The organism is Achromobacter sp. CSND-B12, assembly GCF_052906545.1.
On the sequence record NZ_JBREGJ010000001.1, the window covers coordinates 6,590,687 to 6,647,435 of the forward strand.

A 56,749-nucleotide genomic window follows, 5' to 3' on the forward strand; every position below is an offset into this window, starting at 1 on the left:
CCGTCTTGGGCTGGCGCAGCGCGGTGAAGGCGCTCAGGGCCGCGTCCAGGTCGCGCGGCGCGCCCGCCAGGCAACGCGCCAGGTGCCAGGCGTCCTCCAGCGCCTGGCAGGCGCCCTGGCCCGAGGTCGGCAGCGGCGCGTGCGCGGCGTCCCCCACCAGCAGCACATTGGCGCGGTGCCAGGCCGCCGGGGTATCCAGGTCGTGCACGGCGATCAGGCGCACCGCGTCGGCGGGCGTGGCCTGGATGAGACGCGCGATCGGGTCGGCCCAGCCGGCGAACCGGTCCGCGACCTCCGCGCGCGGGTCGGGTCCCTGGACCGCGGCGGCCAGCGGCCGGGCCTCGGCCCCCGCCCAATAGACCAGGTCGTGCCGCACCGCGACGCAGCCGAAACGCTCGCCGACGCCCCAATAGTCCTGGATGGCCATGTCCTCGGCCAGGCCGGGGCCGGAGGCGATGCCGATCCAGTTCACGAAGCCCTGGTAGACCGGCGTGTTGTCGCCGACGACGAACCGCCGCGCCACCGAATCCATGCGGCCGTCCGCGCCGACGAGCAGGTCCGCGCGCGCCACGGCGCCGTTCTCGAACCTGGCGGCGGCGCGGCCGTCGGCGTCGGGTTCGATCACCACGGCGCGATGGCCGTACTCGACCGGGATGCCGGCCCGCGCCGCGTGCGCCAGCAACACGGCCAGCAGGTCGCGGCGCAGGATCGTGTGGGTCGGATATCCCATCAATCGGTCGAGCGCGGAGATGTCGAGGCTGCCCAGGGCATGGCCCGCGTTGTCGTAGCGGCGCATCGCCCGCGGCCGCCCCCCCGCTGCCGCGACGTCCGGCAGCAGGCCGAGCGCGTCCAGCACGAAGGCGGCGTTGGGCCATAACGTCACGCCGGCGCCCATGGTGGCCGGCGCGGCCCCGCGTTCGTAGACCCGCGGCCGATGGCCGGTCCGATGCAATGCCAGCGCCACGCTCAGGCCGGCGATGCCGCCGCCCAGTATTCCGATATCCATGCTGATTCCTTCCATCAAACCCCGCGCCGGTCCCACGCCGGAACCGGGAACCGCATCGTAGACTCCACCGGATCCGATAACTAGTATGGAAAAATGGGTTTGTTTCATATCTGAACCGGGATAATCATGGGCCAAGCGCTGGATCTGAACAGCGTGCGCGTCTACGCCGCCGTCGTGGATGAACAGAGCTTCGCCGGCGCCGCGCGGCGCCTGGCGATGCCGTCGTCGAACGTCAGCCGCCATGTCGCCGGACTGGAACGGCGGCTGGGCGTGCGCTTGCTGGAGCGCAGCACCCGCCATTTGCGCATGACCGAGGCCGGCCAGTTGCTGTACCAGCGGGCCAAGCCGCTGCTGGACACGCTTGCCGCCACCGAAGAAGAACTGGGCGCGGTCCGGCGGGAGCTGCGCGGGCCGCTGACGCTGTGCATGCCAGGTGAAGCGCCGCGGCTGCTGGCGCCGATCCTGGCGGAATTCTGCGACCGCCATCCAGGCATCGAGCTGGCCTGCGACACCCGCCTCGACGGCATCGACGCGCTGCGCGAGGACGTCGATCTGTCGATCGTCTTCCACCGGGGCCGCCAGGACGACAGCAGCCTCATCACGCGCGAACTGGCCACGCTGCCCAGCATCGTGGTCGCCGCGCCGGCGCTGCTGGCGCGTGTCGGCGTGCCGCGCCAGGCGCGCCAGCTCAAGGCCCTGCCCTGCATCACCACCCTGAGCGCATTGAAGGGCATGCCCTGGCAATTCGAGGATGCCGCCGGCGAGATCGTCAAGGTGCCGGTGCGCAGCCGCTACCGCGTCAACAGCGGCGAACTGGCGCTGATGGGCGCGCGCCAGGGCATCGGTTTCGCGATCCTGGCGGCCTGCTCGTGCCAGGAGGACCTGGCCAGCGGGCGACTGCGCGAGGTGCCGCTGGACCTGCGCCCCGCGCCCCTGCAATTGCTGGGGGTCTACAGCCATCGGCATTCCGTCAGCGCGCGCGCCCGGGCATTGCTCGAACTGATCCAGGCGCGCCTGGCCGAAATGGGCCTGGGAACGCCGCCCGGAACCGCGTCGGAAGAAGCCGCATAAAACCTGACTACAAGCTGATTCCAAAACGCTAATAATTATTATTCAGATAGAATCCGCACTGTCCCCAACTTATCCCCTGGCAGTACCGAGATGCCCCTGCCTTTCTCCGCTGGCCCCGCCATCGTGCGCCGGCGTCTGGCGCTCGCCGGCCTTGTGGCCGTCGCCATGCTGGCCGCCTGGGCCGGGTGGGCCGTATGGCGCTACGTCCTGCCAGGCCCCGCCCCCGCCGCCATTCCCAGCTACGCCCAACAGCCGGTGGCGGTCAGCGTTGCCGCCGCGCGCAGCGGCCCCTTGCCGCGCGACCTGCATGCGCTGGGCACCATCACGCCGTTGGCCCGCGTGGTGCTGCGCAGCCAGGTCGATGGCCAGCTGCAACGCCTGCACTACACCGAGGGCCAGGCCGTGCGGCGCGGGCAATTGCTGGCCGAGATCGATCCACGCCCCTACCAGGCCGCGCTGGCGGCGGCCGAAGGCGAACTGGCGCGCGTCGAGGCGCTGCTCGGCAACGCCGAGATCGACCTGCGCCGCTACCGGCAACTGGCGCGCCAGGAAGCGGTGGCGGGCCAGCAGCTGGACACCGCCGAGGCCCAGGCGCGCAGCTACGCGGCCCAGCGCCAGCGGCTGGCGGCGGCCGTGGCCGACGCCCGGCGGCTGCTGGCGCTGACGCGCATCGTCGCGCCGCACGACGGCCGCATCGGCCTGCGCCGCGTGGACGCCGGCAATCACGTGCGCGCCGGCGACGCCGACGGCCTGACCACGCTGGTGCAGACGCGGCCGATCTCGGCGCTGTTCACGCTTGCCGAAACCCGCCTGGACCTGCTGCGCCAGGCGCAGGCCGGCGACGGCGCCCTGCAGGTGCAGGCCTGGGACGCCGACGAACGCCGCCTGCTCGCGCTCGGCACGCTGCAGGCGCTGGACAACCAGATCCACGCCGCCAGCGGCACGGTCAAGCTGCGCGCCCTGTTCGAGAATGCCGACGAGGCGCTGTTCCCGAACCAGTTCGTCAATATCCGCCTGGCGCTGGCGCGCCAGGAAGACGTGCTGTCGATCCCCACTGCGGCGGTGCAGTACGGCGCCGACGGCGCCTTCGTCTTCGTCATCGGCGACGACCAACGCGCCACTCGGCGCGAACTGACGCTGGGCCGCGCCAACGCCGGCCGCGTCGAAGTCCGCTCGGGCCTGGCCGTGGCCGAACGCGTGGTGGTCGAGGGCGTGGACCGACTGCACGACGGCCGCGACGTGCTGATCGTGGAAACCCAATGAGCCTGTCACGTCCCTTCATCCTGCGGCCGGTCGCCACCTCGTTCCTGATGCTGGCACTGCTGCTGTCGGGCATCCTTGCCTGGCGCATGCTGCCGGTGGCGGCGCTGCCGCAGGTCGACTACCCCATCATCCAGGTCACCACGCCCTATCCGGGCGCCAGCCCCGATGTCACCGCGCGCGCCGTGACCGCGCCGCTGGAGCGCCGCTTCGGCCAGATCCCGGGGCTCAAGCAGATGTCGTCCTCCAGCGGCAGCGGCATCTCGGTGATCACGCTGCAGTTCTCGCTCGACGTCTCGCTGGGGGTGGCCGAGCAGGAGGTGCAGGCCGCCATCAGCGCCAGCGGCTCGCTGCTGCCGTCCGACCTGCCGACGCCGCCGGTGTACCGCAAGGTCAACCCGGCCGACGTGCCGATCCTGACGCTGGCCGTCACCTCGGATTCGTTGCCGCTGCCGCAGGTCTACGACCTGGTCGACACCCGCATGACACAGCGCCTGGCGCAGTTGTCGGGCGTGGGCATGGTAAGCCTGGCCGGCGGCCAGCGCCCCGCGGTGCGGGTGCAGGCCAACCCCATGGCGCTGGCGGCGCGCGGACTGCAACTGTCCGACCTGCAGGAGGCCATCGCCAAGGCCAACTCCAACCAGCCCAAGGGCAGCTTCGACGGCCCGGTGCGCTCGGTCATCATGGACGCCAACGACCAGTTGCGGAGCGCGCAGGAATACCGCGACCTGATCGTGGCCTGGCGCAATGGCGCGCCGGTGCGGCTGGGCGAGGTCGCCACGGTGGAGGACGGCGCCGAGGACCGCTACCTGGCCGCCTGGGTCGACCGCCAGCCGGCGGTGCTGGTGAACATCCAGCGCCAGCCCGGCGCCAACGTCATCGCCGTGGCCGACCAGGTCAAGGCGCTGCTGCCGCAGCTGACCGCCAGCCTGCCGGCGGCGGTGCAGGTGCGCGTGCTGACCGACCGCACCGAAAGCATCCGCGCTTCGGTGCGCGGCGTGCAGTGGGAACTGGCCTTCGCGGTCGGGCTGGTTGTGCTGGTGACCTTCCTGTTCCTGCGCAACCTGCCGGCCACGCTGATTCCCAGCCTGGCTGTGCCGCTGTCCCTGATCGGCACCTTCGGCGTGATGCACCTGGCGGGCTTTTCGACCAACAACCTGACGCTGATGGCGCTGACCATCGGCGCCGGCTTCGTGGTCGACGACGCCATCGTCATGCTGGAGAACATCGCCCGCTACCGCGAACAGGGCCACAGCCCGATGGCGGCCGCGCTCAAGGGCGCCGGGCAGATCGGCTTCACCCTGGTGTCGCTGACGCTGTCGCTGATCGCCGTGCTGATCCCGCTGCTGTTCATGGAAGACGTGGTCGGCCGGCTGTTCCGCGAATTCGCCATCACGCTGGCGGTGGCCATCCTGATCTCGCTGGCGGTGTCGCTGACGCTCACCCCCATGATGTGCGCGCGCCTGCTGCCGCCGCACGCCGAGCGCCCGCCCGGCCTGCTCGACCGCCTGCAGGCGCGCTACGCCGGCTGGCTCGACATGACCCTGCGCCACCAGCGCCTGACACTGCTGGCGATGCTGGCCACCGTCGCGCTGACCGCGCTGCTGTACCTGGCGGTGCCCAAGGGCTTCTTCCCGGTGCAGGACGGCGGCGTGCTGCAGGGCGTGACCCAGTCGGCGCAGAGCACCTCGTTCGAGGCCATGTCGCAACGCCAGCAGGCGCTGGCGCAAAGCCTGCTGCAAGACCCCGACGTCGCCAGCCTGTCGTCCTTCATCGGCATCGACGGCATGAACGCCACGTTGAACACCGGCCGTCTGCTGGTCAACCTCAAGCCCTGGAGCGAGCGCGGCGCGCCGCTGGCCGACATCATGGCGCGGCTCGATGCCCGCGCCCGCCAGGTGCGGGGCATCTCGCTGTACCTGCAACCGGTGCAGGAATTGAACATCGAAGACCGCGTCAGCCGCGGCCAGTACCAGTTCACCCTGACCTCGCCCGACGCCGCCCTGCTGGCGCGCTGGAGCCGCGCGCTGGCCCAGCGCCTGGGCGCCGCGCCGCAGTTGGCCGATATTTCGTCGGACCTGCAGGGCGGCGGCCGCCAGGCCTACCTGGAGGTTTCCCGCGACGCCGCCGCGCGGCTCGGGCTGACCATGGACGACGTGGCGCAGGCGCTTTACAACGCCTTCGGCCAGCGCCAGGTGGCCACCCTGTTCACGCAATCGAACCAGTACCGCGTGGTGCTGGAAGTGGACCCGCGCCTGGCCGCCAGCCCCGAGGCGCTGGAGCGCATCCACCTGAAAACCGCGGACGGCCAGCCGATTCCGCTGGCGGCGCTGGCCACGGTCAGCGAACGCGCCGTGCCGCTGGCGGTCAACCATCTGTCGCAGTTCCCGGCCGTCAATTTCTCGTTCAACCTGCCGCCGGGCGGCTCGCTGGGCGCGGCCATCGCCGCCATCGAGGCGGCGCGCCAGGGCATCGCCATGCCCGCGAGCGTCGAACTGCGCCTGCAGGGCGCGGCGGCGGCCTTCGAGGCGTCGTTGTCCAATACCCTGTGGTTGATGCTGGCGGCGGTGGTCACCATGTACCTGGTGCTGGGCATGCTTTATGAAAGCGCGATCCATCCCGTCACCATCCTGTCGACCCTGCCGTCGGCCACGGTGGGCGCGCTGCTGGCGCTGCTGCTCACCGGCCGGCCGCTGGACCTGATCGCCGTGATCGGCATCATCCTGCTGATCGGACTGGTCAAGAAGAACGGCATCATGATGGTCGACTTCGCGCTGGAAGCCGAACGCAGCCGCGGCCTGGCCCCGCGCGAGGCGATCCGCGAAGCCGCGCTGCTGCGGCTGCGGCCGATCCTGATGACCACGCTGGCGGCGCTGTTCGGCGCCCTGCCGCTGATGCTGGCCACCGGCTCGGGCGCAGAACTGCGCCAGCCGCTGGGCTGGGTGATGGTGGGCGGCCTGCTGGTCAGCCAGGTGCTGACGCTGTTCACCACGCCCGCCGTCTACCTGTTCTTCCACCGGCTGGGCGCGGGCCGCCGCAAGGCCCTGCCCGCGCCCGCGGACCGGCCGGCGCCATGATCCGCGCGCTGCTGCACCGGCCCATCGCCTGCATCTTCCTGGCGCTGGCCCTGACGCTGCTGGGCGCGGTGGCCTGGCGCCTGCTGCCGGTTGCGCCCCTGCCGCAGGTGGACTTCCCCACCATCGAGGTGCGCGCCGAACTGCCCGGCGCCAGCCCCGAGAGCATGGCCAGCACGGTGGCCGCGCCGCTGGAGCGCGCGCTGGGCGGCATCGCCGGCGTCAGCGCCATGAGCTCGTCCAGCAACCAGGGCGCCACCCGCGTGCTGCTGCAGTTCGCGCTGGACCGAGACATCAACGCGGCCGCGCGCGACGTGCAGGCCGCCATCAACGCCGCCCGCGCCGAGCTGCCGTCCGGCATGCCCGGCAACCCCACCTACCGCAAGGTCAACCCGTCGCAGGCGCCCATCATGGCGCTGGCGCTCAGCTCGCCGACGCGGCCGGCCGGCCGGCTCTACGACCTGGGCGCCACGGTGCTGGCGCAGAAACTGTCGCAGATCGTCGGCGTCGGCGAAGTGACGCTGGGCGGCAGCTCGCTGCCGGCGGTGCGGGTGCAGGTCAACCCGAACGCGCTGGCGCACTATGGCGTGGCGCTGGACGACCTGCGCCAGTCCATCGCCGACGCCGCCCCCATGGGACCGCAGGGCCAGCTGGACTCGGCCGGCCAGCGCTGGGAGGTCGGCACGCCCGGCCAGCCGCGCACGGCCGACGACTACAACGGCCTGATCGTGCGCCACCAGGATGGCGCCACCATCCGGCTGGCGCAGATCGCGCGCGTCAGCGACTCGGTCGAGAACCGCTACAGCAGCGGCTTTCACAACGACGACCCGGCGGTGGTGCTGACCATCAGCCGCCAGCCGGGCGCCAACATCATCGAGACCATCGCCGCCATCAACCAGGCCCTGCCCGGCCTGCGCGCGCTGATGCCGGCCGACGTCGACCTGACCGTGGTGCTGGACCGCTCGCCCGGCATCCACGCCACGCTGCGCGAGGCCCACGTCACGCTGGGGCTGGCGGTCGGGCTGGTGATCCTGGTGGTGTGGCTGTTCCTGGGCAGCGCCCGCGCCGCGGCCATTCCCAGCGTGGCGATCCCCGTGTGCCTGATCGCCACCTTCGCCGTCATGTACCTGTGGGGCTTCTCGCTCAACAACCTGTCGCTGATGGCGCTGATCGTGGCCGCGGGCCTGGTGGTGGACGACGCCATCGTGGTGCTGGAGAACATCTCGCGCCACCTGGAACGCGGCCTGGGGCCGCGCCAGGCGGCCCTGCGCGGCGTGCGCGAGGTCGGCTTCACGCTGGTGGCGATGACGCTGGCGCTGTCGGTGGTGTTCGTGTCGATCCTGTTCATGGGCGGGCTGGTGGAACGGCTGTTCCGCGAGTTCTCGATCACGCTGGTGGCGGCCATCCTGATTTCGCTGGTGGTGTCGGTCGCCATCATTCCCAGCCTGTGCGCGCGCTGGCTGCGGCCGCCAGCCGAGGCGCAAACGCGGCCCTCGCGGCTGCGCGCCGTGTTCGCCCGCGTCCACCAATGGTATGGCGCGTCGCTGGCGCGGGTGCTGGGCCACGCGCGCCTGACCCTGCTGCTGCTGGCCGCCGTGGTGGCGCTGAACGCCTATCTGTATGCGCAAGCGCCCAAGGGGTTTCTGCCGCAGCAGGACACCGGCCAGCTGATGGGGTTCGTGCGCGGCGACGACGGCTTCTCGTTCCAGGTGATGCAGCCCAAGATCGACGTCTACCGCCAGCTGGTGCTCAAGCACCCCGCGGTGCAGGACGTGATCGGCTACAACGGCGGCAGCCTGGGCATCAGCAATTCGCTGTTCCTGATCCGCCTGAAACCCGCTTCCGAGCGGCGCGAATCCTCGGCCCAGGTGATCGACTGGCTGCGCGCCAACGCCCCGCCGGTGCCGGGCGGCATGTTCTTCCTGAACGTCGACCAGGACCTGCGCATGCCGGGCGGCTTCGGCAATTCCCGCGACCACGAGCTGGCCATCATGGCCAGCGACGTGCCGGCGCTGCGGCAATGGTCACGCAGGATCTCGCGCGCGATGCAGGACATTCCCGAGCTGCGCGACGTCGATGCGGTGGGCGATGCCGCCACCCAGCAGGTGGTCATCAACATCGACCGCGCCGCCGCCCGGCGCCTGGGCGTGGACATGCGCACCATCGCCAGCGTGCTCGGCAATTCCTTCAGCCAGCGCCAGGTGGCGACGCTGTACGACCCCATGAACCAGTACCGCGTGGTGCTGGAGCTGGACCCGCGCTACACCGAGGACCCCGAGGTGCTGGAACGGGTGCAGGTGGTGGCGGCCGACGGCAACCGCGTGCCGCTGTCGGCGTTCTCCACCTACGAGCACGGCCTGGTCAACGACCGCGTCTTCCACGACGGGCTGTTCGCCGCCGTCGGCGTCGGCTTCTCGCTGGCCGAGGGCGTCTCGCTGCAGCAGGGCCTGGCCGCCATCGACGCCGCCATGGCGCGGCTGATGGTGCCCGCCCACATCCAGACGCGGCTGGGCGGCGACGCCCGCAGCTTCCAGCAAAGCCTGCAGGACCAGCCCTGGCTGATCCTGGGCGTGCTGGTGGCGATCTACCTGGTGCTGGGCATCCTGTACGAAAGCCCGCTGCATCCGCTGACCATCCTGTCGACCCTGCCCTCGGCCGGCGTCGGCGCGCTGCTGGCGCTGCGGTTGGCCGATATCGAGTTCAGCCTGATCGCCCTGCTCGGCCTGTTCCTGCTGGTGGGGGTGGTGATGAAGAACGCCATCCTGATGATCGACTTCGCCCTCGGCCTGGAGCGGCGCGAGGGCCTGACGCCGGAACAGGCCATCCACCGCGCCGCCATGCTGCGCCTGCGGCCCATCGTCATGACCAACCTGGCCGGCCTGCTGGGCGCGCTGCCGCTGGTGCTGGGCATGGGCGAAGGCTCGGAACTGCGCCGGCCGCTGGGCGTGACCATCGTCGGCGGATTGATGATCAGCCAGTTCCTGACCCTATACACCACGCCGATCGTGTATCTGGCGCTGGAGCGGCTGCGACTGAAGGTGGCGGGCTGGCGGGCGCGGCGCGCCTGATCCCCGCCCGTCCGCGCCGCGCCCGACGCCTCAGCCCGCGCCCCGTTCCACTTCCGGGGCGCGTGGCGCCACGGTCAGGCGTTCGGCCAACAGCGCCAGAAAGGCCCGCGCCAGCGGCGGCAGATTGGCGCCGCGCAAGGTCACGACCTGGATGCTGCGCTGGCGCATTTCGGGATTGCTGAACGGCACCGCCACCAGGCCGGCGCTGGCGAGCAGGCCGATCACTGTCAGGTAGCCCGTCAACGCCACGATCTGGCTGCCCGGCAGCATCGGCAGGAAGGCCGCCGAATGGTTCGAGACGTAGGCAGGCTCGATATGCACGCCGGCATTGGCGCAGGCCGCGTCGAACAGGTCGCGCACCGTGGTGCCGGGGTCGCCCAGCGACAGCGGCACCTGCGCCAGGTCGCGCACGCCGACGCTGCGGCGCGCGGCCAGCGGATGGCGCCGGCACATGATGGCGTAGACCGGCGCGCGGCATTGCAATTCGGTCTTGAGGCGCTCGTCGGGCGCCACCGTGTAGCGCAGCGCCAGCTGCGACAACCCTTCCAGCACCAGCCGGTTGACCTCCTCCGGCCGCTCCACCAGCAGGTGGAAGCGCGCCTCGGGGCGGATACGCTTGAAGTCGGCCATGCACTGCGGCAGGAAGCGATGGGCAAAGCCTTCAGTGCAGGCCAGCCGGATGGTCACGTCGCCCAGCGCGCTGCGCTGGCGGATGCCGGTGGTGACGCGCTCGGCCTCCAGCGCGGCGGCGTTGGCGTATGCCGCCAGCTGGCGGCCGGCCTCGCTCAATGCCATGCCGCGCGCCTGGCGCTCGAACAGCGCAATGCCCAGCTCGTCCTCCAGCTTGGCGATCTGGCGGCTCACGGCAGAGGCCGCCACGTGCTGCGCCGCGGCGGCGCCGGCGATGGAGCCGCAGCGCGCCACCTCCAGGAAATACCTCAGGCCCAGCGAAATCATGGCAAGCCTCCCCGAGCCATTGCCTAAATGGCAACGATCAAATGCGAATTATCTAATTGTGGCATGCGCCCAAGCGTAATAACTTTGTGCCTGTGCCGCTACCCCGAGACCGCAGTGATCCGCGAACAAGCCATCCTCCACGCCACCCAAGCCTATGACGACGGCACCTTGCAGGCCGAACTGGCCCGCCGCGTCGCCTACCAGACCGAAAGCGAGGAGCCCGGCCAGGCCGCCTGCCAGCACGCCTACCTGAATGACGAGCTGGCGCCGCAGCTGGAACAGCTGGGCTTCACCTGTCATGTGCACCCCAACCCGGCGGGCGTCGACCTGCCGATCATGGTGGCGCGGCGCATCGAAGCGCCGGCGCTGCCGGGCGTGCTGCTGTACGGCCATGGCGACGTGGTGCGCGGCAATTCGGCCAAGTGGGAAGCCGGCCGCGATCCATGGCGCCTGCGGGTCGAGGGCGACCGCTGGTACGGCCGCGGCACCGCCGACAACAAGGGGCAACACACCATCAACCTGGCCGCGCTGCGCCAGGTGCTGCGGGCGCGCGACGGCAAGCTGGGCTTCAACGCCACCTGGCTGATCGAGACCGGCGAGGAAGCGGGCTCGCCCGGCCTGGCCGCCTTCTGCGAAGCGCAGCGCGAGGCGCTGGCCGCCGACGTCTTCATTGCCAGCGACGGCCCGCGCCTGGCCGCCGCCCGCCCCACCCTGTTCATGGGCTCGCGCGGCGCGGTGAACTTCGAATTGAGCCTGCGCGCCCGCGAACGCGGCTACCACTCGGGCAACTGGGGCGGGCTGCTGGCCAATCCCGCCATCGTCCTGTCGCACGCCATCGCCTCCCTGGTGGACGCGCGTGGCCGCATCCTGGTGCCGGGCCTGCGGCCGCCGCCCATCCCGGCGCCGGTGGCGGTGGCGCTGGCGGACCTGGAAGTGGGTGGCGGCGCCGACGATCCCGCGATCGACCACGACTGGGGCGAGCCTGGCCTGTCGCCCCCGGAGCAGGTGTTCGGCTGGAACAGCCTGGACGTGCTGACCTTCGGCGCCGGCGATCCGGCCAAGCCGGTCAATGCCATTCCGCCCGTCGCCACGGCCTGGTGCCAGTTGCGTTTCGTGGTCGGCACCGACTGGCGCGCGCTCGAGCAGCACGTGCGCGCGCATCTAGACGCGGCCGGCTTTGCCGACGTGCGGGTCCGCGTCGGCATGCAGGCCGGCGCCACCCGCCTGTCGCCCGACAACCCCTGGGTACGCTGGGCCGCCGCCTCGATCGAGCGCAGCACGGGGCTGCGGCCGGCGCTGCTGCCCAACCTGGGGGGCTCGCTGCCCAACGACATCTTCGCCGACCTGCTCGGCCTGCCCACGCTGTGGGTGCCGCATTCCTACCCCGCCTGCGCCCAGCACGCGCCCAACGAGCATCTGCTGGGCAGCGTGGCGCGCGAGGGCCTGGCCATCATGGCGGGCCTGTTCTGGGACCTGGGCGACCAGGGCGCCGCGCTGCGCCAGGCCGCCGCCGAAACCGATTCCTCTCCCTCCTGACCGGACTCTTCCATGATCGCCCGACTCCGCGCCGCCGCGCTGGCCTGCCTTTCGGCCCTTGCCCTGCAAGCCACCCTGGCCGCCCCCGCCGCGCACGCCGCCTATCCCGAACAGGCCATCAAGCTGGTGGTGCCGTTCACGCCCGGCGGCGCCACCGACGCCGTGGCCCGGCTGCTGGCCAACCGGCTGTCGGGCAAGCTGGGCCAGGCCGTGATCGTCGAGAACCGGCCCGGCGCCTCGACCGTCATCGGCGCCAACGCCGTGGCGCAGGCCCAGCCCGACGGCTACACGCTGATGCTGTCGGGCAGCACCACCTACACCGTGCTGCCGGCGCTCAAGCGCGACCTGCCCTACGACCCGCGCGGCAGCTTCGAGCACATCGCCATCGTGGCGCTGGCGCCGGTGGTGCTGCTGGCGCAGAACAGCCTGCCGGCCAAGACCGCGCAACAGGCCGCCGAGCTGGCGCGCGACAAGACCGCCGGCGGCGGCCTGATGTACGGCACCTTCGGTCCAGGGTCGGCGCCGCACCTGGTGGGTGAAATGTTCGCCGAGGCCGCGGGCGCCAAAATGACGCCGGTGCCCTACAAGGGCAGCGCGCAGTTCATCACCGCGCTGATCGGCGGCGAAATCGCGCTGGGCGTGGACACCGTGTCGTCGGCCGCGCCGCAGGTCAAGGCGGGCAAGGTGCGCGCGCTGGCCGTCACCGGCGAACACCGCGTGCCGCAGTTGCCGGACGTGCCGACCTTCATCGAAAGCGGCCTGCCCGGCGTCTCGATGGTGGGCTGGTACGGGCTGGTGGCGCCGGCTCGCACGCCGCCGCCGGTGCTGGACACGTTGAACCGCGCGGTCGCGGACATCATGGCCGACCCGCAGGTACGCCGCGCCATCGCCGACCTGGCGCTGGAGCCGGTCTACCTGGACGGCCCCGCCTTCACCGCGCGCATGGAACAGGAACTCAAGACCTTCGGCGAAGTGGGCCGGCGCGCCGACATCAAGCTGGACTGAAGCGCCCGCCCCGCGCGGGCGCCGGCGGGCCACGATCCGCCGGCACGATGGCGTCGGGAATCGTCCTATTCCGACCCCATTTCGACTAGAATCGGAACCATTCTCAATAAAAGACCCGCGGCAGGGCTCGCGGCGGCGTCGATAGAAGAAAGAGGCGCGTTCTGAAACCCAGTTTCCGTTTGTCCATGGCCTGGCTCCACACCTGGGTCGGCCTGTGGTTTTCCTGGCTGCTGTTCGCCGTCTTCCTGACCGGGACGCTGGCGGTGTTCGCCGAACCCATCACCCACTGGATGACCCCGGAGCACCATGCGGCCGAGGCCGAGGCGGCGGCGCGCGAGCCCGTGAAGGTGGATCGCGCGCGCCGGCTCGATCTGGCGGTGCAGTACATGGCGCGGCATCACGCCGGCGCCGGCATGTGGGAGATCTGGCCGGTCAACCGCCACCACGACAACGGCCTGGTGGTCTACTGGTTCGACTCGAACGGCGCATATGCCGACGCCGAACTCGACCCCGAGACCGGCCGCGAACTGGACGAGGACCACCACGAGGCAGGCCGCGCCACCTTCGGCGGCGACCACTTCGTCGACTTCCACTACAACCTGCACGCGCAGCCCCTGGGCCTGTGGATCGTGGCCTTCGCCGCCATGGCGATGCTGGTGGCGATGGTTTCCGGCGTGGCGACGCACAAGCGCATCTTCAAGGACTTCTTCACCTTCCGCGCCAGCAAGGGCCAACGTTCGTGGCTGGACGCGCACAACGCCACCGCGGTGCTGACCCTGCCCTTCCAGTTCATGATCGCCTATACCGGCATCGTGATCTCGGCCTTCACGCTGATGCCAGCGCCGATCGCGGCGACCTATGGCCCCGGCGCCGAGGCCGCCCGCTTGTACCTGGCCGAACTGGCGCGCGAAGACCAGCCCCCGCTGACCGGCACCGCGCTCGCCGTGCCGGCCCTGGAACCGCTGGTCGCGCGCGCCGAACGGTTGATCGGGCAGACCGCGCGCGCCATCGTCATCAACAACCCCGAAGACGGCTCGATGCGGATCGCGGTCTATGGCTGGAACGAGGAGGCCGACCAGAACGTCCATATCAGCAGCACCACCGGCATGGCGGAATTCTCCGCCGCCACCGGCCAATTGCTGCGCCTGCGCGCCCCCGGCGGCGTCGAGGGCGGCGCCGCGCCGTTGACGCGCCAGGTGATGTCCGACCTGCACATGGTCAAGTTCGGCGGACTGGCGATGAAATGGCTGTACTTTGTGTGCGGCCTGGCCGGCAGCGCCATGATGGGCACCGGCGCGGTCTTGTTCATGGTCAAGCGCCGCAACCGGATGGGCGACGAATTCGGCGCCGCCACCGCGCGCGTCTACCGTCTGATCGAAGGCCTGAACGTGGCCGCGCTGGCCGGCCTGGCGATCGCCTGCGTCGCCTACCTGTGGGCCAACCGGCTGTTGCCGGTGTCGCTGCCGCAGCGCGCCGGCTGGGAACTGCGCGCCTTCTTCATCGTCTGGGCGCTGACGCTGGCCCATGCCTGGCTGTGCAGTCCGCGGCGCGCCTGGCTGTGGCAGCTGGGCCTGCTGTCGGCGCTGTGCCTGCTGCTGCCGCTGCTGTCCCTGATGACGCTGGGCGACCATCCGCTGGCGCAGATCGCGCGCGGCGACTGGGAAAGCGCCGGGGTCGAACTGACGGCCGTGGCCATAGGCGTGGCGGCCGGCTGGGCCGCGCTGCGGCTGGGCCGCAAACCGCTGTCGGCGCCGCCGCCGCGCGATACGCGCGCTTCGCGGGAGGCCACGGCATGAATCTCAACGACGCCTTCGGCATCGCCATGGCGCTGCTGCTGACCTATTCCGGCATGGCCTGCCTGAGCCTGGCGATGCCGCGCCATTACGACCAGGTCTGGGGCCGCGATCCCTCGGCCGGCCATTCCCGCGTGCTGCGCGGCGCGGGCATCCTGCTGTTGCTGCTGGCGCTGCTGCCCTGCGTCGGCCTGTGGGGCAACACCGTGGGCGTGGTGGCCTGGCTGGGCTGGCTGTCGGCCGGCGCGTTGCTGTGGGTCGGCATGCTGTCGTGGTCGCCGCGCCCGGCCATGGGCACCGCCGCCCTGGCGCTGGTGATCTCGCTGGCCGGGGTCGGCTTGGGTTTCTAGGGCCGCATTGCGTCCGCGCCGGCCCGGCCGGCGCCGTTTGACCGGCATCAAGACAAGCCGACAAACGCCTCGATAGCCGGGCTTTCGACACCATAGGTGGTGGTAGAGTTTTCCTACCCCACAACATATGGTGTCAGCGATGCAACTCCAACACATCCTCAAGCGCGACGGCCGGGTCGTCGCATTCGACCGCGACAAGATCGCCGCGGCCATCGCCGCCGCCGGCCGCGGCACCGGAGAACTGGACGCCGACGTCGCGCAGGCGCTGACCGGCGCGGTGATCGAGGCGCTGGCCGCCGAAGGCAACGTCTGCCCCGGCGTGGAGACCATCCAGAACCAGGTCGAGGAAACGCTGGTCAAGGCCGGCTACTGGCGCACCGCCCGCGCCTACATCGTCTACCGCGAACAACACGCCCGCCTGCGCGCGCTGCGCCACACCCTGGTGGACGTGGAAAGCGCCATGGAGGAATACCTGGAACAGCGCGACTGGCGCGTCAACGCCAACGCCAACCAGGGCTACAGCCTGGGCGGGCTGATCCTGAACGTGGCCGGCAAGGTCACCGCCAACTACTGGCTGTCCAACGTCTTCACCCCCGAGGCCGGCCAGGCCCACCGCGACGGCGACATCCACATCCACGACCTGGACATGCTCAGCGGCTATTGCGCCGGCTGGTCGCTGCGCCAGCTGCTGACCGAGGGCTTCAACGGCATCCCCGGCAAGATCGAGGCCACGCCGCCGCGCCACATGTCGGCGGCCATCGGCCAGATTGTCAACTTCCTGGGCACGCTGCAGAACGAATGGGCCGGCGCCCAGGCCTTCAGCTCGTTCGACACCTACATGGCGCCCTTCATCCGGCGCGACGCGATGACCTACGCCGAGGTCAAGCAAAGCATGCAGGAACTGATCTACAACCTGAACGTGCCGAGCCGCTGGGGCACGCAGACGCCGTTCACCAACCTGACCTTCGACTGGACCTGCCCGGCCGACCTGAAGGAGCAGATCCCCTACGTCGGCGGCGAGGAAATGCCGTTCGCCTATGGCGACCTGCAGGCCGAGATGGACATGATCAACCGCGCCTACATCGAGGTGATGATGGCCGGCGACGCCAAGGGGCGCGTGTTCACCTTCCCGATTCCCACCTACAACATCACGCCCGACTTCGACTGGGACCATCCCAACACCGAGCGCCTGTTCGAGATGACCGCGCGCTACGGCCTGCCGTACTTCCAGAACTTCCTCAATTCAGACCTGGAGCCGCACATGGTGCGCTCCATGTGCTGCCGCCTGCAGCTGGACCTGCGCGAACTGCTCAAGCGCGGCAACGGCCTGTTCGGCTCGGCCGAGCAGACCGGGTCGGTGGGCGTGGTGACCGTCAACTGCGCCCGCCTGGGCCACACCTGCCGCGGCGACGAGGCCGCGCTGATGGCGCGCCTGGATCACCTGCTGGGCCTGGGCCGCGACGTGCTGGAAACCAAGCGCAAGGTGGTGCAGCGCTACATCGACCAGGGGCTGTACCCGTACACGCGGCGCTACCTCGGCACGCTGCGCAACCACTTCAGCACGCTGGGCGTGAACGGCATCAACGAGATGATCCGCAACTTCAGCGGCGACGCCGAGGACGTCACCACGCCGGCCGGCCATGCGCTGGCGGTGCGCCTGCTGGATCGGGTGCGGGCGCGCATGACCGAGTTCCAGGAAGAGACCGGGCACCTCTACAACCTGGAGGCCACGCCCGCCGAAGGCACCACCTACCGCTTCGCCCGCGAAGACCGCAAGCGCTACCCCGGCATCCTGCAGGCGGGCACCGAGGCCCAGCCCTACTACACCAACTCCAGCCAGCTGCCGGTGGGCCACACCGACGATCCGTTCGAGGCGCTGGCCCTGCAGGAAGCGCTGCAGGGCAAGTACACCGGCGGCACCGTGCTGCACCTGTACATGAACGAGGCCGTGTCGTCGGCCAGCGCGTGCAAGGAACTGGTGCGGCGCGCGCTGTCGAATTTCCGGCTGCCGTACATCACCGTCACGCCGACGTTCTCGATCTGCCCGAACCACGGCTATCTGGCCGGGCACCACGAGTTCTGCCCGAAGTGCGACGCCGAATTGCTGGCCAGGCAGGCGTCTTGCTGCGCGCCGGCCTGACCGCCGCTGTCGACCGCTTTTTTCCCCGGGCGATCCCCGCCCGGCCTTTCCCCAAGGAGCCGTTATGCAAACCGTGATCTCTCCCGAAGCCGCCGCCCCGCAGGCGCTGCGCCTGGACGACAGCCAGCGCGTGCGCTGCGAAGTCTGGACCCGCGTCATGGGCTACCACCGCCCCGTGTCTTCCTTCAATACCGGCAAACAAGGCGAATTCAATGAACGCCGCTTCTTCGTCGAACAACGTGCCTGAAGCGGCCGGCGGCCACAAGGCCGCCCCCGCCCGCCACCCACCGCGCATGGCCTATGCCGCGCCGCCGCGGCCGGCGGCCCAGCCGCTGCCGCGCCATTCCCCGGCGGTGGGCGGGCTGACGCCGTTTTCCACCGTGGACTGGCCCGGCACGCTGGCCGCCGTCATCTTCATCGCCGGCTGTCCGTGGCGCTGCCACTACTGCCACAACCCCGAACTGCAGACGCGCAACGCGCGCTACGACTGGCGCGACGTGCGCGCCTTCCTCGACAACCGCCAGGGGCTGCTGGAAGCCGTGGTGTTCTCCGGCGGCGAACCGCTGAGCGAACCGCGCCTGCCGTCGATGATCCGCGAGGCGCGGCGCATGGGCTATCGCATCGGCCTGCACACGGCCGGCATCTATCCGCTGCGGCTGGCCGACGTGCTGCGCTACCTGGACTGGGTCGGCCTGGACATCAAGGCCGACGCGCAGGGCTATGACGACATCACCGGCCGGCGCGATTCGCACCGCCCGGCGCAGGCCTGCCTGACGCAGTTGCTGACGGCCGGCGTGGATTTCGAATGCCGCATCACCTGGCATCCCGACTGGCTCGACGAGACCCGGTTGCTGGGATTGGCGCGCGAACTGGCGCGGCGCGGCGTCAAGCGCTTCGCGGTGCAGGGCGCGCGCAGCTGCCCCAGCACGCCGCCGGCGCGGCTGCTGGGCACGCAGGCACAGGCTTTGCTGCGCGGCTGGTTCGAGGAATTCGCCTACCGCTGAGCGCTGGCGCGTCCCAGGCGCGCCGCCAGCGCCGCGTGAAAGCGCGGCGACGCCACCGCGCCCACATTGCAGCGCGACCACGGCGACACGGCGGTCGGGTCGACGCTGAACACCCGGCCCGGCGCCATGATGACCTTCTCGGGCATCAGGTCCTGGGCCAGCGCCAGCGAATTGTCCACGCCCGGAAACGCCGACCACAGGTACAGCGAGCTGGTGGGCCGCGCGTAGACCTCGGCGCCCAGCAAATCCAGCACCCGCAGCGCGTCGCCGGTGGCCGCCTCCAGCCGCTGGCGCAGGCGCACCAGATGGCGTTCGTAGTGGCCGTCGCGCAGCATCACGTCGACCATGCGCTCGCAGTATTCCGAACTGCTGACGTGCACCAGCGCCTTCAGGTCCGCCAGATCGCTGGCCAGGCCCGCGCCGCAGGCGATGAAGCCGACCCGCAAGGCCGCCGAGAACGACTTCGAGAAACTGCCGATGTAGACCGTGCGTTCCAGCTGATCCAGCGCCGATAGCCGCACCGCCGAGGTCGGCTTGAAGTCGGCCAGCGGGTCGTTCTCCACCACGATCAGGTTGTAGCGCTCGGACAGCTGCAGCAGCTTGTAGGCCTTGGCCGGCGAGATGTCCGAACCAGTGGGATTGTGCGCCAGCGACTGGGTGAAAAAGAGGCGCGGCTTCTCGCGCTGCAACAAGGCCTCCAGCGCCGCCAGGTCAGGCCCGTCCGCCAGGCGCGGCACGCCCAGCATGCGCACGCCCGCCAGCTTGAGCTTGCCGAACAGCGGGTAGTAGCCCGGATCGTCCACCAGCGCCGCCGCGCCCGGCGGCAGGAAGTAGCGGATCACCAGGTCCATGGCCTCGTTGGCGCCGTGCGTCAACACCAGTTGCGACGGCGCCGCGCTGATGCCGACGTCGCCCAGCTTGCGCACCAGGCTCTCGCGCAGCGGCGCGTAGCCGAAGCGGCTGCCATAGCGGAACAGCGTGCCCAGGCCGGTGCGCACCACCTTCTGGTGATAGCGGTCCATGCGCATGTCGGCCAGCCATTCCACCGGCGGGAAACCGTCGCCGGCGGCGATGGCGTCTGGTTGGGTCTTGAGCTGCTCGCGCATCAGCCAGACGATGTCCATGGCGCGGCTCAACTGGCCCGGCTCCTCGTCGGCGGCGCGCCGCGCCGGTCCGGTATCGAGCACGTAGAAGCCCGAGCCGCGGCGCGGTTCCACCAGCCCGCGCGCCACCAGCATCTCGAACGCCACCACCACGGTGTTCTTGGCGTAGCGGTGCAATTGCGCCAGCTCGCGCAGCGATGGCAATTTATCGCCCGGGCGGTAGACGCCCTCGGCGATCTGGCGCCCGATCAGGCGCGCCAGGCTTTCGGCGATGGGCGCGGCGCGCGGGGCGCGGCCCGGGGAGTTATCGGCGTCCACGGCGTGGTTTCCAGCGGGAAAAAGTCGAAAATTGGTGCAGTGCGATGGTACTGTTCGCCCAAACTGTACCTCTGAATGCCGGTACAGTTTACCTAGAATCTGGCCACCCAATTCTTAGATTTCCGATGGAGACACATGCCATGGTGGCCGATTCACGCCTGCCCAACTTCCGCGCCCTCACCCCCGCCCAACGCCTCGCCGCCATCGCCGACGCGGCCGGCCTGACGCCCGAGGAACGCCAGCAACTGGCCGAACCGGGCGCGCTGGGCCTGGACCGCGCCGACGGCATGATCGAGAACGTCATCGGCGCCTTCGAGCTGCCGCTGGGCGTGGCCGGCAACTTCCAGGTCAACGGCCGCGACGTGCTGGTGCCGATGGCGGTGGAAGAACCGTCGGTGGTGGCGGCCGCCTCGTTCATGGCCAAGCTGGCGCGCGAGAATGGTGGCTTCGAAACCTCCAGCACCCGGCCGCTGATGCGCGCCCAGGTGCAGGTGCTGGGCCTGACCGATCCGCACGGCGCGCGCGTCGCCCTGCTGCGCGAGCGCGAGCGCATCGTCAAGCTGGCCAACAGCCGCGACCAGGTGCTGATCGGCCTGGGCGGCGGCTGCCAGGACATCGAGGCGCACGTGTTCGCCGACACGCCGCGCGGCCCGATGCTGGTGCTGCACCTGATCGTCGACGTGCGCGACGCCATGGGCGCCAACACCGTCAACACCATGGCCGAGGCCGTGGCGCCGCTGGTCGAGGAGATCACCGGCGGCACGGTGCGGCTGCGCATCCTGTCCAACCTGGCCGACCTGCGCCTGTCGCGGGCCCGCGTGCGCCTGACGCCGCAAACGCTCGACACCAAGGACCGCAGCGGCGCCGAGATCATCGAGGGCGTGCTGGACGCCTACGTGTTCGCCGCCACCGACCCGTACCGCGCCGCCACCCACAACAAGGGCATCATGAACGGCATCGACCCGGTCATCGTCGCCACCGGCAACGATTGGCGCGCGGTCGAGGCCGGCGCCCATGCCTACGCCTGCCGCGACGGCCGCTACACCTCGCTGACCCATTGGGAAAAGGACGCCAGCGGCGCCCTGGTCGGCACGCTGGAAATGCCGATGCCGGTGGGCCTGGTGGGCGGCGCCACCAAGACCCATCCGCTGGCGCGGCTGGCGCTCAAGATCATGGCGGTGCGCTCGGCCCAGGAACTGGGCGAGATCGCCGTGGCCGTGGGCCTGGCGCAGAACCTGGGCGCGCTGCGGGCGCTGGCCACCGAGGGCATCCAGCGCGGCCACATGGCGCTGCACGCGCGCAACATCGCGCTGACGGTGGGCGCGGTGGGCGCCGAAGTCGACCAGTTGGCCCGCCGCATGGCCGAGGAAAAGGACGTGCGCGCCGACCGCGCGCTGGCGCTGCTGGAGGAACTGCGGAAACCGGCCTGACGGCGCGGCACGGCCGGCGCAGGCACGCCGGCCGCACAAGAACAGAGGCGGCGCCGGGAACCTCCCGCGCCACCCGTCCATCAAGGAGACAGACATGGAAAGAGACAGCAAGGCGTCCGCCGGACGCCTGGCCGAAGTATGGAACGACACGGTCGACCTGCGCCACCTGGCGTGGGCCATCGCCATCGGCATCGCCGTCAGCGTGGCCGGCTTCTACGCCGCCAGCGGCTGGCTGCGCGACAAGGTCGCCTCGCCCGAACTGGCGCACGCCTACGCCATGCTGGCCGGGCTGGCCGGCTGCGTGCTGGCGGGCGTGATCTGCGCCCGCCTGTTCCCGCCCAAGCGCGAAGTGGTCGAGCACAGCGCCTCGCACGATCCGGCCTGGCGCGCCGAGGTGCTGGCCGAACTGGCCGCGCAACCGGGCGGCCTGGGCACGCTGGCCGACCTGCCGCCCGCGGTGGTCAAGGAGCTGAAGGAACTGGACCTGTACGAGCTGTTCGCCGCCCCCGCCGCGGCCCCGGCGTCGCAGGCCCAACCGCAAAACTTGCGTGAAGAGGTGCCGGCATGAGCGATCCCGTGTTGCTTGAACAGATCATGGTGGCCGCCGGCATGGGCCTCCTGGGCGCGGTGGTGTTCGCCGCCATCGGCCTGGTGTCCGGCACCGACGAGACCACCACGCTGGCGCCGCTGACGCTGCTGGTGGTGCTGCTGGGCGTGCCGCCCGCCGGCGTCTTCACCTTCTTCCTGGCCGGCGCGGTGGCCAAGCACATGACCCACGCGGTGCCGACGGCGCTGCTGGGCATCCCCGGCGACACGCTGGCCACGCCGCTGCTGCAGGACGCCAACATGCTGCGCAAGCTGGGCGTGCCGCACATCGCGCTGCGCAAGATGGTGTCGGGCGCCATCGTCGCCGCCTTCGTGGCGGTGCCGCTGGCGGTGCTGTTCGCCGTGCTGCTGGCGCCGTTCGGCGGCGCCATCACCAAGTCGGCGCCGTGGATCTTCCTGGCCGCGGCGGTGCTGATCGCCTATTTCTCGGCCGGCCGCTGGGCCGCGGTGGCGCTGCTGGTGCCTTTCGTGGTGGTGATCGTGGCGCTGCAGAGCCTGACCGCCAAGTACGGCGTCAAGCTCAGCATCAGCTACTTCCTGGGCATCGCCATCGGCCCGCTGATCGCCGACCTGTTCACCGTGATCGCGCCGCAGGGCCGCGCCAAAATGATGCGCGACAAGGTGCGCACGTTCTCGCTGGCGCCGGACGTCAAGGGCTGGTCGGGCTACTTCCCCAACCCGCTCAAGGTGATGGACCGCATCCAGACCCGCTGGACCCTGGCCACCGCCACCATCTCCAGCGCCACCTTCGTGTTCAGCCCGGTGGCGATGACGGTGGTGCTGGGCGAACTGGTGGGCTCGCGCGTCAAGCACGCCTATCACCGCCTGACCACGGTGCTGAGCGCGCGCAACGGCGTCACCGAGGCCACCTACATCGCCGAGGCCCTGATCCCGCTGATCGCTTTCGGCCTGCCGCTCAGCCCGGTGGCCGCCGGTCCGGCCGCGCCGCTGTTCAACGCCCCGCCGCGCTTCACGGTGGACGCGGCCAGCGGCCAGACCCACAACCTGCACAACCTGCTGAACCACTGGGAGTTCCTGGGCTACGGCATGCTGGCGGTGCTGCTGGCGGCGATCGTGTCGTATCCGTTCGCCATGAACTTCGCGCGCCGCGCCGCGCTGTTCGTGTCGCGCAAGGTCAGCCACGAGGCCATCATCGCCACCTTCGTCGGCCTGATCATCGTGATCAGCGTGTGGGAAGGCCAGTTCCTGGGCCTGCTGGTGATCCTGACCATGGGCCTGTTCGGCGGCCTGCTGTCGCGCCTGTTCGGCTTTAACACCGGCGTGCAGTTCATGGGCTACTACACCGCCGTGCTGACGGTGCCGGCGCTGGTCAAGCTGGTGGCGTGATTCACCGGCGGCAAGGGGCGGAGCCGCCGTGCTCCGCCCCTTTTTTGCTTTCGCGGCGACCGCGTCCGGGCGCGGCGCCTTCATCCCCCCCGCTTTCCCCCGCCCGCTTGATCCCGCGCAAGGCGGCGCGGCATGCCTTGCTCTAGCCTCGGAGCCACTGTTCCCAATAAAGGCTCCCATTTCATGACGTGGTTCAAATCCCTCACACTCGCCGGACGCGAATTGCTGCCCATCGTCCAGGGCGGCATGGGCGTCGGCGTATCCGCCCATCGCCTGGCCGGCGCGGTCGCCAGCCAGAACGCGGTCGGCACCATTGCCAGTGTGGACTTGCGCCATCACCATCCGGACCTGATCGAGCAGACCGAGGACTGCCGCGACCGCGAGCAGATCGACAACGCCAACCTGGTGGCCCTGGACCGTGAAGTGCGCGCCGCGCTCGACACCGCGCAGGGGCGCGGCGTGGTGGCCGTGAACGTCATGAAGGCGGTGCGCGACCATCCCGCGCTGGTGCGCCAGGCCTGCGAAAGCGGCGCCCAGGCCATCGTCATGGGCGCCGGCCTGCCGCTGGACCTGCCCGACATGACCGCCGACTATCCCAAGGTGGCCCTGGTGCCGATCCTGTCCGAAGCGCGCGGCGTGGCGGCGGTGCTGAAGAAATGGATGAAGAAAGGCCGCATGGCCGACGCCGTGGTCATCGAGCACCCCGGCTACGCCGGCGGCCACCTGGGCGCGGCCCGCCTGGACGACATCCACGATGAACGCTTCGACTTCAAGCGCGTGCTGGCCGAATGCCGCCAGTTGTTCCAGGACCTGCAACTGGGCCGCGACGCCCCGCGCCTGATCGTGGCCGGCGGCGTCGGCAGCCATGAACAGGTACGCCACTGGCTCGGCAACGGCGCCGACGGCGTGCAGGTCGGCACGGCCTTCGCCGTGACCCGGGAAGGCGACGCGCACGAGAATTTCAAGCGCGTGCTGATGGAAGCCGACCCCGACAAGCTGGCCGAATTCACCAGCGTCGCCGGCCTGCCGGCCCGCGCCGTGCCGACGCCCTGGCTGACGCGCTACCTGCGCCAGGAAAAGACGCTGCAGGAAAACACCCGCTGCGACGCGCGCCGCTGCAGCCAACGCATGGACTGCCTGACGCAGTGCGGACTGCGCGACGGCATCGCGCGCTTCGGCCAGTTCTGCATCGACCTGAAGCTGGCCGCCGCCATGCGCGGCGAAGTCAGCCGCGGCCTGTTCTTCCGGGGCGCCTCCAAGCTGCCGTTCGGCGACGCCATGCGCAGCGTGCGCGAGCTGATGGACTACCTGCTGAACGGCAGGATGCCGACGGCGGCCTGACCGGCCGGCCCGCGGCTGCCCCCTTCATACGGGGCCGGGAAAATTATTGAACGACGTATAATCTTATTTTTCGTTCAATAATTTCCCGCCCCATGTCCCTCGCCGATCCGCACGACTCCCCCGCCCCCGGCCTGCGCGAGCGCAAGCGCCAGCAGACGCTGGACCATCTGGCCCAGACCGCCTACCGCCTGTTCGAGACCCTGGGCTACGAGGTCGTCACCATGGAGCAGATCGCGGCCCAGGCGGACGTTTCCAAGGGCACGCTGTACAACCATTTCCCGGTCAAGGAAGCCCTGCTGGCGCACCGCTTCCACGCCGAGCTGGCCGCCAGCATGGTGGACCTGCTGCCCAGGCTGCGCGCGGTGCCCGGGTTTGCCGCGCGGCTCAGGCGTGTCCTGCACGCCTCCGCGCATTGGTCCGAAGCCAACCGCGCCTATCTCGGGCCCTACCTGCGTTACCGCCTGTCGACCCTGCGCCCCGACGCCCAGGGCGACGGCCGCTCGCCGCGCAGCGGCTTGCAGACACTGTTCCACAGCCTCATCACGCAAGGGCAGCAGGCGGGCCAATTGCGCGCCGACCTGCCTGCCGACCTGCTCACGCACCAACTGCAGTTCCTGCACCTGGGCGCGCTGCTGCGCTGGCTCGACCTGCCCGGCGCCAGCCTGCCGCGCGAATTCGATGCGCTGCTTTCATTGTTCCTGCAAGGCGCGGCGCCATCCGGGAGCGCCGCGTGACCACCGCGGCCATCCTGGACTGGGCCGCCGCCCGCGAGGCTGGCGTCGCGGGCGCGGGCGGCAAGGGCTGGCAGTTGGCGCGCATGGCGCACCTCGGGGTTCCGGTGCCGCCGGGCTTCGTGCTGGCGGCGTCCGCCAGCCTCGCGCGGCGCCCCGGCGAGCCCGTGGCCGACGCGCTGGCGCAGGCGCTGCACGAGGCCCTGCGCCAGCGCGGCTGGCTCGACCTGCCCCTGGCGCTGCGCTCCTCGTCGCCCCAGGAAGACGCGCGCACCGCATCGTTCGCCGGCATCCATCTGTCGTGCCTGAACGTGCGCGGCGCGGCGGCGGCCGTCGACGCCGTGCGACACATCTGGGACTCGGCCTGGTCGCCGCAGGCGGACGCCTACCGCCAGCGCCTCGGCCTGCAGGCCGAAGAACGCCCCATGGCCGTGGTGGTCATGCCCCTGCTGCCCGCCACGTCCTCCGGCATCGCCTTCACCTGCGACCCGCTCGGCGGCCGCCTCGATCGCATGGTGATCCACGCCAACTGGGGCCTGGGCGAATCCCTGGTGGGCGGCCAGGCCGAGGGTGACGAATACCACTTGCACGCGGATGCCCGTCAATTGGCCTGGCTCCTGGCCCGCCAACGCATCGGCGCCAAACGCCGCGCCACCCTGCCCGCTGCCGGCGGCGGCACACAACTGGAGGAACAGTCGGCGGCGCGGGCAGCGCAGCCCGTCCTGACGCCCGCGCAGGTGGACGCGCTGGCCGCCCTGGCGCGCGACGCCGCCCGCGCCCTGGACTATTCCGGCGCCCCTTACGACCTGGAATGGGTCCACGACGGCCAGGATTTCTGGATCGTGCAGGCCCGGCCCGTCACCGCCATGGCGCGCCACACCTACCCCGGCCTGCAATCGCAACCTTCCTACTGGTCGCGCGGCAATACCCGCGAAGTGCTGCCTTTGCCCATGTCCGCGCTGGAATGGGACGGCGGCCGCCTGATGGCCGAGCGCATGCTGACTCGCGGCTTCGAACTGAGCGGCTACCGCACGCTGCCGGGCGCGCGCCTGGCGGCAATGTTCGACGGCCGCGTCTACCTGGACGCCTCCGTGATCCAGTGGGTCGGCCACGATGCGCTCGGCATCGCCCCGAGCGCCATGAACGCGCTGCTGGGCGGCCCGCAGCCCGAGATCCAGGTGCCCGCGCCCGGCCTGGCGCAGCGCTGGCGCCACGCACTGCGCATGCTGCGCTATCTGCGCCGGGCCGGGCCGCTGCGGCGCCGCGCCGACGCCGACCTGCCGCGCCAGTTCGCGCGGGCGCGGGCCTGGCTGGATGAAGCGCCGCCGGCCGACAGCGCGGCGCTGGGCGCGCGCCTGCTGGAGCAATTCCGCACCGTGGCCGCCGCCGACGACCTGTTCTTCCTGCAAGGCTCGGGCGGCGGCGCCCTGTCCAAACTGCTGGAATGGGTGGAACGCGCCCGTCCCGGCCAAGGCCATGCGCTGACCGCGGCGCTGATGGCCGGCGGCGAACCCAGCGTGACGGCGGCCCAAAGCTATGACCTGATGGCGCTGGCGCAACGGGCGGCGCGCGAACCGCATACCCTGGCCTGGCTGCGCGAGCCGGGCCGCGATGGCGCCGCCTGGGCCAGGCGCCTGCCGCCGGACAGCGCCTTCCGCCAGGCGCTGGCGGATTTCCTGGGGCGCTACGGCCATCGCGCGGTGTACGAAACCTATCTGCGCAATCCGCGCTGGCGCGAAGCGCCCGACTACCTGCTGGACAGCGTGCTGAACCTGATCGGCGCCGACCCCGCGGCGCTGCGCGCCCGCCAGGAACGGGCCGCGCGCGAGGCATGGCAGGCGGTGCGCGCCGCCCTGCCCTGGTGGCAACGTCCGCTGGCCGCGAAGCTGCTGGCGGCCGCGCGCCGCGAAGGCGCCCAGCGCGAAGCCGCGCGCAGCGTGCTGGTGGCGTACCTGGCGGCGGCGCGCCGCAGCGCGCTGGAGCTGGGCACGCGCATGCGCGGCGCGGACGGCCTGGCGGCCGCCGACGACATCTTCCACCTGACCGCCGAAGAGATCTTCGCGCTCGCCGCGGGCCGTCTCGCCCCCGCGGCCGCCGCGCGCCGCGCCGCCGACCGGCGCGCGCGCCTGGCGGAGTGGGCCGAAGCGCCCGATCGCGACGTGATCGTCGAATACGGCGAGGCGCCCCCGGTGGTCGCGCCCGCCGCGCCGGTCGGTGGCAACGGCTCCTGGCGCGGCACGCCGGTCGCCAGCGGCCGGGCGCAGGGCCCCGCCTTCGTCGCCCAGGATCCGCACGCGGCGCTGGCGATGCCGGCCGGCGCCATCCTGGTGGCGCCCTCCACCGATCCGGCCTGGACGCCGCTGTTCCTGCGCGCCGGAGCGGTGGTCATGGAGGCCGGCGGCTACCTGTCGCACGGCGCCATCGTCGCGCGCGAGTTCGGCATACCGGCCGTGGTCAACGTGCAGGGCATCCTGCGCCAGGTGGCCAGCGGCGACTGGCTGGAGGTCGACGCCGCGCGAGGCACGGTGCGGCGCCTGCCGGCGCCCGCCGGCGCGGCAACCCCCGACGGCGGCCCGCCGCGGCCTCGGCAGCCTTAGCGGAGGTCGCCGTCGGGCGGCGTCGGCTCAGCGCGCCGCCGGCAGGTCGAACTCGAATACCGCGCCGGGCTCGGGCCGCTCCACCAGCCGGATGTCGCTGTGGTGCAGTTGCAGGATGCGGTGCACGATCACCAGCCCCAGCCCGCCGCCATCGCGCGGCCCGTTGGCCAGCACCGAGGCGCGGGTGAACAGGCCGGCGCGCAAGGCTTCGGGAATGCCCGCGCCGTTGTCGCTGACCCGCACCTGCACGCCGCCGCGCGCCGCGCCCAGGCGCAGCTCGATGCGCCCGCCCGGGGCCGTGTGGCGGATGGCATTGTCCAGCAGATTGGTCAGCACCCGCTCGATCATGCCCAGGTCGGCGCGCACCGGCGGCAGTTCCTGGTCGATGGCGGTGGTAAGCCGCTGCTGGCGCGCCTCGGCGGCCAATTCGAATTTCTGGATCACATCCTGCGCCAGCTCGGGCAGCGAGAACGTTTCAGGCTCCAGCCGCACCAGCCCGGACTCCAGCCGCGCCAGCTCGAACAGTTCCTGCGCCAGCCGGCCGACCTTGCGGCTCTGCGCCAGCGCGATATCCAGGTAGCGGCGGCGCTCGGCCGCGTCCAGCGTTTCGTCCTTGAGCCGCAGCGTTTCCAGATAGCCGTGCAGCGAGGTCAGCGGCGTGCGCAGGTCGTGCGAGATGTTCGCCACCAGGTCGCGCCGCTGCTGGTCCTGGCGTGTCAGTTCGCGCCACTGCTCGGAGATGCGCCGTCCCATCTGCACGAAGCTGCGGCGCAGCAGCGAGATCTCGTCGCCGCTGGTATCGCCGGCGTCGGCCGGCTTTTCCAGCGCGGCCAGCGCGCGGCCGCCGTCGTCGCCGAAGGCGCGCACCGCGCGCGTCAGCCCCCGCAGCGGCCGCGTGATCAGGCCGAATGCCGCCAGGCCCGCCACCAGGCCCAGCAAGGCCACCAGCGCGATCGACCACAGGGTGGTGCGCAGCACCGCGCTGCGCGAGGCCGCCATGGCCAGCGCGTCGTGTGCCTGGCCTTGCAGCACCACATAGACATAACCCTGCTCGCGCCCCGCCACGCGCACCGGGGCGGCCGAGAACACCTTGGCGGTATCCAGGTGGCGCGGATCGTCGCCCGCGATCGGCAGCGCCCCGCCCGCCAGGAAGCGGCGCACCGGCGCCAGATCCACGCGGTCGCGCTTGATCTGCCCGGGCGGCGCCGCGTCGCCGACGATGCGGCCGTCGTTGTCCAGCAGGTAGACCTCGACCGCCGGATTCACCATCATCAGCATCGAGAACAGCGAGCGCACCGCCTCCGGCTTCCAGCCATTGGCGTCCATCAGCTCGTTGGTGCCGGCGATGTGCTGCGCCAGGCCGCTGGACAGCCGCTGCACCACTTCCTGTTCGTAGCGCAGGTTGGCCGAGATCTGCAGCCAGGCCGACGCGCCGCAGCAAGCCAGCAGCAGCAAGGCGAACACGGCCGACAGGCGCTGGGTCAGGGTCAGGCGCTTCATGGCGTCGGCTCCGCCGGCGCGCCCGGCGCCGCCGCGAACTTGTAGCCACGCCCCCAGACCGTCAGGATGCGCTGCGGATTGGACGGATCGGCCTCGATCTTGGTGCGCAGCCGGTTGATGTGGGTGTTGACGGTGTGCTCGTAGCCCTCGTGCTGGTAGCCCCAGACCTGGTTCAGCAGGTCGAGCCGCGAGAACACCTTGTCCGGATTGCGGGCGAAGAAATGCAGCAGGTCGAACTCGCGCGGCGTCAGCTCCAGCCGGCGCTCGTCGACCGAGGCGGTGCGGGCGATCGGGTCGATGGCCACACCGTGCTGGCGCAGGCTGCCGGCGTCGATGCGGGCGTTGCGCTCCAGCGCCTCGGTGCGGCGCAGCAGCGCGCGCACCCGCGCCACCAGCTCCAGCATCGAGAACGGCTTGGCCAGGTAGTCGTCGGCGCCCAGTTCCAGGCCGAGGATGCGGTGCACCTCGCTGGAGCGGGCGCTGGTGATGATGATCGGGGTGTAGCGCGTCATGGCGCGGGCGCGCTTGCAGATTTCCAGGCCGTCGATGCCGGGCAGCATCAGGTCCAGCACCAGCGCGTCCCAGCCGCCCTCTTCGAGCCGGCGCATGCCTTCGTTGCCGTCGGCGGCGTGCTCGACGGCATAGCCCTCGTCACGCAGGTGCAGCCGCAGCAATTCGGCGATGTGGGCGTCGTCTTCGACGATCAGGACGCGGCGGGGCGTATCCATAGGGGCTCGGTGCAAGGGTGGCGGCCGGGGCCGCGGACAGCGCCGGGCGCGGGCGATCCGCCCCCGGCAGCGCTATTGTCGCCAATCCATGGCCGGCGAGTTATCACATTTATTTTAAGTTTGCGTGAGGACTTCGATATCGGCGCCGGGGAAGAATGGCTCCAACGACAACAACCGCCTCCCCGAGGAGCCCCGCCATGATGGCCACGCCCGCCACCCCAGACGCCCCCGCCGCCCCGGCGCCCGACAGCCGCGGCCCGGTGCATCCCGGCTGGCTGCGCATCGTGCATTGGCTCAATGCGCTGGCCGTGGTCATCATGGTCACCAGCGGCTGGCGCATTTACAACGCCGCGCCGTTCTTCGACTTCACCTTTCCCAACGGCGCCACCCTGGGCGGCTGGCTGGGCGGCGCGCTGCAATGGCACTTCGCCGGCATGTGGCTGCTGCTGGTCAACGGCCTGCTCTACCTGGGGCTGAACCTGACCACCGGCCGCCTGTGGCGCAAGTTCTTCCCGGTCGGCCCGCGCGGCGTGGCGCGCGACCTGGCCGCGGCCCTGCGCGGCAAGCTGTCGCATGCCGACCCGCGCCACTACAACCAGGTGCAGCGGCTGGCCTACCTGTTCGTCATCGCGGATATCACGGTGCTGGTCCTGTCGGGCCTGGTGCTGTGGAAGTCGGTGCAGTTCGACACCCTGCGCACGCTGCTGGGCGGCTATGAATTCGCGCGTCGCATCCATTTCTTCGCCATGGCGCTGCTGGTGGCGTTCGTGGCGGTGCACCTGGTCATGGTGTCGCTGGTGCCACGCAGCCTCATCGCCATGATCCGCGGCAAATAAGGAGACCCTCGTGAGCGCAAAACGACGCCTGTCGCTGCTGGGCCTGGACGGCCCCGCCATCCTCAAGGAAGCCGTGAAGATCCTGGACAAGCGGGTCGAGGCGCCCTCGCGCCGGGCCTTCCTGCGCCGCGGCCTGACGCTGGGCGGGCTGGCGATGCTGTCCGGCTGCACGCTGTCCGACGACGAAAACGTCGAAAAGGCGCTGACCGCGGTGTCGCGCTTGAACGATCGCGTGCAGGGCTGGATCTTCGACCCGAACAAGCTGGCACCCACCTACCCGGAATCGATGATCACCCGCCCGTTCCCGTTCAATGCCTATTACGGCATCGACGAGGTGCGGCAGGTCGAGGAAGAGAGCTTCCGGCTGGAGGTCACCGGCCTGGTGGCGGACAAGCGCCGCTGGCGGCTGGACGAGCTGCGCGCCATGGCGCAGATCGACCAGGTCACGCGCCACATCTGCGTCGAAGGCTGGAGCGCCATCGGCAAATGGGGCGGCGTGCCGTTCTCGGCCTTCCTGAAGCGCGTGGGCGCCGACCTGACGGCGAAGTACGTCGGCTTCAAATGCGCGGACGACTACTACACCAGCATCGACATGCCCACCGCATTGCATCCGCAGACGATCCTGGCGCTGACCTACGACGGCAAGACGCTGCCGCCGGAGTACGGCTTCCCGATGAAGCTGCGGATGCCCACCAAGCTTGGCTACAAGAACCCCAAGCACATCCAGGCGATTTTCGTCACCAACACCTACCCGGGCGGTTACTGGGAGGACCAGGGCTACAACTGGTTCGGCGGCAGCTAGGTGCTTTTTTCTTTCCACCACGACACACCAGAGGAACGCATCATGAAGACACTCACCACCGCCGCATTTTCGCTGTGCCTGGCCTTTGGCGCGGTTGCCGCGCACGCGGCCGACAACATGTCCAAGGACGGCATGGCCAAGAGCGGCATGTCGAAAGATGGCATGTCGAAGGACGGCATGGCCAAGGATGGCATGTCGAAGAACTCCATGTCCAAGGACGGCATGTCGCACGACGGCATGAAGAAGGACGGCATGGCCAAGGATGGCATGTCGAAAGACGGGATGTCCAAGGGCGGTATGTCGAAGGACGGCATGTCCAAGGGCGGCTCCATGAGCAAGGACAGCATGGGCAAGTAGGCCAGCCGACCGCCCCGTCGGCGCCGGCCCGGCCGCGCCGACGGCCGGCCCGCGGCCACGCGGCCCCCATGAGCCATTCACCGAGGAACTTCCCATGAAACTGACACGCAGGCATTTCCTGGGCGCGAGCGGTGTATTCGCCGCCGCCGGCCTGGCGCCGCTGCTGGCCGGGCGTGGCGCCCGTGCCGCGCAGCCCCGCGCCTATCCCTATGCCCTGAGCGACGCCGAATGGCGCGCCCGGCTGACCAAGGCGCAATACGACGTGCTGCGCCAGGAAGGCACCGAACGGCCCTACACCAGCCCGCTCAACGACGAGCACCGCGCCGGCACGTTCGCCTGCGCCGGCTGCGCCCAGAAGCTGTTCTCGTCGGCCACCAAGTTCGACAGCGGCACGGGCTGGCCCAGCTTCTGGCAGCCGCTGGAACGCGCCGTCGACACGCTGGAAGACCGCAGCTTCGGCATGACCCGCACCGCCGTCAATTGCAGCAACTGCGGCGGCCATCTGGGCCACGTCTTCGACGACGGGCCGCGCCCGACCGGACTGCGCTACTGCATGAACGGCGTGGCCATGAGCTTCACCCCGCAGGCCTGACCTGGGCCGCCTTTTTTTCGAGGATTGCGCATCATGCCCCTTCTTTCCCTCTCCCGCGCCACGCTGGCCGCCGCCGGCGCCCTGTTCGCCCTGGGCTCGGCCGGCGCCGCCGAAACCGCCTTCGTCATTCCGCCGCCCGCGCTCGACGCGCCGGCCGGCGCGGCCCAGGAAAAGGCCGTGATCGCCGGCGGCTGCTTCTGGGGCGTGCAGGCGGTGTTCCAGCACGTCAAGGGCGTCACCTCGGCGGTCTCCGGCTACGCCGGCGGCCAGGCGTCCACCGCCGACTACGACACCGTCAGCGGCGGCCGCAGCGGCCACGCGGAATCCGTCGAGATCACCTACGACCCCAGCCAGGTCAGCTATGGCCAGCTGCTGCAGATCTATTTCTCGGTGGCGCACGATCCCACCCAGCTCAACCGCCAGGGTCCGGACAGCGGCACGCAGTACCGGTCCACGGTGTTCCCGGCCAATGACGACCAGCGCAAAGTGGCCGAGGCCTACATCGCGCAACTGAACAAGTCGGGCGTCTACCCGAAGGCGCTGGCGACCACGGTCGAGCCGCTCAAGGGCTTCTATCCCGCCGAGGGCTATCACCAGGACTACCTGGTGCGGCATCCGTACAGCATGTACATCATGGTGAACGACGTGCCCAAGGTGGAGAACCTGGCCCGGACCTTCCCGGCGGCGTACCGCGACAAGCCGGTGCTGGTGAATCCATAGACGGTCGGCGGCGTTGGCCACGCCTGGCGACGGCATGTCGGCCTGGCGGGCGCCGCCGCATCCGGCCGGCGGCGCCCGCCCGCTGCCACCTCGCGGCAATTCGACAAGCCGGCCAATCCAGCCGGATAAATAATAAAAACGAATGGATTTCAAAAATCCGGAATCAGCAGTTTTCGTGCCTGAAACATAATATCGAATGTATCAATTCCCGCCATTTTGATAATGCGGCCGGTATCCAAAACTCCAATAAAATCAAGGCGGTTGGTATCCATTCATATTGATGACCTCGATTTGGATGGTATCTCGGGGATAATTTTTTATTTTGCAAAAAAGCGGGTATAAATTGCGTCCTTTTTCTACGGGCCAGTCGAATCCATACAAAATATTTCCGCGCACGGAAACCGTATTTCCGCGGGCGGATACGCATGGATTCCACACGCTGGGCCGCGACAAAAAGGATCCCAGTCTTGACTTACCGCACGAACAAGTGGCTGACGGCCACGGTCGCATTGAGTACCTCCTGCTGCGGCGCCGCCATGGCCGCCGACCTGACGGTGACATCCGGCAATACCCAGGTGTTCGACGGCTCGGCCAGCCTGCCGGGCGGCATTGACGTCAACGGCGGCACGCTGGTGGTCGGCGGCAACGGCGGCGGCGCCGGCGTCACCCTTGCCGGCAACGTCAACGCCGCGTCGAACGGCACGGTGTCGGGCTTCGGCACGATCGACGGCAATCTCGACGTGACGGGCGCGCGCGTCGCGCCCGGCTACCCCCTCGGCACGCCGACCGGCGTGTCCAACGGCAACCTCGTCGTCAAGGGCGACCTGTCGATGAACAACGCCGTGTTCGATTTCGAGACCGGCTACGCGGGCCTGCCGATCACGCAACCCGGCACCGGCGACAACATCACGGTCGGCGGCAACGTCGCCCTGAACAACACCACGCTGAACGTGTCGGTCAACACCCTGGGCGTCAACGCCGGCTATTACCGCATCCTGTCGTACGGCGGCACGTTGAGCGGCAACGGCCTGACGCTGGGCACGGTCAGCGGCGACTCGCTGCCGGCCGCGACCATCCAGTCGCTCACCGGCGACAAGCAGATCAACCTCATCCTGGGCCCCAGCACGACCAATCTGTGGAACGGCAACGGCGTGGCGTCGGCGACCCGCGCGGGCGGCGGCAACGGCACCTGGAGCGCCGCCAGCGCCAACTGGAACAGCCCGGCCAATGCCACCGGCGCCCTGCCCGACGGCGGCTACGCCATATTCGCGGGCGCGACCGGCACCGTCACGGTGGATGGCGGCGCCGGCCCCGTGCGCGTGTCCGGCATCCAGTTCGCCACCGACCGCTACACCCTGCAAGGCGCGCCCATCACCCTGGTCGGCAACGGCGGCAATCCGCCGGCCCTGGTGGTTGGCGACGGCACCTATGCCTCCGGCCAGTTCGTCGACACCATCCACAACCCGCTGCAAGGCACGCAAGGCTTCGTCAAGACCGGCCCGGGGTCGCTGATCCTGACCGCCGACAGCAGCGGCCTGAGCGGCCCCATCCTGATCGCCGACGGCGCCCTGGAAATCGACGGCAAGTTGAACGGCCCCGTCGACATCGGCCGCGAAGTCGTGCTGGCGGGCGTCGGCCAACTCGGCGCCACCACGCTCTACCCCACCGCCGTCATCGCGCCCGGCAATGACGGCTCGCCCATCGGCACGCTGACGATCAACGGCAACCTCACCTTCGGCGCGGACACGATCTATCGCGTGCACGCCGACCCGGCCAGCAGCGCGAGCGATCGCATCCACGTCACCGGCATCGCCAGCCTGGACGGGACCGTGGCGCACATCGGGCCGGCCGGCAACTATGCGCCGCGCGCCACCTACAACATCCTGACCGCCGACGGCGGCATCCAGGGCCGCTTCACGGGCGCCTCCAGCGCCTATGCCTTCCTTACGCCCACGCTCAGCTACGACACGAAAAACGCCTACATGACGCTGACGCGCAATGACGTCCCGATCGGCAGCATCGGCAATGGCGGCAACGAAAGCAGCGTGGGCGAAGCCCTCGACAAGGAAGACCCGCCCGTGGCCGGCACTGGCTCGTCGTCGAACGGCACTGGCTCGTCGTCCAACGGCAACGGTTCGCCGTCCAACGGCAATGACGCGTCATCGGGCGGCGGATCGGCCGTCATCGGCAGCGGCAACGCGTCGGTCCAGGGTTCCGGCGCGCGCCAGGTGACGACGGCGGTGCTGTCGATGACGGCGAACGAAGCGCGATCGGCCCTCAAGCTGCTCGCGGGTGAAGCCTACGCGAGCACCGCCTCGGTGCTGCAAGGCCAGGCGGACACCGTGCGCGCGCTGCCGCTGGAGCACCTGCGCGGCAACCTGGACGCGCCCATGCGCGCCGGCCAGCCCACCGCCCAGCTGGGCTCGCCTTCCGCCGACGCCCTGCCGCAAAGCGGCGCCTCGCCGCTCTGGGCCCAGGCCTTCGGCAACTGGAGCACGCTCGGCGGCGACGGCAACGCATCGAGCGTGAAGCAGTCGGCCGGCGGCTTCTTCGTCGGCGGCGACGGCGCGGTCGGCGGCGGCTGGCGCCTGGGCGGCGCGCTCGGCTACACGGGCAGCCACAGCTCGATCGCCGATGCCGCGTCGCGCACCGACGTCGACAGCTACACCGCGACCCTGTTCGGCGGGCGCAACTTCGCGGCCGGCCCCGGCCACGTCCGCTTCATGGCGGGCGCGGCCTACACCTGGCACGACATCGACACCAAGCGCAACGTGGCCGCGGGCAGCCTGAACCAGCAGCTCAAGTCGTCGTATCGCGCCTCGTCGACCCAGGTGTTCACCGAACTCGGCTACCACCTGCCGCTCAATGACGCCTATGCCATCGAACCCTTTGCCGGCCTGGCCTGGAACCAGCTGCGCACGCGCGATTTCGAGGAATCGGGCGGCAGCGCCGCGCTGCGCGGCAAGGGCGGCTCGGACGACGTTACCAGCACCACGCTGGGAATGCGCGGCTCATGGCGCTTCGACTCGCACGGCGCGCCGGGCCGCCTGACCGCATCGCTGGGCTGGCGCCACGCCATGGGCGACGTGAAGCCGCGCCAGGAGCTGGCCTTCGACGGCGGCAGCACGTTCTCGGTGCGGGGCGTGCCGATCGCGCAGAACGCCGCCGTGGTCGGGCTGGGCGCCGAAATGGCCATCACGCGCAACACCACCGCGGGCGTTGCCTACGACGCGCAGTTCGGCGGCGGCAACCGGCAGCAGTCGGGCCTGTTCAAGCTGGCCATGCGCTTCTAGGCCAGCGCCGGCCAGGCCGCGGGCGTCGCGATCGTGACGTCCGCGGCACGCCGCGGCACCGGGCGCGGGCAAACGGCGCCGCCATTGCGCTACAGTGCGGGGGTGCCGCGGGCATCCATGACTGCCGCGGCCTTGAATCCATGCATCCAGGAAAAGCACCGCAGTGAATGACTCCCCCACGCCGGACACCGACGTGTCCGAATACCGCAAGGAACAGACCGCCACGCTGTGGCGCGACGACGGCTGGACCGCGCGCATCATCAAGAACGAGGACGACGACGGCTGGGCCGTCGAGATGACCCTGGACGGGCAGGCCGAACCGGCGCTGGTGGGGCCCTGGACCATGGGCCGCGACAAGAAGAACCCCAAGCCGCTGGACGGCCCCGCGTTCTCCACCCTGGTCAAGACCGCCAACGAAGTCCTGCGCCGCCACGAACAGCAGTTGCACGCCACGCTGCACAAGAGCGTGAAGATCGACGGCGCCAACGGCCGCCTGACGATCAAGCTGGACATCGTTCCGGACGAAGACGAGCCCTACGCCGTGCTCAGCGCCTACGATGAATCGGGCGACGAATTGGCCCGGATCCAGGTTGCGCCGACGTACAAACTGAACGTGCGGCGCGCCCAGGAATGGGCCAGCGGCGGTTTTGGGCGGGACGGCTGACGCCGGGCCCCGCCACATGGAGGGCGCCGGGCGGCGTGAGCGCCCCCGGGCTCTCGCAAGCGCCGCTCAATGGCCGGTGCTGTCGCCCTGCCGGCTGGCCTCGAACAGGAACCAGGTACGCCGCTCGGTCTCGTCGATCCAGTTCTCGATCAGGCTGGAGCTGGCGATGTCGCGATGTTCGTCGGTAACGTTGTGGGCCTCGCGCAGCGTGGCCGCCAGGGTCTTGTTGTCTTCGCGCAGCTCGGCCAGCATGTCGAGCGGCTGCACGTAGTCGGCGTCGTTGTCGGCAATGCGCTGGCTGCGCGAGATATGGCCGATGGAACGCAGCGTGGTGCCGCCGATCTTGCGGATGCGCTCGGCGATCGGATCGGTCATGGCGAACAGTTGGTCGCCCTGTTCATCGAGCAGCAGATGGTAGTCGCGAAAATGCGGCCCGCTGACGTGCCAATGGAAATTCTTGGTCTTCAGGTACAGCGCGAACACGTCGGCCAGCACCTGGTTCAGCACCGCGGAGATGTCGCGGGTGGCGGCGGCGGCCAGGTCGGTGGGGGTCGCCAGCGGACGCTTGCGCAGCGTCTTTGCCGCCTTGGTGGTCTTCTCATTCAGTTTCTTGGCCATGAATCGCAGCTCCTGGAAATGATTCGGAAAACACGCGCGCGGCGCGATCGATCGCGCCGCCACGCCCCAGGGTAATCCCGTACGGGCGCTTTGCCAATGGGACAAACGCAAACCGGCTGCTCGCCGTCGCACCGGGCCTGATAGTCGCCTTGATTCATTCATTTGAATGAATTAATCTGTACATCCCGACCCAAACCAAGGAACACGCATGAACACCCCTCCCGCCCCGCTGTCGCTGGCGGAAAGAAACCGGCGCTGGAACCTGGCCCGCGACCTCATGCGGGCCGAAGGCCTGCAGGCGCTGGTCGTCTATGGCGACCGCGAAGCGGCCGCGCCCGCCGGTTTTTCGCCCGATTGCTATTTCAGCAACGACCGCCCCGGATCGCTGGTGGTCTTCATCGGCGACGAAGCGCCCAGGGTCTATACCTTCGCCTCGCTGATGATCGCCGACCACATCCAGTCGGCGCTGCGCGGCGACCTGCAATGGATCGCGCCGGAACAGCTGTACGTGGGCAAGACGGGCCGCGACGTCGGCGCCTGGCTGGCTGAACGCGGGCTGGACGGCAGCCGCGTCGGCATCATCGGGCTGGAACCCTATCCGCCCTTCTATTTCGACGGCGCCCTGCCCGCGCGCACCCTGCAGGGCCTGGCGCAGGCCTTGCCCAAGGCGGAACTCGTCCCCGTGTACAAAGCCTTCTTCCGGCTGGTATCGGTCAAGAGCGAGGAAGAACTCGCCCTGGTCCGCTACGCCGCCCATATCGGCGAGGCCATGAGCGAAACACTGCGCGCCACGGCCCGGCCGGGGGTCAGCGAAGCCGACCTGGTGGCCGCCGTCACCGCCACCTGCTTCGCCATGGGCGGCTACACCGCCGAAGTGCTGCTGGGAACCGGCCCGGAGTATGTCGGCTGGGGACCGCCCGCGTGGCAGTACCGGTCGCAGCGGCCCCGGCTGCTGCGCGAGGGCGACATCGTGCTGTCGGAGATCTTCGCGCTCTATGGCTTGATGGAAACGCAGCACCAGGCGGCGGTGGCGATCGGCGAGGTCCACCCGGACATCCATCGCGCCGCCGACGTCGCCCGCGCCTGCTATGAAAGCGGCCTGGCGGCGCTGCGCGTGGGCAATACGTTTGGCGATCTGGTCGACGCCATGGAGGCGCCTTTGCTGGAATCCGGCGGCTGGCACGTGCATCCCCTGGTCCACAGCATCAACCCCTACGGTCCGGTGGGCTTCGGCACCGCGCCGGGGATAGAATCCCTGCCCGAGGCCGCGCGCTATCCGCAACTGCGGCCCCTGCCGACCGTGGGCCGGGATCTTCCGCTGCAAGCCGGCATGTGCTTCGCGTTCGAGCCCAACTGCGGCTTCGGGCGCCATCTGGCCAACATCGGCGGCACGGTGATCGTGGGTGAAAATGGCGGCATCGCCCTGAACCGGAATTCGACCCGGCTGATGCTCGCCGACGGCTAGCCTTCGCCGCCAGGATCGCCGGCGCGGACCCAGGCCCTGCTATCCTGGCGCGCGGCCGGGGGGCCTTCCCCGTGCCGGCCCAGGCCGAAGACACGCGAAGCAAGAACGCACATGAGTACATCGACGACTGAATCCCCTGCCACCGAGCGCGCCGCCGACACGCGCGACCGGTTGCTGCGGGCCGGACTGGCCCTCTTCAGCCAGCTGGGCCTCGAAGGCGTGCGCACGCGCCAGCTGGCGCAGGCCGCCGGCGTCAACCAATCCGCCATTCCGTATCATTTCGGCGGCAAGGAAGGCGTCTATGCAGCCGTACTGGAGCAGACGGCGCAAGCCATCGCCGAACGGCTGGACTGGCCGGATGCCGCGCCCCGCACAGCAGCCGACGCGGCGCTGCAACTGGAAGCGATCATGCGCGGCTTCGCGGCCGCGTTGCTGGATTCCGAGGCGTCCGCCGCCCGCAGCCTGTTGCTGGCGCGCGAACAGCTGCAACCCACTCCCAAATTCGAAGCCATCCACGCCGTGCTGTTCATGCCCCTGCACGAAGCGGTGACGCGGCGCGTCGCCGTCATCCGGGGGGAAGCGCCCGACAGCCGCGGCTGCATCCTGCGCGCCCACGCCATTCTGGGACAGGCCATTGTCTTTGCCGTGGCGCGCGAAGCGCTGTTGCGGCGCCTGGGAACCGGCCGCCTGACCCGCGCCATGGTCGCCGAGATCGCCGCCATGGTCGGCGCCACGGCGGTGGCGGCCGCTCGCGACTAGTCCACGGCCGCGCCGGACCTGACCGCGAACACTTCGCCCTGGCCGGCAAACAACGCCACGCAAGCCTGGATGCGATCCGCGATGGAGCCCTGGGGCAGCGGCTGGGCCAGGCCCAGCGCCATCTGCCGCAATGGCTCGGCGATGGTCATGGCCAGCAGCAGGCCGGCCGTCTCGCGCGGCTGCCTGATGCGGATGAAGCCCCGCGCGGCGAGCTTCTCGAACCACGCGGCCAGCATCGCTGTGCCGCGCTCGATGCCATTTTCCTGGTAGACCGCCAACAGCGCCGCGCGCGCCGGAAAGTCGGCGGTCAGCAGCCGGAACATGCCGACGGCGTCGGCCGACAGGGCGCGATCGGCGATCGCCTGCAGCACCCGCGCCAGGGCCGGCAGCACATCGGCGGCGCTGCCGACATCCTGTGCCATCACCGGCTCGAATGTGTCGGTCCAGCCGCGCACCACTTGCGCCACCAGGTCCTCGCGATTGGCCGCGAAGCGGTAGACGGTTTTCTTGGCCATGCCGGCCCGCTTGGCCACCGCTTCCAGCGTGGCCGCGGCGTAGCCCTGGTTCAGCAATAGCCAGGTGGCGGCCTCCAGCGCGGCCGCGCGCAATTCGGCGTCGGGCCGGGCGGGACGGCCGCGCGGCCGCGGCGAGGGGGACGATGCCATGGTCGGGAGGAGCTCCTGTGAATGAAGTGCGATCTTACACGCTACGCTTATTTTGGAAACGAATAACGTTTCTTTATTGTAGAATCCGCCTTCCCCCCCCTCTCGGAGCCTACGCAATGACCTCCCCGCATCCCGACGCGGCGCACATCCGCGCCGACATGGACAGTCTGCTCGACCCCGCGCCGCTCAGGCTCGAGACCGGCATCACCCGGCTGCCCGGCGGCGGCCTGGTGGTGGCCGCGCGCACCGACCTGCACGGCTGCAAGGGCCGCATGTTCGACTGGTGGTTCAAATTCTTCCAGACCACCCAGCACATCAAGTGGTGGCATCCGCAGGACCACGTCGAGCACCGCGGCTGGGACAGCGCCTGGCGCCGGGGTGAAAACTACATCGGCGCCTCGATCCACGCGGTCGAGTCGCTGGCCGACCTGCCGCCGGTGGCGGCCAGGCTGAAGTTCCACGCGCCCGCAGAGGCCTTCGACGCCGAGCGCTTGCGCGCGGCGCAGGACAGCCAGGACGTGTCGGCGGCCGTCTATGCGCGCATTGGCTTTGGCGACCACGTCCAGCTCGACCCGGACGGTGATCCGATGGACGGCCAGATGATCCACCTGACGCGCGACACGCCGTTCGGCTGCGTGCTGCGCAGCCGTTTCTACCTGGGGCTGTCGGGCGAACGGCCGGAACAGGCCGTGCCGGACGCGCTGGGGCTGAACCTGCTGCGCCACTGTTATACGGAGTTCACCTTCCTGTCGCGCTTCCTGCCGTCGCTCTATTACGGCGAGCACGCCAACGGCGAGGCGGCGCCCCTGCCCTGGTAGCGCCGCCGCGCCCCGGGCGGGAGGGATCGCCGGCGCCGCCAAGCCGGCCCGGCGGAAGGAGTATGCTACGGCGCTTCACAACGGCCACACTCCCGTCACATCGCTATGCGCGGCAACCCCGACGCCCGGCAAGGCGCTATCGCCCTGCATGGGTTCTACTTCCTGTACTACGGCTTGCAGGGCGTCAGCATTCCCTTTCTTCCGCTGTGGTTCGCCGGCCGCGGACTCGATCCGGCGCTGATCGGCCTGATCGTGGCGACCTCGTTCCTGCCCAAGATCCTGTCCACCCCGGTGGTGGCGCACGTCGCCGACCAGCGCGGCGGCGCGCATGGCCTGATCTTCGCCGCGCTGGCCGCCTCGCTGGCGCTATTCATCTGCTATCCGTTCAGCCAGGCGCCCGCCTGGCTGTTCGGCGTCACGCTGTTGCTGAACGCCGTGTTCCCGGCGGTGCTGCCCCTGCTGGACCGCATGGCGATCGCCAGCGGCCGCGGCCAGGGCAACTCCTACACCATCATCCGCGCCTGCGGCTCGCTCGGCTTCGCGTTGGTGACGGTGGCCGGCGGCTACCTCATCAAGACCTTCGGCGCCGACTGGGTGATGTGGCTGTCGATGCTGCTGATCGTGGCCTCCCTGGCCTGCGTGCGCCTGCTGCCCCGGGCGGCCCGTCCCGCCGCCGACGAGGCGCCCGCCGAGCGCGTGCGGCTGCCGATGCGCGAGATCCTGCGCGACCGGCCGCTGCTGCTGTGCATCGGCGCCGCCTCGCTGGTGCAGGCCAGCAACGGCTTCCTGTATTCGTATTCCACGCTCTACTGGACCGATCGCGGCCTGTCGACGGCGCTGATCTCGATGCTGTGGGCGGTGGGCGTGGCCAGCGAAGTGCTGTTTTTCTTCCTCGCGCCCAAGGTGCTAGCGCGGGTCGGCGCGCAGTGGCTGATCCTGGTTTCGGCCGCCATGACGGCGCTGCGCTGGGCCGGCCTGTCGGCCACCACCGACCCGGCCTGGATCGCCGCGCTGCAGCTGCTGCAATGCTTCACGCTGGCGGGCAACAACGCCGCCATCATGTGGTACATCGCGCGCCGCGTGCCGGCGGCCTGCAAGACCTCGGCCATTGCGCTGTACGCGCTGCTGTCGGGCGGCGTGTTCATGTTCGGCAGCATCCAGCTGGGCGGCGCGCTGTATCGCGCCTACGCGCCGGGCGGTTTCCTGGTGATGGCGCTGTGCGCGGCCTGCGCCATTCCGCTGGTGCTGGCGGCGGAAAAGCGCGCGCGGGCGGCCTGAGGCCGGGCCCGCGTCGGGCAGCCGCGCGGCGCGAGCCGCCCGGACCGCTCAGCCCGCCCGGCTGCCCTCCAGCGCCCGCGCCAGCGTCTCGAACACGCGCGGATCGCCGGACTGCGCGACGTTGAACCGCAGGCAGTCCCCGGCGCTCAGCGACACGCTGAAGGCGTTGCCCGGCGCCAGCACCACGCCTTCGCGCAGGCAGGCGCGCGCCACCGTCGCCGCGTCGACGCCGGCCGGCAGGCGGCACCACAGGAACATGCCGGCCTTGGGCGCGAGCCACGGCACGATGCCCAGGGCTGCCAGGCGCGCGGTGGTCCGTTCGCGTTCCTCGGCCAGCCGCTGGCGCACCCATTCCATGTGCTTGCGGTAGCCGCTGTCGGTCAGCGTGCGGAACACCACGTCGGCCGCCAGGCGCCCGCCACCGAAGGTGGTGGCGATCTTCAGGTCGGCCAGGCTGTCGATCCAATCGGCCCGCGCCGCGATGAAGCCGCAGCGCAGCGAAGCCGACACCGTCTTGGAGAAACTGCCGATCTGGATCACGCGCGACAGGCCGTCGAAGGCCGCCAGCCGTGGCGCGGGCGCGTTCTCGAAGTCGGCGAAGATGTCGTCTTCCACGATCACCAGCCCGGCGCCGTCGGCCGCCTTGAGCAAGCGGTGCGCCACCAGCGGCGACAGCGTCGCGCCGGTGGGGTTGTGGATGCCCGAGTTGGTGATGTACAGGCGCGGGGCATGCTCGCGCAGCGCCGCCTCGAAGCGCGCCACGTCGGGGCCTTGCGCCGTATAGGGCACGCTGACCACGCGGGCGCGGTGCGCCTTGAGCAAGGCATGGAAGTTGAAATAGCAGGGATCGTCCACCAGCACGGTATCGCCCGGCTCCAGCAGGAAGCGGCAGATCAGGTCGATGGCCTGGGTCCCGGACTCGGCCAGCATGACCTGTTCGGGCGTGGTCTCGATGCCGGCGGCGGCCAGGCGCCGCGACAGCACCTGGCGCAGGCCCGGGTGGCCCAGGGGCGTGGCGTACTCGGTCAGCGCCAGGGAATCGGCCTTGGCCAGGGCGCGCAATGCGCGGCGGATGCCCGCCTCGTACATCCAGGCGCTCGGCAGCCAGCCGCAGCCGGGCCGCAGCGCGTCGGGCGCGGCCTCCAGCGACTGCCGCGACACCCACAGCGGATCGATCTCGCGGTCGAGCCGCGGGCCGATCTCGGTCAGCGCCAGCGGCGCCACCGGGCCGGCGACGTAAAAGCCCGAGCCGGGCCGCGACGTGATGCTGCCTTCCGCCGCCAGGCGTTCATACGCCTCGACCACCGTCGATACCGACACCCCCATGGCGCCCGCCTGCGCCCGCACCGACGGCAGGCGCGCGCCCGGCAGATAGGCGCGCGCCGCGATGCGCGAGCGCACCTGCGCCATGACCGCCTCGATCCGCGTGCCGCCTTGTTTCATGGCTTCCCCTTCCACCGTACTGGACCGTATTGCATAACAGTTATTTTGAATTGTACTGGACTGTCTATAGGGAAAACGAGCAGGAAATGCTTCACTGGCGTTTTGACCGGAGCGGTACATGGACAAGGCAACAAGCGGCTGGATCAATGGTTTCATCGGCGTGGCGATCTTTGCGGGCTCGCTGCCCGCGACGCGGGTGGCGGTAGCGGAACTGGACCCCATCTTCCTGACCTGCGCCCGCGCCGCCATTGCCGCCGTGCTGGGCTGGACCCTGCTGTGGCTGCTGCGCCAGCCGCGGCCTGGGCGCGCCCAGTTGCCCGCGCTGGCCCTGACGGCGTTGGGCGTGGTGCTGGGCTTTCCGCTATTGACGGCGCTGGCGCTGCAGCACGTCACCTCGGCCCATTCAATCGTGTTCCTGGGGCTGCTGCCGCTGTCCACCGCCATTTTCGCGGTACTGCGCGGCGGTGAACGCCCGCGGCCGGCGTTCTGGATGTTCTCGGTGGCGGGCGCGGCCTTCGTGGTCGGCTACGCCTTGATGGGCGGCCTGGCTGTTTCGCTCAAGGGCGACCTGCTGATGCTGGCGGCCATCGTGGTCTGCGGCATGGGCTACGCCGAAGGCGCCAAGCTGTCGCGCACGCTGGGCGGCTGGCAGGTCATCAGCTGGGCCCTGGTGCTGTCCTTGCCGGTGATGCTGCCGCTGGCGCTGTTCACCCTGCCGCCCTCCTTCGCCCATGTCAGCGCGGCCGGCTGGATCAGCCTGGCCTACGTGTCGCTGTTCAGCATGCTGATCGGCTTCGTGTTCTGGTACCGCGGGCTGGCCCAGGGCGGAATCGCCGCGGTGGGCCAGCTGCAGTTGTTCCAGCCGTTCATGGGCCTGGGCCTGGCGGCGCTGCTGCTGCACGAACAGGTCAGCTGGAGCATGTTGCTGGTGACGCTGGCCGCCGTGATCTGCGTGGCCGGAGCCAAGAAGCACGCGCGCTAGCCGCTGGCGCCGCCCCCGGCGGCCACGACTCGCCAGTGGCAGCCGCGCCCGCGGCCACTGCCGGCAAGACGCGGTCGGCGGAACCTGGGCGGCAGACAGGGGCGGCAGACACACTTGGCCAAAGAAAAAGGCGCCGGACAAAGCCGGCGCCTTTTGCATGGCGGCCGCAAGCGGCGCGCGTCCCCTCAGCAGCAGCCGATGCGCTTCTTGCCGCCGTAGCGGGCATCCTGGCGCTCGCGGAAGAACGCCTCGTAGCTCATCGGCTCCTGGTCGGGGTGGGTGCGCCGCATGTGCTCGACGTAGTTCTCGTAGTCGGGCACGCCGACCATCAAGCGCAGCGTCTGGCCGAGGTAGCGGCCGGCGGCGCCGGCCGCCGAGGTCATGTTGGAAAACAGCATGGCGGCGCCTCCCGGGCTCAGTCCGCGCCGGCGGCCGCGGCGGCCGGCAGGGTTTCGTAGGGCGTCTCGCGCGCGGTCGGCTGGTTCTCGGCGCGGGCGCGCATGACCGACCGGATGCCGAACAGCACCGTGCTGATCACCACGAACATGAAGATCGCGCACAGGCCGGCGTTGATGTAGTCGTTCATCACGACGCGCGACATTTCCGCCAGCGACTTGGCCGGCGCCAGCACCTTGCCTTCGGCGATGGCGGCGTTGTACTTGGCCGCGTGCGACAGGAAACTGACCTTGGGGTCGGCGTGGAACACCTTCTGCCAGCCTGCGGTCAGGGTGCACGCCAGCAGCCACAGCGTCGGCAGCACGGTGACCCAGGCGTAGCGGTCGCGCTTCATCTTGAACAGCACCACGGTGCCCAGCGTCAGCGCGATCGCGGCCAGCATCTGGTTGGCGATGCCGAACAGCGGCCACAGCGTGTTGATGCCGCCCAGCGGGTCGACCACGCCCTGGTACAGGAAATAGCCCCAGGCCGCCACGCACAGGCCGGTGGCGATCAGGTTGGCGGGCAGCGACTCGGTGCGCTTGAGCGACGGCGCGAAGGTGCCCAGCAGGTCCTGCAGCATGAAGCGGCCCGCGCGGGTGCCGGCGTCCACGGCCGTCAGGATGAACAGCGCCTCGAACAGGATGGCGAAGTGGTACCAGAACGCCATCATGCTGGGGCCGCCGATGGCCTGGTGCAGGATGTGCGCCATGCCCACGGCCAGCGTCGGCGCGCCGCCGGCGCGCGAGATGATGGTGCTTTCGCCGACGTCCTTGGCGGTCTGCACCAGGTCGGCCGGGGTGATCACGAAGCCCCAGCTGGACACCACCTGGGCGACCTGGTCGGGCGTGGTGCCGATGACGGCGGCCGGGCTGTTCATGGCGTAGTAGATGCCCGGCTCGATGACGCAGGCGGCCACCAGCGCCATGATGGCGACGAACGATTCCATCAGCATGCCGCCGTAACCGATGTAGCGGGCCTGGGTTTCGTTCTCGATCAGCTTGGGCGTGGTGCCCGAGGAGATCAGGGCATGGAAGCCCGACACCGCGCCGCAGGCGATGGTGATGAACAGGAACGGGAACAGGTTGCCCGACCACACCGGACCGGAGCCGTCCACGAACTGCGTCAGCGCCGGCATTTTCAGCTCGGGCGCGACCACCACGATGCCGATGGCCAGGCCGACGATGGTGCCGATCTTCAGGAAGGTCGACAGGTAGTCGCGCGGGGCCAGCAGCAGCCACACCGGCAGCACCGAGGCGATGAAACCGTAGATGATCAGGATCCAGGTCAGGCCCTTGCCGTCGAAGTCGAACATCGGGCCGATGACCGGATGCGCGGCCACGTCCTGGCCGAAGGTGATTGCCGCCATCAGGCCGACGAAGCCGATGATGGAGACCTCGCCGATCTTGCCCGGACGGATGTAGCGCAGGTACACGCCCATGAAGAGCGCGATGGGAATGGTGGCGGCCACCGTGAAGGTGCCCCACGGCGAGTGCGTCAGCGCCTTGACCACGATCAGCGCCAGCACCGCCAGGATGATGACCATGATCATGAAGGCGCCGAACAGCGCGATCACGCCCGGGACCTTGCCCAGCTCTGACTTGACCAGGTCGCCCAGCGAACGGCCGTCGCGGCGCGTCGAGATGAACAGGATGGTGAAATCCTGCACGGCGCCGGCGAACACCACGCCGGCCAGGATCCACAGCATGCCCGGCAGGTAGCCCATCTGCGCGGCCAGCACGGGGCCGACCAGCGGGCCGGCGCCGGCGATGGCGGCGAAGTGGTGGCCGAACAGCACGTGCTTGTTGGTCGGAACGTAGTCCAGGCCGTCGTTGTACTTCCAGGCCGGCGTCATGCGCGTCGGGTCAAGGCTGAACACCTTGTTGGCGATGAAGCGGCTGTAATAGCGGTATGCGATCAAGTACACGCAGACGGCGGCGATCACCACCCATAGCGCGTTGATGGTCTCACCCCTGGCCAGCGCCACGGTGCCGAGCGCGAACGCGCCCAATACCGCAACCGCCAGCCAGACCAGGTGCTGACCCAGTCCCTTACTGCTGGTATGCATAAGTGCTCCTCTTGCCTCCCGCCATGCTTTTGGCGTGCAACGCTTTTTTCGTCCCGCGGGTGGGCAGACTCGTTGTTGTAGGGTGGCGGACGCAGGCGTCCGCGCGGCGTCCGGTCGACGCGGGCGTTAGTATTTCGGTTTGGCCTGGCCGCAACAAGCGCGAAACTACGCAAGCCCTCTACGTATTACTACCGAATGCGCCGCAGCATATTTGCCGCCGCGATCGTAAAATCGACCGCAAACCCGCATGAGTTGCGTGGCCCCATTCTCTTGATGCACCGCAACACGCGCAATCCGCGCTGATACAAATCCCCTGATGAAGCTGCGTCTGAAAATCCTGCTGCTGGCCGCCGTCCCCCTGCTGGTGGCGCTGGCGGCCATTGCCGTGGCCGTCTACGTGCAGGGCCTGCAACTGGCGCAGCGCGAAAAAGAGGTGGTGGAAAGCGCCTGGCTGGGCAGCAAGGAAAGCGAGCTGCGCCACTATGTCAGCCTGGCCTACAGCGCCATCGCCCCGCTGCAGGACGCCAGCGACGGCGACGCCGCCCGCGAGCGCGCGCTGGCGCTGCTGGCGCAGATGGAATTCGGCCACGACGGCTATTTCTTCGTCTACGACCTGCAAGGGCGGAACCTGATGCACCCGCGCCAGCCCGAACTGGTCGGCCGCGACCTCTGGAACCTGCGCGACACCCACGGCCAGCCGGTGATCCAGAACCTGCTGACGGCCGCCCGCCGCGGCGGCAGCCAGGGCGAGGCGGTGCACTACCAGTGGGAAAAGCCCTCGACCCACCAGATGGTGGAAAAGCTCGGCTACGTGGTGGTGCTGGAACGCTGGGGCTGGATGCTGGGCACCGGCATCTACCTGGACGACGTCGAACAGACCCTGGCGCACATCGACGCCGCCGCCCAGTCCAACATCCGCAACATGTTCGCCTGGGTCGCCGGCATCGCCGCCGTCTCGATCCTGGGCGTGGCCGCCTGCGGCCTGGCGCTCAATATCAGCGACCACCGTCAGTCCGACGCCAAGCTGCGGCTGATGGCGCAGCAGCTGGTGCGGTCGCAGGAAGACGAACGCGCCCGCCTGTCGCGCGAGCTGCACGATGGCATCAGCCAGGTGCTGGTGTCGATCAAGCTGGCGCTGGAAGCCGCGCGCGAACGGGTACGCCAGGCCCTGGGGGCCGAGCCGCGCGCGCTGGCGCACATCGACACGCCATTGGGCAGCGCGCTCGATCGCCTCAATACCGCGGTGGGCGAAGTGCGGCGCATCTCGCACAACCTGCGCCCGACCCTGCTGGATGACCTGGGCCTGCCGGCCGCGCTGGAGCACCTGGGCCGGGAATTCGCCGGCGCCAGCCAGGATGGCGCGGCGCCCCTGACGGTGCGGCTGGCCACGCAGGGCCGCCCCGTCAAGCTGCCCGACGCCTACGCCACCGCCCTGTTCCGCGTTACCCAGGAGGCCCTGACCAACGTCGTGCGCCACGCCGGCGCCCGCCGCGCCGACCTGACGCTGGCATACACCGAACGCGACCTGCGCCTGACCATCCATGACGACGGCCGCGGCTTCGACTACGCCGAAGTGCAGCAGGATCCGCGCCGCGGCATCGGCCTGCGCAACATGCGCGAACGCATGACCGCGCTGTCCGGCAGCCTCAGTTTCCATACCTCCGACCAGGGCACCACCCTGCAGGCCTGGCTGCCCTTGCCGCCGCCCACCCCCGACGTTTCCAGACCCGCATGACCGACCCTGGCTCCCCCATCCGACTGCTGCTGATCGACGACCACCCGCTGGTGCGCGACGGCCTGCGCCTGCGCCTTGAGACCGTGCCGCACCTGCAAGTGGTGGGCGAAGCCGGCAACGCCGCCGCCGCCCTGGCCTTCCTGCAGGCCTGCCTGGCGGAGGACCCGCTGGGCGGCACCCTGCCGCAATTGGTGCTGATGGACCTGAACATGCCGGGCGTGGGCGGGCTGGAACTCACCGCGCAACTGCATGAACGCTATCCGCAGATCGCGGTGCTGGTGCTGTCGATGCACGACAACGCCGAATACATGGTGCAGGCGGTGCGCGCCGGTGCCCGCGGCTACCTGCTCAAGGACGAGCCGGCCCAGGAGATCCTGGCGGCCATCGACGCTGTCATGACCGGCCGCACCTACTTCAGCGCCGCCGTGTCGCTGCGCCTGTCGCAGGCCAGCGCGCCGGCCACCCTGCTGACCCAGCGCGAGCGCGACGTGCTGCGCCACATCGCCAGCGGCCACGCCAACAAGCAGATCGCCCAGGCGCTGGGCCTGTCGGTGCGCACCGTCGAAACCCATCGCCTGAACATCAAGCGCAAGCTGGGCATCGACGGCCAGGCCGAACTGATCAAGTACGCGGTCGAGAACCGCGGCGTATAACCCCTCCATCCGTCGGGTTTCCGGCTGCGAAGCCGGCCCGCGCTGGAGTAGACTTGCGTGTTCATCGCCATCGCCGGCGCGCAGCCCCCAGGAGTTCCCATGTCATTGGAAAGTCACTACACCGCCATTCTCGAAGCACTGGGGGAAGACCCATCCCGCGAAGGCCTCGCGGACACGCCGGCGCGCGCGGCCAAGGCCATGCGCCACCTGTGCCGCGGCTACAACCAGAACCTGGAAGAGATCGTCAACGGCGCCCTGTTCACCTCCGACACGCGCGAGATCGTGCTGGTCAAGAACATCGAGCTGTATTCGCTCTGTGAGCACCACATGCTGCCCTTCATCGGCAAGGCGCATGTGGCCTACCTGCCCAACGGCAAGGTGCTGGGCCTGTCCAAGGTGGCGCGCATCGTCGAGATGTACGCCCGCCGCCTGCAGATCCAGGAAAACCTCAGCCGCCAGGTGGCCGAGGCGGTGCAGTCCGTCACCGGCGCCGCCGGCGTGGCCGTGGTCATCGAAGCCCAGCACATGTGCATGATGATGCGCGGCGTCGAAAAGCAGAATTCGTCCATGGTCACGTCGGTGATGCTGGGCGAATTCCACGACAACCCGTCGACCCGCGCCGAGTTCCTCAGCCTGATCCGCTGAAGCGCGCCTGGCGCCGCCCGGGAATGGCCGGCCCCTCCGGGGCCGGCTTTTTTGTCGGCGCGCGAAGCAAGCGCTAGCGCGGTTCGTTCCGCACGACCATCCAGATGCCGCACGCCGACACGGCCGTGCCCACCAGCATCAGCCAGGACAGCGGCTCGCCGAACATGGCCCAGGCCCACACCAGGGTAACCGCCGGGCTCAGGTACAGCACGCTGGCGACACGGGTGGGAGACGAGCGCCGCAGGCAGATCCAATACAGGCCGTAGCCGCCCAGCGTCGACAGCGCCGCTGTCCACAGCACGCTGAGCGCGAACCCGGCGCTGGCAACCGGCAGCAGGCTGCCTTCCCTGCCCGCCAGCGCGGCGAAGGCCACCGCCGAAATCGCGCATTGCACCCACAGATTGGACAGCAGCCCCATGGACGCGGGGGAATCGGCCTGCTTCTGCCACAGGGTGGCCAGCGCCAGCGACAGCATGCCCAGCAACGGCAGGCCGTAGGTCCATGGCGGCGTCCCGCCCCAGGCCAGGGCATCGCGCGTGACCAGGATCACGCCCAGCAATCCCAGCAGCAAGCCCAGCCAGGCGCGCCTGTTCAGGCGCTGGCCGAGCAGCCCGGCTCCCAGCAGCGCCGTGCCGATCGGCAAGAGGTCGGCGATCAGCGCGGCCAACCCCGCCGGCACGCCGTATTCGATACCCTTGGCGACGCCCGCCAGGTAGCCGGCCATCGCCAGCAGGCCGATGCCGGCGTGGCGCAACAGCAGCGCCGCCGGCGTGCGCCGCAACGGACCCGCCACCCAGGGCAACAGCGCCAGCGCGACCAACACGCAGCGCCAGAACACGACCAGGAAGGCCGAGCCGTGGTCGATGGAAAAGCGCGTGCCGACGAACCCCGAGCTCCAGGTCACGACCAACGCGGCCTCCAGCGCCAACAGCGGCACGGCGGCCGGGGCGGTCCGCCGAACCGCGATTGGCGCGGAGGCGGCGTTGCAGGCATCCCCGCGGGGCATGGCAAGGTGGGGCATCGATGGTTTTCTCATGACCTTGACCTTAAGGCCAGGCCATAATCAAATAAATCAAAATATATTTGCCGCCTCGTTCACAAAATCGAAATCATGAACCAATCACTGGATATCGACCTGCTGCGCACGTTCCATGCCGTGGCCCGGCTGGGACAATTCCGCGCCGCGGCCGAGCACGTCCACCGCAGTCCGGCGGCGGTCAGCGTCCACATCCAGCGGCTGGAGGCCGTGGTCGGCGGCCGGCTGCTGGAGCGCGACAACCAGTCGGTGACGCTGACGCCCCTGGGCCAGCGCGTACTGGGCGGCACGGCCGAGCTGCTGCGCGTGCACGACCGGGTACTGGGCGGCATCCAGGGGACGGCGCTTGCCGGGCGTATCAAGCTGGGCCTGCCCGACGAGTACGCGGCCCACGTCATCCGCGACATCCTGCCACTGTTCGCCGCGGACTGGCCGGGCGTCGTGCTGGAAGTGACGACGGCGCCCAGCCTGGCGCTGCGCGACCAGGTCGGCCGCGGTCGCCTGCATCTGGCGCTGGCGGCGCAAGCGATGGCCCGGCGGCCGGACCCGCATTCACTGGCCTGGACCACGCCGGTGTGGGCGGGAAGCGCCAGGCTGGGGACGCCATTGCCCGATCCCCTGCCCTTGGCCCTGCACGCGGCGCACTGCCCCTACCGGGAGGCAATGACCACCAGCCTGGATCGCGCGGGCCTGGCCTGGCGGACGGTCTTGAGCAGTCCGTCGAGCCAGGCGGTCGAAGCCTGCGTCGAGTCGGGCCTGGCCGTCAGCCTGATCGATCGCTCGCGGGTGACAAGCGCCATGCGGGTGCTGGACACGCTGCCGGCCATTGCCGCGCATGAGATCGTTCTGCTGCGCGCGGCCTCGGCGCAAACCGCCCCGGCCACCGACCTGCTGGAACAGACCCTGCGGCGGCATTTCAGGCTCTAGCGCGACGAGCGGGATCGCCGGCCACGGCGAGACCTGCCGGCAAGGGTCCGCCCGGCTCGCACCCTTTTCCGCCCGCTCTCCCCCGAAAGACGTAGGACGCCCGGGCCGCCGCCCCAAGGCGGGGCAGCCCCCTTGGCTCCTATCGAATACGGCATCTGGCCCTAGCGCTGTGGCCCCATCCGGGCAAACTGGCACCACAGGCCGCACCGGCACAAGCCGGTCGCGTCGGGGCGCGGCCCATTCTCTCCCGGAGATCACCATGAACGCGTTATACCGCCTCATCCGCCGCGGCATCCTGGCCGGCCTGGCCGCCACCCTGCTGGCCGCGCCCGCCCACGCCCAGACCCGCCTGACCGTGGGCTACCAGCTCATCGTCGGCCCCTTCCTGACCGCCATCGCCGACGGCAGCTTCGATGCCGCCCTGAAAGACGCCGGCTACCAGGTCGACTGGCGCCAGTTCACCTCCGGCGGCGACATTTCCACCGCGCTGGCCTCGGGCAACGTGCCGGTCGGCGTGCTCGGTTCCACCGGCATCACCTCGGCCGCCACCCGCGGCGTCGACCTGCAACTGTTCTGGATCCTGGACAACATCGGCAAGTCGGAAGCGCTGGTGGCGCGCAACGGCTCGGGCATCAACGGCACCGCCGACCTGAAGGGCAAGCGCGTCGCCACGCCGTTCGTGTCGACCTCGCACTTCCACCTGCTGGTGGGGCTGGAACAGGTCTGGAAGATCAACCCGCGCGACGTGCGCATCCTGAACATGCAGCCGCCGCAGATCGTGGCCGCCTGGCAGCGCGGCGACATCGACGCCGCCTACGTCTGGCCGCCCGCGTTGACCGAGATCGAGAAGACGGGCAAGGTCATCGCCGACTCCGAAGCCATCGGCCACGCCAGCGTGCCGACCTTCGACGGCCTGGTGGTCGACCGCGCCTGGGCCGCCAAGAACCCCAAGTTCATGGCCGCCTTCACCGCCGTGCTGGCCAAGTCGTACGCCGCCTATCGCGCCAACCCCGCCGCCTGGACCGCCGACTCGGCGCAGGTCAAGAGCATCGTCAAGCTGATCGGCGGCAAGCCCGACGACGTCGCCACCGCGCTCAAGCTGCTGACCTTCCCCACCGCCCAGGAACAGGCCTCGCCCGAATGGCTGGGCGGCGGCAAGGAATCGGGCGCGGCGCGCGCCTTCGCCGCCAGCGCGAAATTCCTGAAGGACCAGAAGCAGATCGACAAGGCGCTGGCCGACTACAGCGCCCACGTCACCGACCAATACGCCAAAGCGGCCGCCAAATAGCCGCGGCCACGCGCCGGACGCGCGCCGCAAGCCGCGTCCGGTCCCGGCGCCCCCGCCTGGCCCGCGGGCGCCGCACCATGCAAGGGGACCTCGCATGACCTCTCCCGCCACGCCCGCCGCGCAGGCCCTGCGCGCGGACCACGTCAGCGTCACCTACCCCGGCCTGCACGACAGCGGACCGGTGATCGCGCTGCAGGACGTCAACCTGACCATCGAGCCCGGCGAATTCGTCGTCGCGCTGGGGGCCTCGGGCTGCGGCAAGACCACGCTGCTGAGCCTGCTGGCCGGTTTCCTGTCGCCCACCGACGGCGAGATCACGCTGGGCGGACGCCCCATCATCGGCCCTGGCGCCGACCGCGGCGTGGTGTTCCAGAAGCATGCGCTACTGCCCTGGCTGAACGTGCTGGAGAACACCGAATTCGGCCTCAAGCTGCAGGGCGTGGACAAGGAGACGCGCCGCGCCCGCGCGCGCCGCAACCTGGAGCTGGTGGGCCTGAAGGACTTTCACCGCCACATGATCTACCAGCTGTCCGGCGGCATGCAGCAGCGCGTGGGCATCGCCCGCGCCCTGACCTGCGATCCGGCCATGCTGCTGATGGACGAGCCGATGGCGGCGCTCGACGCGCTCACGCGCGAGACCATCCAGGAGCTGCTGCTGGATATCTGGCGCCAGACCGGCAAGATGTTCTTCTTCATCACCCATAGCGTGGAAGAGGCGCTGTTCCTGGGCTCGCGGCTGATCGTCATGTCGCCGCGCCCGGGACGCATCACCCACACCTTCCAGCCGGACTTCAACCGGCGCTACCTGGAGACGCGCGATGGCCGCGGCATCAAATCAAGTCCCGACTTCATCGCGATGCGCGAGCAAGTCCTCGGCATCATCTATGGCGACGAGCTTGCCGCCTCCGACGCGCAGGCCGTCCATGCCTAGCGGCCTGGGCGGCCGCCGGCCCGCCGCGCCCGGCAAGGTGTATGGCGCGCCGGGCGCCGGCTACAGCGGCCACATCAGCCTGCTGACCAGCATCGCGCTGCTGGCGCTGTGGTTTTTGGCCACCAATGCCGGCTGGGTCAAGCCGCTGTTCCTGCCATCGCCGCAGGCGGTGTACGGCAAGTTCGTGTCGGCCATGACCGAGGGCGTAGCCAACTCGACCCTGGCCGAGCACGCCATGGCCAGCCTGACGCGGGTGTTCTCGGCCTTCTTCCTGGCCTGCGCCACCGCCATTCCGGTCGGCATCCTGATGGGGGTGAACCGCTACGCCCGGGGCATCTTCGATCCGCCGATCGAGTTCTACCGCCCGCTGCCGCCGCTGGCCTATCTGCCGCTCATCATCATCTGGTTCGGCATCGGCGAATTCCCCAAGATCCTGTTGATCTACCTGGCCATCTTCGCGCCCATGGCGATCGCCGCGCGCGCCGGCGTGCGCTCGGTGTCGATCGAGCAGATCCACGCCGCCTACGCCATGGGCGGCAGCCGCATGCAGATCGTCTGGCACGTGATCCTGAAGGCCGCCATGCCCGAGATCTTCACCGGCATGCGCATCGGCATCGGCGTGGGCTGGACCACGCTGGTCGCCGCCGAGATGGTGGCAGCGGATCGCGGCCTGGGCTTCATGGTGCTGAACGCTGCGCAGTTCCTGGCCAGCGACACGGTCATCATGGGCATCATCGTGATCGGGGTGTTCGCTTTCGCCTTTGATCTGCTGGTGCGGTATCTGGAGAAATTCGCGATTCCGTGGAAAGGGCGGATTTAGGGCGGTCTTAACCGAATCTGCGCTCGTTTCTGATCCTTATCCGATCCATCCACTCATAAAAAAGCAGCACGAGCAACATCACGAAAAAAGTGACCGCCGCGCTGACCTTTGAGCTTTCTCTCTCATATTGAAGCCTTTGTTCCAAATAACCCGCCGAAAACTGACTGACACCGTCGTACCGTATATCCGCGACCCGCCGGACAGAGCCGAAAATATGGGCAGCTTGCCGGAACCAGATGACCTGAATCAGCTTCCCCTCCAAGAGGGCGCGCTTTACAGGCCACTCTTTCAGGTTGAAACAACTCGGGTCGGCGTTGAGATATACCCCTCCGCAGGTGTAATGATTCCCGTCCACAACGAGCATGTATCCCTGCTTCATCCGATACTGAAAATGCGCCGTCCCTTCCGAGACACGCATATCACCCTCCCCCGGAGACTTGGCCAGATAGGAATAAGCAAGTGGAATGCCAAAAGCGACGAGATATCCCAGGAGAAACATCAGCCGCACGCCGTTTCTGCTGCCGATTTTCTTGAGGATTTTTTTCAGCCCCTGCAACGCTTCGCCTCGCGCAATCGTTCAGGGATTATTTTTCCCGCCTGTCGCGTCAATACCCGCAATAACTCCCTAACTGCGTGGGTGCTAATTTTCTTTCTCCTTTCTCCTTACCCATTCCGCATAAATACCGCCAAAAAAAACACGACAAAACCAAGCAGCATCAGACGTTTGGATCTTTCCCTATCTTTCCATAGCTGCTTGCCGAGACAATCTCCCGGCAACAGCAATTTTCCGTCGTAAGCGATATCGACGATCCTTCTGCTTTCAATGAATGGGTACATGGCCTGATAAAACCATGTTACCGAAACCAGCTTTCCCTCAAGGCGATTGCGGTCTTCCCGAATCTGTAAACAATCAGTGTTGGCTTTGAGAAACGGACCACCGCATGTATAGACCTC

50 protein-coding genes (2 of these 50 cut by a window edge) are annotated in these 56,749 nt (G+C 69.6%); 36 read left to right on the forward strand and 14 right to left on the reverse strand.

Features of this window, described 5'->3' with window-relative positions; translation table 11 throughout:
* Positions 1–1,006: the 5' portion of an FAD-dependent oxidoreductase gene (locus ACUTAG_RS30920; RefSeq protein ID WP_148318839.1), read on the reverse strand. 176 nt of this gene lie to the left of the window's left edge; only the first 1,006 of its 1,182 coding nucleotides appear in the window; the start codon lies at positions 1,004–1,006; its stop codon lies beyond the left edge, outside the window.
* A 126-nt stretch (positions 1,007–1,132) separates the two neighbouring features.
* On the opposite strand from ACUTAG_RS30920, the gene ACUTAG_RS30925 reads away from it, so the two are divergent.
* The 4 genes from ACUTAG_RS30925 to ACUTAG_RS30940 all read left to right on the forward strand — a co-directional run bounded on the left by ACUTAG_RS30925 (position 1,133) and on the right by ACUTAG_RS30940 (position 9,479).
* Positions 1,133–2,077, forward strand: a complete 945-nt coding sequence (locus ACUTAG_RS30925; protein WP_148318837.1) for a LysR family transcriptional regulator — start codon at positions 1,133–1,135, stop codon at positions 2,075–2,077.
* A 90-nt stretch (positions 2,078–2,167) separates the two neighbouring features.
* Positions 2,168–3,340 (forward strand): efflux RND transporter periplasmic adaptor subunit, encoded by a 1,173-nt coding sequence (locus ACUTAG_RS30930; RefSeq protein ID WP_148318835.1) that lies wholly within the window; start codon positions 2,168–2,170, stop codon positions 3,338–3,340.
* Positions 3,337–6,414, forward strand: coding sequence for a multidrug efflux RND transporter permease subunit (locus ACUTAG_RS30935; RefSeq protein WP_148318833.1), 3,078 nt, complete (start codon positions 3,337–3,339; stop codon positions 6,412–6,414). Before ACUTAG_RS30930 ends, ACUTAG_RS30935 begins: the two co-directional genes overlap by 4 nt.
* Positions 6,411–9,479: an efflux RND transporter permease subunit gene (locus ACUTAG_RS30940; protein ID WP_148318831.1), complete on the forward strand. Its 3,069-nt coding sequence runs from the start codon at positions 6,411–6,413 to the stop codon at positions 9,477–9,479. Before ACUTAG_RS30935 ends, ACUTAG_RS30940 begins: the two co-directional genes overlap by 4 nt.
* 30 nt (positions 9,480–9,509) lie before the next feature.
* On the opposite strand, the gene ACUTAG_RS30945 is transcribed toward ACUTAG_RS30940, so the two are convergent.
* Entirely contained in the window at positions 9,510–10,436 is a 927-nt protein-coding gene (locus ACUTAG_RS30945; protein ID WP_006384239.1) for a LysR family transcriptional regulator, read from the reverse strand.
* 114 nt (positions 10,437–10,550) lie between these two features.
* Here ACUTAG_RS30945 and ACUTAG_RS30950 point away from each other — a divergent pair, with 114 nt between their 5' ends.
* From ACUTAG_RS30950 to ACUTAG_RS30980, 7 genes are all read left to right on the forward strand, one after another.
* On the forward strand, positions 10,551–11,972 hold the full coding sequence (locus tag ACUTAG_RS30950; RefSeq protein ID WP_148318829.1) for a M20 family metallopeptidase: 1,422 nt from the start codon (positions 10,551–10,553) through the stop codon (positions 11,970–11,972).
* 12 nt (positions 11,973–11,984) lie between these two features.
* Entirely contained in the window at positions 11,985–12,977 is a 993-nt protein-coding gene (locus ACUTAG_RS30955) for a Bug family tripartite tricarboxylate transporter substrate binding protein (protein WP_054470356.1), read from the forward strand.
* Between the two features lie 185 nt (positions 12,978–13,162).
* Entirely contained in the window at positions 13,163–14,773 is a 1,611-nt protein-coding gene (locus tag ACUTAG_RS30960) for a PepSY-associated TM helix domain-containing protein (protein ID WP_148318827.1), read from the forward strand.
* Entirely contained in the window at positions 14,770–15,120 is a 351-nt protein-coding gene (locus ACUTAG_RS30965) for a DUF3325 domain-containing protein (protein ID WP_020927863.1), read from the forward strand. The genes ACUTAG_RS30960 and ACUTAG_RS30965 overlap by 4 nt, the downstream gene beginning before the upstream one ends.
* A 139-nt stretch (positions 15,121–15,259) precedes the next feature.
* Entirely contained in the window at positions 15,260–17,260 is a 2,001-nt protein-coding gene (locus ACUTAG_RS30970; protein ID WP_054443321.1) for a ribonucleoside triphosphate reductase, read from the forward strand.
* 64 nt (positions 17,261–17,324) lie between these two features.
* Positions 17,325–17,507, forward strand: a complete 183-nt coding sequence (nrdD, locus tag ACUTAG_RS30975) for an anaerobic ribonucleoside-triphosphate reductase (RefSeq protein ID WP_006395259.1) — start codon at positions 17,325–17,327, stop codon at positions 17,505–17,507.
* On the forward strand, positions 17,473–18,264 hold the full coding sequence (locus tag ACUTAG_RS30980; protein ID WP_187378318.1) for an anaerobic ribonucleoside-triphosphate reductase activating protein: 792 nt from the start codon (positions 17,473–17,475) through the stop codon (positions 18,262–18,264). The genes nrdD and ACUTAG_RS30980 overlap by 35 nt, the downstream gene beginning before the upstream one ends.
* Here ACUTAG_RS30980 and ACUTAG_RS30985 read toward each other — a convergent pair.
* Complete coding sequence (locus ACUTAG_RS30985; RefSeq protein ID WP_148318825.1) at positions 18,255–19,685, reverse strand: aminotransferase-like domain-containing protein; 1,431 nt, start codon at positions 19,683–19,685, stop codon at positions 18,255–18,257. The genes ACUTAG_RS30980 and ACUTAG_RS30985 overlap by 10 nt on opposite strands.
* Before the next feature lie 140 nt (positions 19,686–19,825).
* On the opposite strand from ACUTAG_RS30985, the gene ACUTAG_RS30990 reads away from it, so the two are divergent.
* From ACUTAG_RS30990 to ACUTAG_RS31015, 6 genes are all read left to right on the forward strand, one after another.
* The gene (locus ACUTAG_RS30990) at positions 19,826–21,115 is read left to right on the forward strand and encodes a hydroxymethylglutaryl-CoA reductase, degradative (protein ID WP_024068992.1); all 1,290 of its coding nucleotides are present in this window, start codon (positions 19,826–19,828) and stop codon (positions 21,113–21,115) included.
* A gap of 94 nt (positions 21,116–21,209) precedes the next feature.
* Positions 21,210–21,683, forward strand: a complete 474-nt coding sequence (locus ACUTAG_RS30995; protein ID WP_148318823.1) for a hypothetical protein — start codon at positions 21,210–21,212, stop codon at positions 21,681–21,683.
* The gene (locus tag ACUTAG_RS31000) at positions 21,680–23,068 is read left to right on the forward strand and encodes a tripartite tricarboxylate transporter permease (protein WP_020927869.1); all 1,389 of its coding nucleotides are present in this window, start codon (positions 21,680–21,682) and stop codon (positions 23,066–23,068) included. Before ACUTAG_RS30995 ends, ACUTAG_RS31000 begins: the two co-directional genes overlap by 4 nt.
* Positions 23,069–23,251: 183 nt before the next feature.
* Entirely contained in the window at positions 23,252–24,409 is a 1,158-nt protein-coding gene (locus ACUTAG_RS31005) for an NAD(P)H-dependent flavin oxidoreductase (protein ID WP_020927870.1), read from the forward strand.
* Positions 24,410–24,501: 92 nt separating this feature from the next.
* Positions 24,502–25,143 carry a TetR/AcrR family transcriptional regulator gene (locus ACUTAG_RS31010; RefSeq protein WP_148318821.1) on the forward strand — a complete coding sequence of 214 codons (642 nt, stop codon included), beginning with the start codon at positions 24,502–24,504 and terminating at the stop codon, positions 25,141–25,143.
* Complete coding sequence (locus ACUTAG_RS31015) at positions 25,140–27,737, forward strand: PEP/pyruvate-binding domain-containing protein (RefSeq protein ID WP_262352281.1); 2,598 nt, start codon at positions 25,140–25,142, stop codon at positions 27,735–27,737. The genes ACUTAG_RS31010 and ACUTAG_RS31015 overlap by 4 nt, the downstream gene beginning before the upstream one ends.
* A gap of 27 nt (positions 27,738–27,764) precedes the next feature.
* Here the strand turns inward: ACUTAG_RS31015 and ACUTAG_RS31020 are convergent, their stop codons facing one another.
* Positions 27,765–29,237: a sensor histidine kinase gene (locus ACUTAG_RS31020; protein WP_112957620.1), complete on the reverse strand. Its 1,473-nt coding sequence runs from the start codon at positions 29,235–29,237 to the stop codon at positions 27,765–27,767.
* The gene (locus ACUTAG_RS31025) at positions 29,234–29,965 is read right to left on the reverse strand and encodes a response regulator transcription factor (RefSeq protein ID WP_024068996.1); all 732 of its coding nucleotides are present in this window, start codon (positions 29,963–29,965) and stop codon (positions 29,234–29,236) included. Before ACUTAG_RS31025 ends, ACUTAG_RS31020 begins: the two co-directional genes overlap by 4 nt.
* 197 nt (positions 29,966–30,162) lie before the next feature.
* Between ACUTAG_RS31025 and ACUTAG_RS31030 the strand changes: the two genes are divergently transcribed.
* The 5 genes from ACUTAG_RS31030 (at position 30,163) to msrA (ending at position 33,272) form a co-directional block, all read left to right on the forward strand.
* Entirely contained in the window at positions 30,163–30,801 is a 639-nt protein-coding gene (locus tag ACUTAG_RS31030; RefSeq protein ID WP_054498874.1) for a cytochrome b/b6 domain-containing protein, read from the forward strand.
* 10 nt (positions 30,802–30,811) lie between these two features.
* The gene (locus tag ACUTAG_RS31035; RefSeq protein ID WP_024068998.1) at positions 30,812–31,603 is read left to right on the forward strand and encodes a molybdopterin-dependent oxidoreductase; all 792 of its coding nucleotides are present in this window, start codon (positions 30,812–30,814) and stop codon (positions 31,601–31,603) included.
* 42 nt (positions 31,604–31,645) lie between these two features.
* The gene (locus tag ACUTAG_RS31040) at positions 31,646–31,960 is read left to right on the forward strand and encodes a pentapeptide MXKDX repeat protein (protein WP_026383752.1); all 315 of its coding nucleotides are present in this window, start codon (positions 31,646–31,648) and stop codon (positions 31,958–31,960) included.
* A 94-nt stretch (positions 31,961–32,054) separates the two neighbouring features.
* Positions 32,055–32,552: a peptide-methionine (R)-S-oxide reductase MsrB gene (gene msrB / locus ACUTAG_RS31045; protein ID WP_038503644.1), complete on the forward strand. Its 498-nt coding sequence runs from the start codon at positions 32,055–32,057 to the stop codon at positions 32,550–32,552.
* Between the two features lie 33 nt (positions 32,553–32,585).
* Complete coding sequence (gene msrA, locus ACUTAG_RS31050; RefSeq protein WP_020927877.1) at positions 32,586–33,272, forward strand: peptide-methionine (S)-S-oxide reductase MsrA; 687 nt, start codon at positions 32,586–32,588, stop codon at positions 33,270–33,272.
* A 149-nt stretch (positions 33,273–33,421) separates the two neighbouring features.
* Here the strand turns inward: msrA and ACUTAG_RS31055 are convergent, their stop codons facing one another.
* Positions 33,422–33,544 carry a hypothetical protein gene (locus ACUTAG_RS31055; protein ID WP_255412746.1) on the reverse strand — a complete coding sequence of 41 codons (123 nt, stop codon included), beginning with the start codon at positions 33,542–33,544 and terminating at the stop codon, positions 33,422–33,424.
* 195 nt (positions 33,545–33,739) lie between these two features.
* On the opposite strand from ACUTAG_RS31055, the gene ACUTAG_RS31060 reads away from it, so the two are divergent.
* Positions 33,740–36,565 (forward strand): autotransporter family protein, encoded by a 2,826-nt coding sequence (locus ACUTAG_RS31060; protein ID WP_148318819.1) that lies wholly within the window; start codon positions 33,740–33,742, stop codon positions 36,563–36,565.
* A 163-nt stretch (positions 36,566–36,728) separates the two neighbouring features.
* Complete coding sequence (locus ACUTAG_RS31065) at positions 36,729–37,229, forward strand: hypothetical protein (RefSeq protein WP_006387192.1); 501 nt, start codon at positions 36,729–36,731, stop codon at positions 37,227–37,229.
* 66 nt (positions 37,230–37,295) lie between these two features.
* Here the strand turns inward: ACUTAG_RS31065 and ACUTAG_RS31070 are convergent, their stop codons facing one another.
* Positions 37,296–37,847: a Dps family protein gene (locus tag ACUTAG_RS31070; RefSeq protein WP_006387193.1), complete on the reverse strand. Its 552-nt coding sequence runs from the start codon at positions 37,845–37,847 to the stop codon at positions 37,296–37,298.
* 208 nt (positions 37,848–38,055) lie between these two features.
* On the opposite strand from ACUTAG_RS31070, the gene ACUTAG_RS31075 reads away from it, so the two are divergent.
* Both ACUTAG_RS31075 and ACUTAG_RS31080 read left to right on the forward strand, forming a co-directional pair.
* Positions 38,056–39,312 carry a M24 family metallopeptidase gene (locus ACUTAG_RS31075; RefSeq protein WP_054443310.1) on the forward strand — a complete coding sequence of 419 codons (1,257 nt, stop codon included), beginning with the start codon at positions 38,056–38,058 and terminating at the stop codon, positions 39,310–39,312.
* Between the two features lie 111 nt (positions 39,313–39,423).
* Positions 39,424–40,071 carry a CerR family C-terminal domain-containing protein gene (locus tag ACUTAG_RS31080; RefSeq protein WP_006387195.1) on the forward strand — a complete coding sequence of 216 codons (648 nt, stop codon included), beginning with the start codon at positions 39,424–39,426 and terminating at the stop codon, positions 40,069–40,071.
* Here ACUTAG_RS31080 and ACUTAG_RS31085 read toward each other — a convergent pair.
* Complete coding sequence (locus ACUTAG_RS31085; RefSeq protein ID WP_020927882.1) at positions 40,068–40,736, reverse strand: TetR/AcrR family transcriptional regulator; 669 nt, start codon at positions 40,734–40,736, stop codon at positions 40,068–40,070. The two genes, ACUTAG_RS31080 and ACUTAG_RS31085, sit on opposite strands and share 4 nt — an antisense overlap.
* 116 nt (positions 40,737–40,852) lie before the next feature.
* Here ACUTAG_RS31085 and ACUTAG_RS31090 point away from each other — a divergent pair, with 116 nt between their 5' ends.
* Both ACUTAG_RS31090 and ACUTAG_RS31095 read left to right on the forward strand, forming a co-directional pair.
* Entirely contained in the window at positions 40,853–41,554 is a 702-nt protein-coding gene (locus ACUTAG_RS31090) for a DAPG hydrolase family protein (RefSeq protein ID WP_024069005.1), read from the forward strand.
* Between the two features lie 105 nt (positions 41,555–41,659).
* The gene (locus tag ACUTAG_RS31095) at positions 41,660–42,832 is read left to right on the forward strand and encodes an MFS transporter (RefSeq protein WP_446650447.1); all 1,173 of its coding nucleotides are present in this window, start codon (positions 41,660–41,662) and stop codon (positions 42,830–42,832) included.
* A 48-nt stretch (positions 42,833–42,880) separates the two neighbouring features.
* On the opposite strand, the gene ACUTAG_RS31100 is transcribed toward ACUTAG_RS31095, so the two are convergent.
* Complete coding sequence (locus ACUTAG_RS31100; RefSeq protein WP_006387199.1) at positions 42,881–44,275, reverse strand: aminotransferase-like domain-containing protein; 1,395 nt, start codon at positions 44,273–44,275, stop codon at positions 42,881–42,883.
* 118 nt (positions 44,276–44,393) lie between these two features.
* Here ACUTAG_RS31100 and ACUTAG_RS31105 point away from each other — a divergent pair, with 118 nt between their 5' ends.
* The gene (locus ACUTAG_RS31105; RefSeq protein WP_006387200.1) at positions 44,394–45,257 is read left to right on the forward strand and encodes a DMT family transporter; all 864 of its coding nucleotides are present in this window, start codon (positions 44,394–44,396) and stop codon (positions 45,255–45,257) included.
* A gap of 185 nt (positions 45,258–45,442) precedes the next feature.
* On the opposite strand, the gene ACUTAG_RS31110 is transcribed toward ACUTAG_RS31105, so the two are convergent.
* Together ACUTAG_RS31110 and ACUTAG_RS31115 are read right to left on the reverse strand one after the other, a co-directional pair.
* A complete protein-coding gene (locus ACUTAG_RS31110; protein WP_006387201.1) occupies positions 45,443–45,655 on the reverse strand; it encodes a YbdD/YjiX family protein in 213 nt (70 codons plus the stop codon).
* A 17-nt stretch (positions 45,656–45,672) separates the two neighbouring features.
* Positions 45,673–47,760, reverse strand: a complete 2,088-nt coding sequence (locus tag ACUTAG_RS31115) for a carbon starvation CstA family protein (RefSeq protein ID WP_020927887.1) — start codon at positions 47,758–47,760, stop codon at positions 45,673–45,675.
* Positions 47,761–48,076: 316 nt separating this feature from the next.
* Here ACUTAG_RS31115 and ACUTAG_RS31120 point away from each other — a divergent pair, with 316 nt between their 5' ends.
* The 3 genes from ACUTAG_RS31120 to folE all read left to right on the forward strand — a co-directional run bounded on the left by ACUTAG_RS31120 (position 48,077) and on the right by folE (position 50,793).
* On the forward strand, positions 48,077–49,495 hold the full coding sequence (locus ACUTAG_RS31120) for a cache domain-containing protein (protein ID WP_024069007.1): 1,419 nt from the start codon (positions 48,077–48,079) through the stop codon (positions 49,493–49,495).
* Entirely contained in the window at positions 49,492–50,148 is a 657-nt protein-coding gene (locus tag ACUTAG_RS31125) for a response regulator (protein ID WP_006387204.1), read from the forward strand. The genes ACUTAG_RS31120 and ACUTAG_RS31125 overlap by 4 nt, the downstream gene beginning before the upstream one ends.
* A gap of 99 nt (positions 50,149–50,247) precedes the next feature.
* Positions 50,248–50,793 carry a GTP cyclohydrolase I FolE gene (gene folE, locus ACUTAG_RS31130; protein WP_026383761.1) on the forward strand — a complete coding sequence of 182 codons (546 nt, stop codon included), beginning with the start codon at positions 50,248–50,250 and terminating at the stop codon, positions 50,791–50,793.
* 73 nt (positions 50,794–50,866) lie between these two features.
* Here folE and ACUTAG_RS31135 read toward each other — a convergent pair whose 3' ends face one another.
* A complete protein-coding gene (locus ACUTAG_RS31135; protein WP_262352280.1) occupies positions 50,867–51,814 on the reverse strand; it encodes a DMT family transporter in 948 nt (315 codons plus the stop codon).
* A 90-nt stretch (positions 51,815–51,904) separates the two neighbouring features.
* Between ACUTAG_RS31135 and ACUTAG_RS31140 the strand changes: the two genes are divergently transcribed.
* From ACUTAG_RS31140 to ACUTAG_RS31155, 4 genes are all read left to right on the forward strand, one after another.
* The gene (locus tag ACUTAG_RS31140) at positions 51,905–52,756 is read left to right on the forward strand and encodes a LysR family transcriptional regulator (protein ID WP_026383763.1); all 852 of its coding nucleotides are present in this window, start codon (positions 51,905–51,907) and stop codon (positions 52,754–52,756) included.
* A gap of 259 nt (positions 52,757–53,015) precedes the next feature.
* Positions 53,016–54,044: a taurine ABC transporter substrate-binding protein gene (gene tauA, locus ACUTAG_RS31145; protein WP_006387208.1), complete on the forward strand. Its 1,029-nt coding sequence runs from the start codon at positions 53,016–53,018 to the stop codon at positions 54,042–54,044.
* A 94-nt stretch (positions 54,045–54,138) separates the two neighbouring features.
* Positions 54,139–54,975 (forward strand): taurine ABC transporter ATP-binding protein, encoded by an 837-nt coding sequence (locus tag ACUTAG_RS31150; protein WP_020927892.1) that lies wholly within the window; start codon positions 54,139–54,141, stop codon positions 54,973–54,975.
* Positions 54,968–55,795, forward strand: a complete 828-nt coding sequence (locus ACUTAG_RS31155; protein ID WP_020927893.1) for an ABC transporter permease subunit — start codon at positions 54,968–54,970, stop codon at positions 55,793–55,795. The genes ACUTAG_RS31150 and ACUTAG_RS31155 overlap by 8 nt, the downstream gene beginning before the upstream one ends.
* Before the next feature lie 7 nt (positions 55,796–55,802).
* Here ACUTAG_RS31155 and ACUTAG_RS31160 read toward each other — a convergent pair whose 3' ends face one another.
* Both ACUTAG_RS31160 and ACUTAG_RS31165 read right to left on the reverse strand, forming a co-directional pair.
* A complete protein-coding gene (locus tag ACUTAG_RS31160; RefSeq protein WP_054444738.1) occupies positions 55,803–56,351 on the reverse strand; it encodes a hypothetical protein in 549 nt (182 codons plus the stop codon).
* Positions 56,352–56,458: 107 nt separating this feature from the next.
* A protein-coding gene (locus tag ACUTAG_RS31165) for a hypothetical protein (RefSeq protein WP_446650448.1) crosses the window boundary here: on the reverse strand, positions 56,459–56,749 show its 3' portion. It continues 150 nt past the right edge of the window; 291 of the gene's 441 nt are visible here — the last part of the coding sequence; the start codon falls outside the window, past its right edge; it ends in the stop codon at positions 56,459–56,461.

Coding starts and splice junctions, on each gene's coding strand:
- ACUTAG_RS31140 (WP_026383763.1), top strand. CDS start 51,905: ATGAACCAATCACTGGATATCGACCTGCTGCGCACGTTCCATGCCGTG.
- ACUTAG_RS31110 (WP_006387201.1), bottom strand. CDS start 45,655: ATGCTGTTTTCCAACATGACCTCGGCGGCCGGCGCCGCCGGCCGCTAC.
- ACUTAG_RS31090 (WP_024069005.1), top strand. CDS start 40,853: ATGACCTCCCCGCATCCCGACGCGGCGCACATCCGCGCCGACATGGAC.
- ACUTAG_RS30935 (WP_148318833.1), top strand. CDS start 3,337: ATGAGCCTGTCACGTCCCTTCATCCTGCGGCCGGTCGCCACCTCGTTC.
- ACUTAG_RS31020 (WP_112957620.1), bottom strand. CDS start 29,237: ATGAAGCGCCTGACCCTGACCCAGCGCCTGTCGGCCGTGTTCGCCTTG.
- folE (WP_026383761.1), top strand. CDS start 50,248: ATGTCATTGGAAAGTCACTACACCGCCATTCTCGAAGCACTGGGGGAA.
- ACUTAG_RS31005 (WP_020927870.1), top strand. CDS start 23,252: ATGACGTGGTTCAAATCCCTCACACTCGCCGGACGCGAATTGCTGCCC.
- ACUTAG_RS30925 (WP_148318837.1), top strand. CDS start 1,133: ATGGGCCAAGCGCTGGATCTGAACAGCGTGCGCGTCTACGCCGCCGTC.
- ACUTAG_RS31150 (WP_020927892.1), top strand. CDS start 54,139: ATGACCTCTCCCGCCACGCCCGCCGCGCAGGCCCTGCGCGCGGACCAC.
- nrdD (WP_006395259.1), top strand. CDS start 17,325: ATGCAAACCGTGATCTCTCCCGAAGCCGCCGCCCCGCAGGCGCTGCGC.
- ACUTAG_RS31000 (WP_020927869.1), top strand. CDS start 21,680: ATGAGCGATCCCGTGTTGCTTGAACAGATCATGGTGGCCGCCGGCATG.
- ACUTAG_RS31095 (WP_446650447.1), top strand. CDS start 41,660: ATGCGCGGCAACCCCGACGCCCGGCAAGGCGCTATCGCCCTGCATGGG.
- ACUTAG_RS31105 (WP_006387200.1), top strand. CDS start 44,394: ATGGACAAGGCAACAAGCGGCTGGATCAATGGTTTCATCGGCGTGGCG.
- ACUTAG_RS30945 (WP_006384239.1), bottom strand. CDS start 10,436: ATGATTTCGCTGGGCCTGAGGTATTTCCTGGAGGTGGCGCGCTGCGGC.
- ACUTAG_RS30955 (WP_054470356.1), top strand. CDS start 11,985: ATGATCGCCCGACTCCGCGCCGCCGCGCTGGCCTGCCTTTCGGCCCTT.
- ACUTAG_RS30960 (WP_148318827.1), top strand. CDS start 13,163: ATGGCCTGGCTCCACACCTGGGTCGGCCTGTGGTTTTCCTGGCTGCTG.
- ACUTAG_RS31120 (WP_024069007.1), top strand. CDS start 48,077: ATGAAGCTGCGTCTGAAAATCCTGCTGCTGGCCGCCGTCCCCCTGCTG.
- ACUTAG_RS31070 (WP_006387193.1), bottom strand. CDS start 37,847: ATGGCCAAGAAACTGAATGAGAAGACCACCAAGGCGGCAAAGACGCTG.
- ACUTAG_RS30995 (WP_148318823.1), top strand. CDS start 21,210: ATGGAAAGAGACAGCAAGGCGTCCGCCGGACGCCTGGCCGAAGTATGG.
- ACUTAG_RS31115 (WP_020927887.1), bottom strand. CDS start 47,760: ATGCATACCAGCAGTAAGGGACTGGGTCAGCACCTGGTCTGGCTGGCG.
- ACUTAG_RS31040 (WP_026383752.1), top strand. CDS start 31,646: ATGAAGACACTCACCACCGCCGCATTTTCGCTGTGCCTGGCCTTTGGC.
- msrA (WP_020927877.1), top strand. CDS start 32,586: ATGCCCCTTCTTTCCCTCTCCCGCGCCACGCTGGCCGCCGCCGGCGCC.
- ACUTAG_RS31025 (WP_024068996.1), bottom strand. CDS start 29,965: ATGGATACGCCCCGCCGCGTCCTGATCGTCGAAGACGACGCCCACATC.
- ACUTAG_RS30990 (WP_024068992.1), top strand. CDS start 19,826: ATGGTGGCCGATTCACGCCTGCCCAACTTCCGCGCCCTCACCCCCGCC.
- tauA (WP_006387208.1), top strand. CDS start 53,016: ATGAACGCGTTATACCGCCTCATCCGCCGCGGCATCCTGGCCGGCCTG.
- ACUTAG_RS30970 (WP_054443321.1), top strand. CDS start 15,260: ATGCAACTCCAACACATCCTCAAGCGCGACGGCCGGGTCGTCGCATTC.
- ACUTAG_RS31075 (WP_054443310.1), top strand. CDS start 38,056: ATGAACACCCCTCCCGCCCCGCTGTCGCTGGCGGAAAGAAACCGGCGC.
- ACUTAG_RS31030 (WP_054498874.1), top strand. CDS start 30,163: ATGATGGCCACGCCCGCCACCCCAGACGCCCCCGCCGCCCCGGCGCCC.
- ACUTAG_RS31155 (WP_020927893.1), top strand. CDS start 54,968: ATGCCTAGCGGCCTGGGCGGCCGCCGGCCCGCCGCGCCCGGCAAGGTG.
- ACUTAG_RS31055 (WP_255412746.1), bottom strand. CDS start 33,544: ATGGATACCAACCGCCTTGATTTTATTGGAGTTTTGGATACCGGCCGC.
- ACUTAG_RS31100 (WP_006387199.1), bottom strand. CDS start 44,275: ATGAAACAAGGCGGCACGCGGATCGAGGCGGTCATGGCGCAGGTGCGC.
- ACUTAG_RS30965 (WP_020927863.1), top strand. CDS start 14,770: ATGAATCTCAACGACGCCTTCGGCATCGCCATGGCGCTGCTGCTGACC.
- ACUTAG_RS31085 (WP_020927882.1), bottom strand. CDS start 40,736: ATGGCATCGTCCCCCTCGCCGCGGCCGCGCGGCCGTCCCGCCCGGCCC.
- ACUTAG_RS30930 (WP_148318835.1), top strand. CDS start 2,168: ATGCCCCTGCCTTTCTCCGCTGGCCCCGCCATCGTGCGCCGGCGTCTG.
- msrB (WP_038503644.1), top strand. CDS start 32,055: ATGAAACTGACACGCAGGCATTTCCTGGGCGCGAGCGGTGTATTCGCC.
- ACUTAG_RS31135 (WP_262352280.1), bottom strand. CDS start 51,814: ATGCCCCACCTTGCCATGCCCCGCGGGGATGCCTGCAACGCCGCCTCC.
- ACUTAG_RS31010 (WP_148318821.1), top strand. CDS start 24,502: ATGTCCCTCGCCGATCCGCACGACTCCCCCGCCCCCGGCCTGCGCGAG.
- ACUTAG_RS31125 (WP_006387204.1), top strand. CDS start 49,492: ATGACCGACCCTGGCTCCCCCATCCGACTGCTGCTGATCGACGACCAC.
- ACUTAG_RS31080 (WP_006387195.1), top strand. CDS start 39,424: ATGAGTACATCGACGACTGAATCCCCTGCCACCGAGCGCGCCGCCGAC.
- ACUTAG_RS30980 (WP_187378318.1), top strand. CDS start 17,473: ATGAACGCCGCTTCTTCGTCGAACAACGTGCCTGAAGCGGCCGGCGGC.
- ACUTAG_RS30940 (WP_148318831.1), top strand. CDS start 6,411: ATGATCCGCGCGCTGCTGCACCGGCCCATCGCCTGCATCTTCCTGGCG.